Below are 55788 nucleotides of genomic sequence, written 5' to 3'. Positions count from 1 at the left end.
GCTCGCGGGCAAGCGGATCGTGGGCCTTGCCCCTCGGCGGCAGCGAGCCGCGGGCCTTCGTCCCGGCCCTGGTCGAACTGGTCGCCGAAGGGCCGCTCCCGCCGCGGCGATCAACGCCGTACTCACCTACCGATACCGACCCTCCGGCTCACTCCGCCAGCAGCACCAGCTTCCCCGTCGTCCGGCCCGTGTCGCCCAGTTCGTGTGCCTTCGCGGCGTCGGTCAGTGGGAACGTCCCGGCGATCGTGGCGCGCAGCTTGCCCGCCTCGGCCAGTTCCGCGATCGCCCGCATCCCGGCCCGGTCGGCGTCGACGAGCATGCGTACCGCCCGTACGCCCAGCCGCCCGGCCTCCTCGTAGAAGTCCGCCGAACCGACCGGCAGGATCGAGACCACGATCCCGCCCGGACGCAGCACGCGCAGCGAACGTACCGAGGTGTCGCCGCCCAGCGTGTCCAGGACCACGTCGACGTCCCGCACGGCCTCCGTGAAGTCCGTGGCCCGGTAGTCGATCGCCTCGTCCACGCCGATCCCGCGCAGGAACTCGTGCTTGCCCGCGCTCGCCGTGCCGATCACATACGCGCCGCGCGCCTTGGCGATCTGCACGGCCACATGGCCGACCCCGCCGGCCGCCGCATGGATCAGGACCCGCTGGCCCCGCCGCAGCTCCGCGGTCTCCACCAGGGCCTGCCACGCGGTCAGGGACACCAGCGGCAGCGCGCCCGCCTGCGTGTGGTCGATCGCGCCGGGCTTGTGCACGAGGGCGCGGACCGGGGCGATCACATACTCGGCGTGGGAGCCGTGGCCGTACGGGTAGGGCAGCATGCCGAAGACCTCGTCACCGGGGACGAACGTGGCGACGCCGATCCCGGTCGCCTCGACCACTCCGGAGACGTCCCAGCCCAGGACGAAGGGCGGTTGGCCGAGGAAGCCGCCCGTGGCGCGGTGCTTCCAGTCGGTGGGGTTGACCCCGGCGGCGCGCACCCGGACCAGCACCTCGTTCGGCCGCGGGACCGGCCGCTCCAGCCGCACTTCCTTGAGGACCTCGGGACCGCCGAGGACGTCCTGGCTGATGGCACGCATCGTGTTCACATCGCTCATGGTCGACCAGCCTGCCGGGTCGTGCCCGCACGGAAAATGGCATGATTGCCAAGCTTCGATAGGATCGTGCCATGCGTGGTGAGCGGAGTGCGGAACGGGTCGTCGTCCTGGCGCTGGACGGCGTCTACCCCTTCGAGCTGGGCATCCCCAGCCGGATCCTGGGCGCGGCGGACGGCCGGTACGAGGTCCTGACCTGCACCGTCGACGGCAGGCCGGTGCGCACCAACGCCGACTTCTCCGTTGCCGTCGAGCACGGCCCCGAGATCCTGGCCACGGCCGACACCGTGGTGGTCGTCTCCATGGCGGCCCCGTACATCCCCACCGAGCTGACCCCCGAGATCGCCGCCGCGCTGGCGAGGATCCGGCCCGACGCGCGGATCGTGTCCATATGCACCGCGGCCTTCGTCCTCGCCGCCGCCGGACTCCTCGACGGCCGCAGGGCCACCACGCACTGGCAGGTGGCCGACCGGTTCCGGGCGATGTACCCGTACGTCGACCTCGATCCGGACGTCCTGTTCGTCGACGACGGCCGGATCCTCACCTCGGCCGGCGCGGCCTCCGGTGTCGACATCTGTCTGCACATCGTCCGCACCGACCACGGCAGCGAACTGGCCAACAAGGTGGCCCGCCGCTGTGTCGTGCCCCCGTTCCGGGACGGCGGCCAGGCCCAGTACATCGAGCAGCCGGTCCCGGAGAGCGGCGCCGCCAGCACCGCCGGAACCCGCGCCTGGGCCCTGGAGCGCCTCGGCGAGCCGCTGACCCTGACCGAGCTCGCCGGTCACGCCCGGATGAGCCTGCGCACCTTCGCCCGCCGCTTCAACGAGGAGGTGGGCGTCAGCCCCGGCCGCTGGCTGATCCAGCAGCGCGTCGCCCGCGCCCGGCATCTGCTGGAGTCCAGCGACCTGTCCGTGGACCGCATCGCTGGCGAGGTCGGCTTCGCCACGGGCGCCTCCCTGCGCCAGCATCTGCACGCGGCGATCGGGGTGTCGCCGCAGACGTACCGGCGTACGTTCCAGACGACCCGCTGATCTTCGAACGTTCCGGCCCGGTGCCGCGTCGGAGGACCGGAACCGGAGCCGAGGAACAGGGGGCGGGCATGCGCGGAGGCCTTGCGGCAGCGGCCGTACTCGTGGCCGTGACGGTGGTGGCCTGCGACGACGGCGGCGGGCCGGACCCGGTGGTCGAGGGCACGCCGCCGGTGACGCCGTACAGCGGTCCGCTGTACGTCCCGACGAAGGCCGTGGACGAGAGCTCACCCGAGGCGATGCGCACCGCGTCGGGCGCGGCGGGCCGGGCACTGGAGTGCGACGGGGAGATCTATCACGGCCAGGGGCCCGACGGATGGGGCGAGGGCGACGGCGCGGACACCCCGAAGGACGGCCTGAAGCTCTTTTTCCGGATGTTCGAGCCGGGGGTGCCCCGATACGGCTACCGGGTGGAGCGCAGGGACCACGACCGCGTGCTGTACTCCTACGACGTCGGCGGGCGGACCAAGGTGGCCGTCGTGGTCGCCAAGGACCAGAAGGACCGGCCCGGTTGGGGCCCGGAGACCGACGCCTCCTGCGACCCGGCCGAACTCCCGGCGAGCTTCACGGACACACAGGAGTACGAGGTCTGGACCGACCGGAAGGGCGAGCGGGCACCCGTCGCGGAGATCACCGGCCGTGCCGGCCCCGAGCACTGCGACTGGCAGAGCGCGCACTTCCTGGACCTGGGCAGGGGCGAGGAGCGCAGGAGCTACGCCCGCGACCCCGAGGGCGTGCTCGACACCGAGGCCGTGCTCACGGCGCCGTACGACGGCGACGTCCGGATGCCCGCCGATGCGCACGACACCGGATACCGCTACCACGACCGGCAGTTGTGGCTGACCGACGACCGCGCCACTGCGTACATCCGCACCCCCGACGGGGTGGAGGCCTGGCCGCTGGTGAAGAACGGCGGCCCGGCCTGCAGATGACCCGTCACCGGCTCATGTGCAGCGCCACCAGCAACTGCCAGACCTGGTCGGCGACTTCGTCCGAGGAGGCTGCCAGGAGCCCATGCAGCCAGTCGGCGAGCACACCGGCGAAGGTGGCGGCCACGGCCGAGGCGACCAGCGGGGCGTCCGCGGCACCCGCCAGTTCCCGCTCGGCCAGACTGCGGGCCCGCAGGTCCCGGTGCAGGACCCGGCCGAGCGGCCCGCCGCCGCCCGGCGCGAGCAGGGTCCGGTACAGGGCCGCGTGCGGGGCGAGGCCCGCGAAGAACTCCCGCAGCGCGGGCGGGGCGTGCACCGGGTCGGGGCGGCCGCGCCAGGCGTGCAGCGCGTCGACCGCGTCCCGTACGACGTCCGCGCAGGCGTCGACCGCCAGCGCCTCCAGCCCGTCGTAGTGCACATAGAAGGTGGCCCGGCCGACCCCGGCCCGGCGAGTCAGCGCGGCCACGCCCACCTCCGCCAGCGGCCGCTCGGCGCACTCCTCCAGCAGGGCCGCGCGCAGCCGCGCCCGGGTGCGCGCGGCCCGCGGGTCCTCGGGTACGGGCCTGGTCACCGGGCGAGGAGCACGGCGGTCAGGGCGAGCGCGCCGGGCAGCGCCTGGGCGAACAGGATGCGGCGGTTGGCCGTGAGCGCGCCGAACACGCCCGCGACGACCACGCACGACAGGAAGAACACCCGCACCCGGTAGCCGGTCGGATCGGCGGCGATCAGTCCCCACACCAGGCCGGCCGCCAGGAAGCCGTTGTAGAGCCCCTGGTTGGCGGCCAGCGGCGCGGTGGCCCGCGCCAGCTCCGGGTCGAAACCGTGCAGCGCCCGGCCCGGCTTCTTCTGCCACAGGAACATCTCCAGCACCAGGATGTACGCGTGCAGCGCGGCCACCAGGCCGACCAGCACGTTCGCCACGATTTCCATGATCGGCGGGCTCCTCACACCATTTGCTACTTGGACAGGTGCCCAATATAGCTGGACAGGTGTCCAGGAAATCACCCCGGGTCGCCCGCCCCGGTTCCGCCGCCCCTGCGGAGCTCCCGGGCGCGCAGGGCCAGTTGCATCTCGAAGCGGGCCTCCGGGTCGTGCAGCAGACCGCCGAACAGCTCGTCCAGCTGCCGCATCCGGTAGCGCACCGTCTGCGGATGCACGGCCAGCCGCGCGGCGACCTCGGGGACACCCCGGCCGGACTGGAGCCAGCTCAGCAGGGTCTCCGCCAGCCGCTCGCGCTGCGGCGGGCGCACCTGGGCCAGCGGCCGCAGCCGGCGCTCGGCCATGGCGTCCAGCAACGCGTCGTCGCGCAGCAGCAGAAGCGTGGACAGATGGTCCTGGCAGCGCACGATCCCGGAGTCCGCATCGGTGCCCGCGAGCACACCCCGGCGCACCAGATCCAGCGCCTCGGCCGCCCAGCGCAGCGATCGCGCCCCCTCCTGGAGCGCGACCGTCGGCCCCATCGCCGCCCGCAGTCCGTTCAGCGCCCCGGCCACCGCCCGCCCCCGGCCCGGCCCCTCCGGGTCGGGTACGACCAGCACCGCGGGCTGCACATCGAACCGGGCCAGGAACTCCGGCGGCACGATGGGCTCCACCCCCGACCACTGCCCGTGGTCCACCGCCACCACCGCGACCGCTCGCGGCACCGGCCAGCGCGCGGCGTGCGCGAGATCCGCGATCGCCTCGGCCGAGGCCGGGGGATCGGCGGTGAGCAGATCGACCAGGCGTGCCCGCCGCTGCTGGAGCTCACCGGCCGCGTGCAGACGCGCCTCGGTGTAGCCCGCCGTCGTCGCGGCCGCCATCTCGTCCAGATGCAGAAACAGCGCCTCGCCGAACGCGCCCAGCACATGGCGGGGCAGCAGGCCCTTGTCGACCAGTGCGTTCACCCGGCGCCAGGTCACCCGTGCGCCCAGGCGCAGCGCCGACTGGAACGAGTCGAGGCTGCGCCCCTCCTCGGCCTCACCACGGCCGATGCGCTGGTATGTCGCCTTCACCGGCTCCCAGTCGGTGTCCGGTTTGGCCATCCGCTCCAGGAATCCCTGCAGCGCGTGGTCCACACCGAGGTGCACACCCTGCATGTATGTGTCGTCCATCGGACGCGCGTACTCCGCAATCTCCGTTCTGATCGCCCGGACGACCTCTTCGGTGATATCGGCGAAAAACGGTCTCAGTCGATCGGGCAGACCTGGCGGCAACGCCTTGAACGGGCCGCGAGTGTCGACTGTCCCCGCTGCGGCTCTCTTCGGCACGACGGTGACGATACCGGCGAGTAACCCCCGGGGGCTCATCAATCGAGGACAGTTGTCCGGGCATGAGTTGTCCCGTGGTGACAAGCGGAGTGTCGGTAAGTTCACTGGTCTGTAAGGGTGTTTGTCGATTTGTGGCGCACGCCGGAGAGTGACGGAACCCTCACGTCCGCGTCTGCCCGAGGTTGATCCTTTGGGGTTCAAACCCGATAAGCTCCAGACCGGTACTGCGAGTTGACGCCACCCTCGATGGGTCGGCCCGTAGTGCGTACTCATGAGTGCGGCCCTTGCACACCCCCCCGTTTCGATCGTGTTGCTTTCGAAGGATGCAGATGGAACTCGCCACTCCGCCACCGGCGGCGCGGGCCCCTGTTGCCTGGTACAGCTGGTGGTTGATGCCGCTGGCCTTAGGAGGCGGGACGGTTGCCGCCACGTTCATGAGCTCCGAGCGAATAACCGCCGCGGTGGCCGGTGCCGCCGCGACCGCGGCGAGCTCGGTCTGCGTGCGGCTCCTGCTCCGCTCGCAGAAACAGCTGCGCCGAGCCGAGGGCAGCTTCCGGTCCTCGCAGGCCGAGCACTCCCAGCAGTGGCAGCAGCATGTCGCCACCCTGGAACGGAAGTTCAGCTCCGAGCGCGCCAACCTAGAGGCCCAGCTGACCGAGCAGGCGGCCGCCTACGAAGCCCAGCTCAGTGAGCACACCGCGGTCTACGAGGCCCAACTCGGAGACAGTGCGAGGGCGTACGAGGAGCGGCTGGCCGAACAGGCCAAGTCCTACGAGGCGCAGCTCACCGACCGGGCCGAGGTCTGGCAGGAACACGCCGCGCACCAGCGGACCGCCGTCGCCCGGCTCGCCGAGGAGCAGCTGCCCGACGCCCTGAAGCGACTGCGCGCCGGTGACGCCATCGACGACCTGCTGCCCGTGACGGACCGGTCGGCGAAGCTCGACGTGGAGCTCCAGGCCGACCTCCGCAGGATTCTGCGGACCTCCCTGATCGGCGTCGAGGAGGAGTTCAACCGCTCGACCTCGGCCGAACAGGCCGTGATCAGCATCGGCAACCGCATCCACGTCCTGACCAGCAAGCTCCGTGGCCGGCTGCACGAGATGCAGGGCGAGCACGGCCGGCTGCCCGCGGTGGCCAGGGGCCTGATGGAACTCGACCAGGAGCTCGGCCCCGCCGACTCGCTCGCCGCGAGCATCGGTGTGCTGGGCGGCTCGGACCGGCCGGGACGGCAGTGGCAGGAGCCGCAGCGACTGCTGAGCGTGGTCCGCGGCGGCATCGGCCGCATCAAGGACTTCCATCGTGTCGAGGTACGGCATCTGCCCGAACTCGGCGTCGACGGCGGCCTGGTGGACCACCTCACGCTGATCTTCTCCCACCTTCTGGACAACGCGGCCCGCTACTCGCCGCCCACCGAGCCGGTGCTCGTCTCCGGCAAGGAGGTGCCCAACGGCGTCGGCATCGAGATCCAGGACTCCGGCAAGGGTCTGAGCGAGGAGAAGAAGCGCGAGGCCGAGCACTCCCTCACGGGTACCGCGGCCGGTCCGGGACTCGGCGGGATCTCGGAGGACGCCAACATCGGCCTGCGGGTCGTCGGCATCCTCGCCCGCCGCTACGGCATCCGAGTCACCTTCGCGGACTCGCCCTGGCTCGGCACCTCGGTGGTCGTCGTGGTCCCGCACAAGTACTTCAGCCCCGTTTCGGCGGCCACTCCGGCGACCGCGCCCGCCGCCCCGGCCGCTTCGGTCGCCACGGCACCGGCGACGCCCGCACCGCAGAGCCCGGAGCCCGTCGAATCCACGGAGGCCGACGGCACGGGCCTGGTGGACACCACACCGGGCGGACTGCCCCGGCGCAGGAGCAGGCGCCGCGAGGTGGAGGCGGAGGAGGTGCAGTCACCCCAGCCGGCCGGCCGGGCGGACGGCACCAAGGTCGCCGCGGTGCCCCCGGACGAGTCCTTCGCCGGCCTGGCCGCCTTCGCCACGGCGGGACGCGAGTCGGCGGGGCCGGAGACGGCGACCGGGCCGGAGACGCCGACCGCGGACCGGTCCTCCACGGAGTTCGGGATTCCGGTCACTACCGGGGACGAGTCCGCCGAGGAGGACACCCTCGGCCTGCGCCGGGAGTCCGCCGCACCCGGAACGGACGACGGCCGCGCGCACGGCCGGGGAGCCGCGCCGGTGGAGGCAGCGGCCCATGACCGTGCGTCGGGCCCCGGACCCGAATCCGCCGTGGCACCCGCGCCGTCCGACGGCCGCGAGTCCACCGAGCACCGAATTGAAGAGAGCGACTAGTCCACATGACGCAACAGGGAACCGACGTGAGCTGGGCGCTCCGCGATCTGGTGGAGAGCATCCCGGAGATCCGCTTCGCCCTCGTGGCCTCCAGCGACGGCAAGGCCATCACCTCCTTTGGCGCCGAAGACCCCGACGACGTGGACCGCTTCGCGGCCGTGGTGGCCGGCCTGCAGGCCCTGGCCCAGCCGGTCGCCGAGCAGTTCCCCAAGTACGCGGGCCAGTTGCGGCTCGCGATGATCGAGGTCGACGGGGGGCATCTGTTCGTCGTGCGGGCGGGCGTCGAGACGTATCTCGGCGTCCTGGCCCGGGAAGGACTCGACCAGGGCCTGCTGGGACACCAGATGAGGGACCTGGCCCGGCGGATGGGTGAGCTTCTCGGCACCACTCCGCGCCTGGAGGAGCACTCTGGATGAGTGCTCCCCGCCCGCCCACGGACCCGTCCGGACTCGAGCGCTACTACGTCCTCACCCGGGGGCGCAGCAAGCCGGGCGGGTCGGCGTCGAGCCTCGACGTGGCGACCCTCATCGTCTCCCGCACCGCGCCCTTACCCGGGATGCAGCACGAGCACGAGGAGATAGTCCGGCGCTGCCGCGATCCGCTGTCGGTGGCCGAACTCGGCGCCCATCTCGGATTGCCCTTCAACATTCTCGCGGTGCTGTTGGCGGATCTGCTGGACGCAGGCCGTATTGAAGCCCGTGATCCCATCCCGGCGCACCACGCCGGACGCGGGCCCGACCTCGCGCTCCTCCAGGAGGTACTCAGTGGACTGGAAAGGCTTTGACCATCCCGGCGAACCCGCCGTCGGAGGCACGCGCTCGGTCAAGGTGATGATCGCCGGCGGGTTCGGCACCGGAAAGACCACGATGGTCCGCTCCGTCAGCGACATCAAGCCGCTCACCACCGAGGAGACCCTCACCCAGGCCAGCGTCGAGGACGACCATCTGATCGGTGTCGCCGACAAGGCGGAGACCACCGTCAGCCTGGACTTCGGCAAGATCAGCCTCAACGAGAGCCTGATGCTGTACCTGTTCGGGACACCGGGCCAGGAGCGCTTCTGGTTCCTGTGGAACGGGCTGTTCAAGGGCGCGCTCGGTGCGGTGGTCCTGGTGGACACCCGCCGACTGGCCTCCAGTTTCCGGGCGATCGAGGAGATGGAGCGGCAGGACGTGCCCTTCGTCATCGCGCTGAACATCTTCCCGGACTCCAAGCAGCACCCGATCGAGGAGATCCGGGACGCCCTGGACATCTCCCCGGACATCCCGGTCGTGGCGTGCGACGCCCGCGACCGGGCCTCCAGCCGTGACGTGCTCGTCGCGCTGATACGCCATCTGCAGGAACGCTCCGCCGTCGCACTGGAGCCTCGATGAACGACCAGAAGCTCGACAGTCCCGACGCCCCCCGCGGCTGCCCGGTCGCGCACGGTTCGGCCGAAGTGGCCCGGCTGTACGGGCCCGAGGCGGCGACCGACCCGCTCGGCATCTACGAGCGGCTGCGCAAGGAGCACGGCTCCGTCGCGCCGGTGCTGCTGGAGGGCGACGTCCGCGCCTGGCTGGTGCTGGGCTACCGGGACAGCCGGCGGGTGCTCGACAATCCCCGCCAGTTCGCCCGGGACGCGCGGATCTGGCGGGACTGGCGGGAGGGCCGGGTCGCGGAGAACCATCCGCTGGTTCCGATGGTCGCCTGGCGCCCCGACTGTGTGTCCCAGGACGGCGAGGCGCACCGCCGACTGCGCGGTGCCGTCAACGACGGGCTCCAGGCCGCCACAGGCCGCGGTATCCGGCGCCACGTCACGCACTTCGCCAACAAGCAGATCGACGCGTTCGTGGACAACGGCCGCGCCGATCTGGTGGCGGACTACGCCGCCTACCTGCCGATGCTGGTCCTCACCCGCATCCTGGGGCTCACCGAGGCGGAGGGGCGCCGGCTGGTCGAGTCCTGCGCCCGGGTGTTCCAGGGCGGCGAGGACGCGATACTGCACGACGGCATCATCAGGGAGATCCTCGGTGAACTCGCCGAGCGCAAGCGGACCGAGCCCGGCTCCGACTTCGCCAGCGGCCTGCTGGAGCATCACGCGGCCCTCGACCACGACGAGGTCGTGAGCCATCTGCGCCTGGTGATGATGGCCGCGCACACCACGACCAGCAATCTGCTGGCCCGGGTGCTGCAGCTGATCCTCACGGACGCCTCGCGGCTCTCCGACCTGATCAGCGGTCAGCTGACCATCTCCGCGGTGGTGGAGGAGGTCATGTGGAACTCTCCGCCGCTGGCCGTCCTGCCGGGGCGCTTCGCCGCCAGTGACGTCGAACTGGGCGGGCACCGCATCGAGGAGGGCGACCTGCTCGTCCTCGGCCTCGCACCGGGCAACCTCGACCCCGAGGTCCGGCCCGACCCGGGTGTCTCGGTGCACGGCAACGAGTCGCACCTGGCGTTCAGCGCCGGCCCGCACGAGTGCCCCGGGCAGAGCATCGGGCTGTCCATCATCGAGATCGCGGTGGACGTCCTGTTGCACCGGCTGCACGGTCTGCGCCTGGCCGTGCCGCCGGAGGAGCTCACCTCGACCGCGTCCACATGGATGTCCCTGCTGGACAGCCTGCCGGTCGAGTTCGCGGTATAGGCCCGCACGCGCCGCTGCCCGGTCGGGTCACCCGACCGGGCAGCGGCGTTGTGGGACGACGAAAAAGGATTGAGGCGTCAGCCGTCGAGCCAGTCGCCCGCGACGCCCGTGGGACGGTATCCCGTGGCGTTCCAGAGGAAATGCGGGTGGGCGCAGCCGAACATGTAGGCCAGCAGTGTGGTGTCTTCCCGGCCGGTCTGAGGGTCGTGCAGGGCGTGAAATCTTTCGGATCCGACTACGCCGGCGTCTTGTTGGACCTGACGGGCGCGGTCCGTGGACGGTGCGGCGCTGGATGCCTCCACGGCGGCGATGTAGGTGCGGCGCAAGATCTCCCATGTGCTGTCGATGTTGCCGTACCAGGGGCCGTGCAGCGCTTCGAAGGCATGGAGCTCGGCGTCGAAGAGGGGCCACGTCTGGGGGTATTGGGCTCGGCAGCGTGCGGACAGCTCGGCGGTCCGGCTGCTCAGTGCCGGTGCGGTCGGCCGCGGGGAGATGGTGAGGGTGGTGCCGTGGGTGAGGATGCCGCTGCATGCGTTGGGCTGCAGATCGCAAAGCGGGCACTCCTCGGCCGGGGGAAGGCCCTGGGTGATGCCGTCGAACCACAGGGCGTGGCGGCCCGTGAGCCCCATCCAGACGATGGTGGTGGTCAGCAGCCAGGTGTTCCACATCGGGCGATGTGCCTCGGGCATGCAGCCGTACTTGACGAGGGCTATGGCGCAGGCGGCGTAGAGGGCCTTGGTGTGGTCGGGCATTTCGGCGAGCCAGAAGTTGCTGATCTCGCCGGTGAGGGCGTCGGCTCGTACGTCGGCCATGTCGTCGATGACGCGGCACAGCAGCAGGGAGGCGAGGTGTTCTTCCTGCCAGAGTTCGGTGTCGGGTGACACGTGCCAGAACAGGCAGTCCAGCATCTGCAGGAGTGCGTAGGTGCTCTGGCCGAGTGGGTTGCTCTGGGGGAGCGTGACGCTGCCCGCGTCGTGCTCCTGGAGCCAGTATTCGTCGACGGATCGCTTATGGGCCGCGAAGAGTCCGGAGACCAGGGCCCGTGCGCTGTTGGTGCTGAAATTCTCGGCCAGGCGGCCTTCGACGTGTTGGGTGAGGCGCGTGGTATCTATGGTGTCGATCACGCGTCTGTATTCGTGGAAGACGAGGATGTCGTCCTCGAAGCGGTGGCGGTGGCCCAGGTCTCGTTCGAGGTCGTTCAACTGCCGGGTCCAGGACCATCCACCGGTCAGGACGCTGTCGAGCTCCCGGCGGTATGGCCAGGTCTTGACGGTGAGGGGGCTGCCGGCGCTCTGCCGCCAACCGTAGTCACCCAGCGTGCGTGCGGGGGGCGTGGGCAGCCGACGGCACAGAGGGCAGGCGCACGCGGTGGTCTGCTCCTCCTCGCGCGGCGGGGTGAGTGCCCGGCTCCTCCAGGCCCCTTCCAGCATCGTGCAGGTCAGTCGGCAGACCTCGATATCGGTGCTGACTTGGGGGAAGGCCGCTTCGATCATGCGCAGGCTGGTGTCGAGGTGCCCCAACCTGGCGTAGCCCTCCTCGTCGGGCGGGAGGAACGCGCGCTGCGCCAGCTGGAGGGCTCCCTCCACCTGCAGCGTGGTGCTGGAGCGGGGGGATCCGAGTGCGTCCAGCCGCTGCTGAGCGGCGTTCTGACACCCCAGGTGCTGCTCCGTGCTCCCCTTGATGCGGTTCGCCAAGAGGCGGGCCAGGGCGTTCCCCGCCTCCGCGGCCTGGAGCTGGGCGCTCGGCTGCGCCGGGAGCAAGCTGTCGGGGGTGTCGAAGGGGAGGTCGAACCTGACGTCCTGAGGCATGCGCTTCCTTTCGGGAGACGGACCGCAGAGTCCCCCGGCCCTGCGAACGGGCGGTCGTCACGACCGCCCGTGCACTCGAACTGAGCTTCGTGGTACGAAAGTTGACCGAGAAGCGATACGAGGCTGCCCAGAGCGTAAATGATCTACACCGTGACCTGGCCGTGACGTGTGTTACTGCTTACGCCTCACAAGTCGCGTACACTCGCGCGCCCCCGACATAGGTCAGCGCCACCTTCGTCTCCGCGATCGCCTCCGGCGGCCCCGCGAACGGGTCGCGGTCCAGAACCACCAGGTCGGCCAGCGTGCCGACGCTCACCCGGCCGGTGTCGTCCAGGTGGTTCACATACGCCGTGCCCGCTGTGTACGCCGCGAGGGCCTGCGCCAGTCCGAGACGCTCACCCGGCAGGAACACCGGACGCGCTTCGCCCGGCTCCACCCGGTTGACCGCGACATGGATGCCCTGCAGCGGATCGGGGCTGCTAACCGGCCAGTCGCTGCCCGCCGCCAGCCTCGCCCCCGAGCGCAGCAGCGCCCCGAACGGGTACTGCCACGCGGCCCGTTCGGGCCCGAGGAAGGGGATGGTCAGCTCGTCCATCTGCGGCTCGTGAGCGGCCCACAGCGGCTGTATGTTGGCGGTGGCGCCCAGCCGGGCGAACCGCGGCACGTCGTCGGGGTGCACGACCTGGAGGTGCGCCAGATGCGGCCGGGTGTCGCTCGGCCCGTTCGCCGACCGCGCCGCCTCGACCGCGTCCAGCGCGTCGCGTACGGCCCGGTCGCCCAGCGCATGGAAGTGGCACTGGAAGCCGAGGGCGTCCAATTCGGTCACGTACTTGGGCAGTTGGGCCGGGTCGATGAAGCTCTTGCCCCGATTGGCGGTGGCGCAGCCGCACTTGTCCAGATACGGGTCGAGCAGCGCGGCCGTGCCGTTCTCCGCGACCCCGTCCAGCATCAGCTTCACACTGCCCGCACGGAACCGGCCGCGGCTCGATACGGCCCGCCGCTCCACGAGTTCGGGAATCTGCTCGGCCCCGCGCTCCCGGTCCCACCACAGGGCGCCGACCACCCGTGCGGTGAGCGAACCGTCCCGGGCCGCCGTCAGATACGCGTCGGACGGATCGTCCATACCGAGGAAGTCCCCGACGAGGGCGTCCTGCCAGGCCGTGATGCCGAGCGCGTGCAGATGACGCTGGGCGTGCAGCAGGGCCGCCAGCCGGTCCGCCGCGGTGGCCGGCGGGGTGAGACGTCCCACGAGCTGCATCGCCCCCTCCTGGAGCGTGCCGCTCGGCTCGCGGGAGGCGTCCCGCTCGATGCGCCCGTCGGCCGGGTCGGGTGTGTCCCGGTCGATGCCGGCCAGCTCCAGGGCGCGGCTGTTGACCCAGGCGCCGTGGTGGTCGCGGTTGGGCAGATAGACCGGCCGGTCGGGGACGGCCGCGTCCAGCAGCTCCTTCGTCGGTGTACCGCCCTCGAAGGCCTCCATCGACCAGCCGCCGCCGAGGATCCACTCCCGCTCGGGATGCGCGGCGGCGTACACCCGGACGGCGGCCAGGGTCTCCGCGGCGGTGCTCGTCCCGGTCAGATCGCACTGCGTGAGTTCGAGCCCGGCCGGCACGGGGTGGACGTGCGCGTCCTGGAAGCCGGGCAGCAGCAGTCGTCCGGCGAGGTCGACCACCTCCGTGCGGGGCCCGGCGAGTTCGTGGACCTCGTCGTGTCCGACGGCGGTGATCCGGTCACCGGTGACGGCCACGGCGGTCGCCGTGCGGCCCTCGGGGGTGAGGACGGGGCCGCCGGTGAAGAGGAGATCAGCGTGCATGTTCTCTTTCCTGGGGGGTCAGTTGGGGGTGGCGAGCAGCTGCGGCGCGTCGGCGTCCGTGCCCTCGCCGGTGCGGAAGTACGGGGAGCGGCGCACCCACTTGGCGCACGTGGCGGCGACGAAGCCGGACGCGATCATCGCCAGTGGCATGAGCAGCAGGAACCAGCCGTTGTCCGCGCTGAGTTCGAGACGGTCGGCGGAGGTGCAGAAGGACCAGGCGAGGTAGCCGCCGAGGCCCAGGAGAGCGGCGGCGCTGAGCGCGGGCAGCACCACCGCCCGCACGCCCTGCCAGGGGTCGGTGCGCAACAGGGAGCGGAAGCGTACGGCCGCGGCGAGCGCGGTGAGCGCGTAGGAGAGCGCGACGACGATGCCGACGGCGTTCACGGTCGCCAGGATCATGTCGGCGAGCCGCGGGATCACCAGGGCGAGCGCGGCCACCGCGGTGGCGATCGCCCCGATCAGCAGCGTGCCGGCCGCCGGTGTCCCGTACCGGGAGCTGATCCTGGACCACACCGGGCCGACGGTACGGTCCCGGCTCATTGCGAACATGCCGCGCGCCGTGGGAATCACACCGGCCTGCAGCGAGGCCACGGCCGAGAACATCAGGGCCACCAGCGGCAGCGCGGCCAGCGGCTGCGCGGCCAGCCGGTTGCCGAAGTACGCAAGGCCCTCGGCGCCGTGTCCGGCCAGCTCCGGCTCGGACAGCACCCGCTGGAAGGCGACCGAGCCGAGCAGGAACAGCCCCAGCATCGTCACCAGGGTGATCGTCCCGGCGCGGGAGGCGTCCCGTGGGTCGCGGACCTCCTCGTTGACGCTGAACGCCACCTCGAAGCCCCAGTAGCAGAACACCGACAGCAGCATCCCCTGCGCGAGCGCCGACGCCGAGGGGATGGCGAAGGGGTCGAACCAGGACAGGCTGAAGTTGTGCGGGCCTGCGACGATGCCGTAGCCGCAGAACCCGAGCAGTACGACGTACTCGAAGACCAGCAGGCCGGTCTGCAGCCGCGCCGCGGTGCGGATGCCGGTCACGGCGGTCAGCGTGACGGCGATCAGGATTCCGATGCCCACCGCCGTCGACTGCGCGGTCGACCCCGGATCCAGGGCGAGCCCGGCCAGCCGGTGCAGCCCGGCCTCGCCGGCCAATTGCAGGATGGACGACCCGGTGACCGCCGTGGTGTACGCGAGGAACGCGATCGACGCCGTGAGGTTCACCCAGCCGACCATGAAGCCGAGCCACGGATTGAGTGAACGTCCCACCCACACATACCCGTTGCCGGCGTTGGGCTCCACCTTGTTCAGCCGGGAGAAGGCGCCCGCGATGCCCAGGATCGGCAGGAACGCCAGCAGCATGATGGCCGGCAGATGCAGCCCTACCACCCCGGCCGTGACACCGAGGCCGATGCCGATGCTGGTGGTCGCGGCCGTGCTGGACGCGGCGACGGCGATGCCGTCGAGGACTCCGAGGGACTTGCGCAGCTCCTGCCGCTGGGGCGGGTCGGCGCCGTAGGGCGTTTGGGTCATGGCCAGCTCTCCGCTCGCACCGGGGGGCCTGGTCGGCCCCGGTGACCGCACATGAAACTGTCCGTGTACTTCACAGGTCAACGCTGTTGTCATAAGGTGCCCGCACATCCCACGGAGGGCTTCCATGAGCGAACGCGTCGTCCCGGCCGCCGCCCGCCGGCGCAGACGCCCCACCAAACAGGGCGTGGTCCTGTCCGAGAAGCTGATCGTCGAGACGGCGCTGCGCCTGATCGAGGAGCACGGAGCGGACGCCCTCTCCGTCCGCCGCCTGGGACGCGCACTGGGCGCCGACCCCAGCAGCCTGTACCGCTACTTCCGGCACACCGACGATCTGATGCTCGCCATCGCCGACGAGCTCATCGGCCGCACGATGCGCAGTTGGCGGCCCACCGGCGACTGGCGTGCCGACCTGCGCGACCTGGGCCTGCGTATGCACGCGGGAGCCCTCGCGCACCCGCGGGCGGCGGTGCTCAGCTCCTACCGGGTGACCGGGCGCGTGCACGAGATCCAGGCCGTGGAGACCGCCCTCGGCGTGCTGCGCGACGCCGGTTTCCCCGACGCAGAGGCGGTACGGATCTACCACGCCTTCATCGACCAGGCGCTGGGCTTCGGCGCCCTGGACTCCGCCAACGTGTCCCTGCCGAGGCCCGTCCGGGAGGCCGAGGCAGAGATCTGGCGGGCGACCTACGCCCGGCTGCCCGCCGACACCCACCCGCACATCGCCGCCACCGCCCGCCACCTCGTGGCGTCGATGGGGGGCAGCGCGTACCCGGCCGCCCTGGACCTGCTGCTGACCGCGGCGGCGACCCGGCTGTCCGAAATCAGGGCGGCAGCGGAGGACTGACGGTCACACTGGTCTGAGTTCGCTCGTCAGCCCCATGAGATCCGTCCACGAAGATCCGCTCACGAGGAGGCCGTACGACGATGACCCCGCCGCCCGCCCGGACCGCCGAACAGCGCATGCAGGACACGCTCCACCGGCTGGAGCACGACGAGGACCTCTGGGTCGCCACCGCGTCCGCCGACGGGGCAGCGCCGTATCTCGTCCCGCTGTCCTTCGTGTGGGACGGCACGACCCTGCTGATCGCCACCCCGGCCGCCAGCCCCACCGGCCGCAATCTGACCGCGACCGGCACCGCACGGCTCGGTGTCGGACCGACCCGGGACGTCGTCATGATCGAGGGCGACGTGGAGCCGCTGAGCCCCGACGAACTGCCCGAGGAGGAGGGCGACCGGTTCGCCGCGGAGACCGGCTTCGATCCGCGCCGACTCACCACCCGCTACTGGTACTTCAGGATCCGCCCGACACGCGTACAGGCCTGGCGCGAGGCCAACGAACTGGACGGCCGCGAGCTGATGCGCGACGGGAAGTGGCTGGTGGCCGACTGAACCCGAGGCACACAAAAGCCCCGCCGCGACGGGGGAACGCGGCGGGGCCTGACGCACGGGTGCCCGTGCCGGAGCCGATTCATGCCTCCCCGAAACAGATTTTTCTGAAAGCCGGCGACCCCTGACTGGAAAAGTCAGCGGCTGGCGGCTGGGGGAGCTGGTGGCCGCCGGTCGGGGAGGGCGGGTGGGTCTTGGCGGGAGAAGGTGGCGGCCCCCGACTGGAAGAGTCGGCGGTCGGGGGAGACGGTGGCCGCCAGCCGGGGAGAGAGGGTGGCCCTTGGCCCGGAGGAGGTGGCGGTCCCCGACCGGGAAAGACGGTGGCCGCCGGCTGGGGGAGATGGTGGCTGGCGGTCGGGGAGAGTTGGTGGCTCTTGGTCGGTGGAGGCGGTGGCCCCCGACGGGAAGAGTCGGCGGCGCCGGGTCCCGGAGACGAAGGCCCTGGCCGGAAATGCGGACGACCACCGGCCGGTGGAGGTGGTGGCCCCTGACGGGCCCCCGGCCGGAAGGGGCGGTGGCCCCGGCCGGTAGTGAGGACGGCCCCGGCCGGAAAGACCGCGGCCCCGGGCCCCCGATGAAGGTGGCCCGGGGCCCGAGGTAGTTGCTCGCCGTGGTTCCGGGTCAGCTCGCGGCGGTCGGTTCGAGGAGGAAGACCGGGATCGCGCGGGAGGTCTTCTCCTGGTATTCCGCGTACGGCGGATACGCGGCCACGGCCCGGTCCCACCACACGGCCTTCTCGTCGCCGGTCAGCTCACGTGCCGTCATGTCCCGCTTGACCGGCCCGTCCTGCAGTTCCACACGGGGATCGGCCTTGACGTTGAAGTACCAGACCGGATGCTTGGGCGCGCCGCCCTGCGAGGCGACCACCGCGTACCGGCCGTCGTGCTCCACCCGCATCAGCGGCGTCTTGCGGATCTTGCCACTCCTGGCGCCGAGGGTCGTCAGCAGGATCACGGGCAGCCCCGTGTCCAGCAGCGTCGTCCCCTTGGTGCCACCGGAACTCTCGTACAACTCGACCTGGTCCCGCACCCACTGGGTCGGGCTGGGCTCGTACTCGCCCTCAAGAGGCATGAGGTTCGTCCCCTCTTCGGTACCGCGTCCTACTGGCAGCCTGCTTCAACACCGGCGGACACACGAATCATCCGTAGCGCGGTCCCGTCCGTCACACCGGCGACACCGCCATCCGTATCGCGAGCGCCAAGATCACGCCACTCGACAACAACGCCGTCACCAGCCGTCCGCGCAGGCCGGTCAGGGCCCGGCCGAGCAGCGCGCCGCCGCCGGCGAGCAGGAGCTGCCAGCTTGCGGAGGCCGCGAAGGCGGCCAGCACGAACACCGCCTGCTGCAGGGGTGGCACGGCGTGTGCGGCGCGGGTACCGAGGACCAGCGCGGCGAAGTAGATCACGGTGGTGGGGTTCAGCAGGGTGATCCCGAGAAGGCCGAGATACGCGCGCCCCGGGCCCTGTACCGGCCGGTCGGGCCGGGAGGTGAGCCGGTGCTCGCGCCAGTGCCGCAGCGCGCTGACCGCGCCCCGCACGGCCAGCGCGGCCAGCACCAGCGCGGAAGCCCAGCGCAGCGGCCCGAGCACCGGCCGCAGCGCCCCCGCGAGGGCCGTGCCCCCGACCGTGGCCGCCAGCGCGTACAGACCGTCGGCGCTGGCCACACCGAGCGCGGCGCAGGCGCCGGTCCGCAGTGACGTACGAGCCGTGAGGGACACTAGATATGTCGCTACCGCTCCGACCGGTACGGCGATGCCGTACCCGGCGAGCAGGCCCGCGACCAGCGCCGCCGTCACGGGCGTGGGGAATCGGGCCTCCGTGGACGGCCGGGCTGCTGCTGGACCGGCACCGCGGGGACGGCGGAGGTCGGCGGCAGAAAGGTGTCTGTGGTGGTCATGGGCAGATCCTGCGGTCGGTGAACCGGCGGTGGCAAGGGAATTTCGGCGCGGAATCGACGGTCGGACATCAGGTGTTCGGCCAGATCACGCAGGTCACCGATCTGGCCGAACTTGCCGTCGCTCTATAGATGCCTGGGGCATCTAATGAAGATCGGCACGACGCACTCTTCGTCTGCGAGGTGTTCCATGACGGAACTGACGGAACTCACGGAACCGACCGGTCCGGCCACACCCGTCGCCTTCCCCCAGGACCGCACCTGCCCCTACCACCCGCCCACCGGCTACGACCCCCTGCGCGACCGTCGCCCCCTGTCCCGGGTCACCCTCTACGACGGCCGTGCGGCCTGGATGGTCACCGGCCATGCCACCGCCCGGACGCTGCTGTCCGACCCCCGGCTGTCCACCGACCGCAGCCGACCCGGCTTTCCCATGCTCACGGCACGCTTCGCCGCCACCCGAGCCGTCCGGGTCGCCCTGCTGGGCGTCGACGACCCCGAGCACCGCACCCAGCGGCGGCTGATGATCCCCTCCTTCAGCGTGAAACGCGCCGCCGGACTGCGGCCCGACATCCAGCGGATCGTCGACGACCTGATCGACGCGATGATCGCGCACGGACCGGGCGCCGAGCTGGTGAGCGCCTTCGCGCTGCCCGTGCCGTCGATGGTGATCTGCTCGCTGCTCGGCGTCCCGTACGCCGACCACGAGTTCTTCGAGGAGCAGTCGCGCCGCCTGCTGCGCGGACCGGAGGCCGCCGACACCCTGGACGCGCGGGGGCGGCTGCAGAGGTATCTGCTCGCGTTGATCGAGCGCAAGCGGCAGGACCCGGAGCCCGGCGACGGCATTCTCGACGAACTCGTCCACCAGCAGCTGCGCGACGGCGACATGGACCGCGAGGAGCTCGTCGCGCTGGCGATCATCCTGCTGGTCGCGGGCCATGAGACCACCGCCAACATGATCTCCCTGGGCACCTACACGCTCCTGCGGAACCCCGAGCGGCTGGCCGAGCTGCGCGCCGACCCCGCGCTCCTGCCCGCCGCGGTCGAGGAGCTGATGCGGATGCTGTCGATCGCGGACGGGCTGCTCCGCGTCGCCCTGGAGGACATCGAGGTGGAGGGGGCGACGATCCGCAAGGGCGAGGGCGTGGTCTTCGCGACCTCCGTCATCAACCGCGACGACTCCGTGTACCCCGAGCCCGACGCCCTGGACTGGCACCGACCGGCCCGCCACCACGTCGGCTTCGGCTTCGGCATCCATCAGTGTCTCGGGCAGAACCTGGCCCGCGCCGAGATGGAGATCGCCCTGGGCACGCTCTTCGCACGGCTGCCGGGACTGCGTCTTGCCGCCCCGCCGGAGGAGATTCCCTTCAAACCCGGCGACACGATCCAGGGGATGCTGGAACTCCCCGTGACCTGGTAAGAGGCTCTTGCCATGCGCAACGACATCGAGATCGACATCGACCGGGACGTCTGTATCGGCGCGGGCCAGTGCGCCCTGGCCGCCCCGAACGTCTTCACCCAGGACGACGACGGCTACAGCATGCTCGTCCCCGGCAAGGAGGACGGCGCCGGCGACCCGATGGTGCGGGACGCGGCCCGCGCCTGCCCGGTCGGCGCCATCAAGGTGACCGAAGCCGCCACCGGCTGACGCCGCCCGCCGCGCTCCGGCGGTATCCACTGCCCCGAGTGCGGGCGGGAGCCGTGTCCTGCGCCCCAGTAGGGTGCCCGGATGACCGAACAGGCCGAGAGACCCTTCCTCTACCTCGTCGTCTGCGCCGCCGGGATCGCCGCGGGCGTCAGCAAGCTGATCACCGCCGCGCAGGAGCGGGACTGGGAGGTCGGCGTCATAGCGACGCCGGTCGCGACGGGCGGGTTCTTCGACATCGCCGCCGTCGAGGCGCAGACCGGCCGCCCCGTCCGCTCCGCCTGGCGGACCCCGGCCGATCCGCGCCCCTTCCCGGCGCCGGACGCCGTGGTGGTCGCGCCGGCCACCTTCAACACGGTCAACAAGTGGGCGGCCGGGATCGCCGACACCCTGGCCCTGGGCACGCTCTGCGAGGCCCACGGTCTGGGCGTTCCGATCGCCGTCCTGCCGTGCGTGGCGGACGCGCTGGCCGCCCATCCCGCCTACCAGGACAGCCTGATACGGCTGCGCGGCATGGGCGTCCGGTTCGGCGAGCCCTACTCCGGTGAGCCCGACGAGTCCGGCAGACGGCCGGAGTTCCCGTGGGAGGACGCACTGGAACTGCTGGAGCGCGACTGGTGAGCGGCGCGCCCGGGCAGGCGCGCGGTCACGGGCGTACCTTGCGCACGTACCCGGTACTGCCCGGTGTCGACACCATCCGGTCCCGGCGCACGATGCTCAGCCGGTCGCCGAAGCCCGCGACGGCCTTGCGCAGGCCCTTGTCCGAGTACTCGACGACGACCACCCGGTCGTCGAACGCCTTGGCATAGGTGCCGCACTCGTCGTACTCACCGCACTCCTCGGCCACCGCGAAGTCCAGCCCGGCCTTCTTCCGGACGCCCGCCAGCTCGGGTGTGTTCTTCTGGCCGATGGCCAGATGCCGGGCGTGCGCGTGCCGGGAGAGCAGGGCGATGAACGCGGTCGCGTCGTCGGCGGTGAGCAGGTCCTGGGAGCGTGTGTAGCTGTCGTAGTTGTCCGGCTCGACGGCGTCGAAGCCCTTGGTGGCGCACTCGTCGATCCAGCGGTCGACCGTCTGGGCGACGCGCTCGCGCTTGGCCGGGGTGCGGAGGTCGAGCAGCGGCTCGTTCCAGTCCTCGTCGATGACCACCTCGCCGTCGGCATCGCGCAGCAGCAGGTCGGCGGGCCAGGCGGCGCGCTCCTCCGGCTGGGCCTGGAAGGCATTGACGTAGCAGATGTTGTAGAGGCCGGGCGCGGGGGACGAGGAGCGGTCGCGGCTGACGATGCGCACGCCCTTCGGCGGGGGATAGGCACCGCCGATCTGGTAGTCGAAACCGGCGTGCCGCGGCGGGAGCCGCACCTGCGCGGACGCGCTCCGCGACGGCTGCGGCGGGTCCGCCTCCGACGAGCCGCTCGATCCGCATCCCGTCAGCCCCACGGCCAACGCGACCGCACACACGACGGCGCCGGCGGTCGTCCCGGGACCTCCGACGCGGGAAACACCCTTGGCGGGCATGTACTCCGCTCCATCAATCGCGGGTACGGCCCCGCCTCGGACCGGCGCGGCGGTCCTGGCGACTCGGGCCGGGCTGGGAACGTGTCCGTTACCGGCTGGGCGCACCTCTGCGTGCCCGCGCCGAGCGCGGCGACACATGTTTCAGGATCCAACCGTCCGCACACGATGGTCGTCAAGTGGGGGTGGTTCGACGTCGTACGCTCCCAGTCCCTGACCGACCCGAAGGCAGGAGCAGCAACGATGCAGTATGTGAAGCTCGGTTCGACGGGCCTGGACGTGTCGCGGATCTGTCTGGGCTGCATGACCTACGGCCTGCCCGACCGCGGAGTCCACGAGTGGACCCTCGACGAGGAGGCGTCACGCCCGTTGATCCGGCAGGCGCTGGAGGCGGGCGTCAACTTCTTCGACACGGCCAACGTCTACTCGGACGGCACCAGCGAGGAGATCGTGGGGAAGGCGCTGCGCGACTTCGCGTCCCGCGACGAGGTCGTGCTCGCCACCAAGGTGCACGGGCGGATGCGCCCGGGGCCGAACGGGGGCGGGCTGTCCCGCAAGGCGATCATGTCGGAGATCGACCACAGCCTGCGCCGCCTCGGCACCGACTACGTCGACCTCTACCAGATCCACCGCTACGACCACGCCACGCCGGTCGAGGAGACGATGGAGGCGCTGCACGACCTGGTCAAGGCGGGCAAGGTCCGCTACCTCGGGGCCAGTTCGATGTACGCCTGGGAGTTCTCCAAGGCCCAGTACACCGCCGAGCGGCACGGCTGGACCAGGTTCGTGTCCATGCAGAACCACTACAACCTCCTCTACCGCGAGGAGGAGCGGGAGATGCTGCCGCTCTGCGCGGACCAGGGCGTCGGTGTGCTGCCCTGGAGCCCGCTGGCCCGCGGCCGGCTCACCCGCGACTGGGGCACCGTCACCGAGCGCAGCGCGAACGACAACTTCGGCAGCCGCCTCTACCTGGAGGGCGACCATGCGATCGTCGAGGCCGTCACCCGTATCGCCGGCGACCGGGGTGTCCCGCGCGCCCAGGTTGCCCTCGCCTGGCTGCTGCACCGGGACACGGTGGTCGCGCCGATCGTCGGTGCCGCCAGGCCGCGGCACATCGAGGACGCGGTGGCCGCCGTGGAACTCGAACTGAGCGAGAAGGAGATCGAGGAGCTGGAGGCGCCCTACAGCCCGCACGCCATCAGCGGACACTGACGGTCCGTCAGTGGGGTCCGTGCGGTGCGAACTCGGTGCCGCACGGACCGGCGCCCTCGCTCTTCGGGAGCGGGACGCTGTCGCCGGACATGGACAGCGTGCGGTAGTAGCCGCCGATGCGCCGCGTGGAGCGGCCCACGTAGTGACCGATGAAGGAACGCCGGAAGCGGTCGGCGCTGCGGTTGGGCCGCGAGCCGTGCACCAGGCTGCCGTTGAAGAAGAGCACGTCGCCCGGTGCCATGTCGACCGGTACGGCCGTCAGACCGGGCGGCGGCGGCACGTACTCCCGGGCGAACGACAGCTCCTCGTCCGCCTCCTCGGGGCAGAACAGGTCCATCCGGTGCGTGCCGGGGACGACTTCGAGCCCGCCGTTGTCCCGGTCGATCACCTCGCAGGCGACCCAGGCGGCGACACAGGTGCCCGGCTCGGCCCGCAGATAGAAGTTGTCCTGGTGCAGCGCCTGGCCGCGGGCTCCCGGCGGCTTGAAGTAGAACATGCTCTGCGCGGCCAGCACCTCCTCGCCCAGCAGTGCCTCGAGGACCGTCCTCAGCCGTGCGTCCAGGAGGACGGCGCGGGCGAGCGGGCTGATCTCGTGCGGCTGCATCACCCGCGGATGCGTGTGCAGCGGATCGGCCGGGCCGTCGCCCCGCGGGGGCCGGGGCTCGAAGTGCCCGGGTACGGGACCGGACGCGTGCAGCGCCGCGAACTCGGCGCACAGCCGGTCGATCTCGTCGTACCCGAACAGCCCGCGCACGACCGCGAAGCCCGCCTCCTCGAACTGCGGCCGCACCGCCCGCGGCAGGATGGGGGCGCCGGCGGCGCCGCTGTCCGTGGCTGTCATGTGTCCACCCTTCGGTTCGGTGCTCGGTCCCGTCCTCGGTCCGCCACGCTAGGCCGACGCCCGTGCCCGGAGGATGCCCGTGACCACTGAGCAACTGCCCGAGGCTGCCGTACCCGGTGATCCCTCGCCGCCGCCCGGCCTGGTGGTGGTCGGCCGCTTCGACCGGACGCCGGGCTATCGCGTCGAGCGGCCCGGCGGGTCGGAGAGCCGGCTGTTCACCTGGACGACGGGCGGGCGCGGCCTGATGCGCCAGGGCACGGCCGAGGCGCACCCCGCCGCGGGCGACCTGGTGGTGCTCGCCCCCGGCGTCCGGCACCGCTATGCGGTCCCGCCCGGCTCCCGGCACTGGCGGTTCTGGTGGACGCACTGCCAGGCCAGGCCCTCCTGGACGGCCTGGCTGCGCCCGTACACCGTGGGCGACGGGATGTACGCCGTCACCGCCGCCCCCGCCGAGCTGCGCGGCCGGGTCGGGGCGGCGTTCGGGCGCATGCTCGCCGACGCCCGCTGGACCGGCACCGGCGCACCGCCCGCCGCCGCCTCTGTGGACGACGACCCGGTGGCCGTCGCTCACGGCAGTGCGGCACGGGAACTGGCCCTGTGCTCGCTGGAGGAGGCCGTCCTGCTGGCGACGGCCGGTGCGCGGGAGCCGTCGCCGCCGCCCGGCATCGATCCTCGGGTGCGCCGCGCCGAGGAGCTGATCGCGGCCGACCCCGGCGCCGCGCACACGGTCCGCTCGCTCGCCGGGAGCGTCGCGCTGTCGCCTTCCCGGTTCGCGCATCTCTTCACCGAGCAGACCGGCCGTTCGCCGATGCGCGCGCTGCGCGAGGCCCGGCTGCGCCATGCCGCCCGGCTGCTGGAGGGGACCGGCCTCACCGTCGAGCGGGTGGCCGCCGCGTCGGGATTTCCGAGCCCGTTCCACTTTCACCGGGTGTTCCGCGAACGCTACGGAGTGCCGCCGGGGGCGTATCGATACCGCAATTACCGGGCGATTCGCCACGGCAGGATCTGACCCACGTGATCTATTGACGATTCGTCAATTCCGCCGGGTGGCTGAGCAATGTCAAAACGTCTGGATCTCTTGTTCATACAGGCTGGCCTGTGCAAAAGTGTGCGCTGTCGGCGCGCAGACAATTATTTTTGCCGCTGTGCGCGCGAGGCCGCTCCCGTACGCCCCCCACGCTTCAAAAGAGCTGCCGAAGGCGAACGTCCGAGATGCCGAACTCCGTTCGGGCCAGGTTGGCCCGGCCGCATGCCCATTGGTATGGACTAAATCCCGTGTTGCGTCTGGGAGGAATGCACCCGTGAATGACGCAGGCTCGTCGAATTCCCCGAGCCCGGCCAGACCGTTCGACGTCACGGACGAGCAACTGAGCGCCGAGCTGAAGAAGTGGACGGGGACGACACCAGCGCTGCATCCCGTCGGCGAACTCCTGGACCGGCATTGGGAAGCGGCCTTCGCCTACGCGCGGCTGTGCACCGACGGACCGCGCGCGGCGGGGATGCTCACCACCGCGGCGTTCACCAGGCTCTTCGGGGAGTCGCTCCGGCAGGCGGGCCCGACCTCCGCCTGGCGGCCCCATCTGCTGGTCACCGTGCGCCGCATCGCGGCGGAGTGGGACAGCGACGGCCGCCAGGAACTGCTGCACCCCGCCCTCCTCACCGGCCCCGGGGACCGCGCGGCCGCCCGGCTGCTGCCGCCCTCGAACCGGCGCCTGCTGTCGCGGGCGTTCCAGCGGCTGCCCCAGTCCTCCCGCGCCGTCCTGTGGCACGCCGAGGTCGAGGCCGAACCGCTCGCGGTGCCGGCCGCCCTGCTCGGACTGGACGAGGAGGGGGCCCGCGCCGAACTGCACCGGGCCCGCGTGCGGCTGCGTGAGGAGTCCCTGCAGGTCCACCGTGAACTCGCCACCGAGGACGAGTGCCTGCGCTACATCCGGATGCTGGACGTGACCTTCCGGCGCGGCGCGATGACCGTCGACCCGGATCTCCAGCAGCACCTCAACCGCTGCACGCACTGCCGCCACACCGCCGACCAACTGGACACGTTCAACGGATTCCTCGGCGTCGCCCTGGCCGAGGCCGTGCTCGGCTGGGGCGCACAGGCCTACGTGGAGTCCAGGGCGGGCCTGACCGGGGAGCCCGCCGACCCCGAACCCCCGCGGCCGCCGGCCGCGGCCCCGGCGGGCGGCGAACCGTTCACATCGGCCGTGGGCGAGGCCTTCACCGAGACGGTCCCGGGCACCGCCGACGACGACGCATCGGTCCTCACCGGGCAGGGGGCGTCCGCTCCCGGGCTCCCGGCTCCGAGCCCCCGCGCCGTTGCCCGCCGCGCGGCCTCCGCACTCCGTGCCACGACCCGCCCTTCCGCCCCCGCGGACGGCGCCCGCTCCCGCCGCTCCGCACACCGGGCGGCCCGGCGCGCCCGTCGGCGGAACCTCGCCGCGGCCGTGGCCACCGTCAGCGGACTCGTGGTCCTGCCGCTGATCCTGTGGTCCGTCCTCTCCTCCGGCGACGGCGCCGCCCCGGCCCCGGACGGGAGGTCCGCCAAGACGCCCGGCCCCGGCTCGTCCACACGGGGGCCCTCCTGGGCCGGCGCGAGCCAGACCTCCCAGGGCACCCTGAGCGGCCGGCTGCACAACGTCGGCTCCGGTCTGTGCGTCGCCGTCGTGGGCAACAAGGCCGTCGAGGGCGCGGAGACCGAACTCGCCAAGTGCTCCTCGGCCGCGAGCCAGCGATGGACGTACGAGACCGACGGACTGCTGCGCAGCGCCGCCGCCCCTGAGCTGTGCCTGGACTCCCGCCTCGGCTACTCGGTCCGGCTCGCCTCGTGCACCGGCGCCGCCCGGCCCGGCGCCAAGAACGTCCGCTACGACTTCACCCTCCAGGGCGCCCTGGTGCCCCGCTGGGACCAGGACCTGGCCCTCACCCCGGCCGCCACCGACGGCGGGGGCGCCCTCGTCGTCAAGACCCGCGCGAACACCGCGGACCAGCGCTGGGTGATCGACGCCTCCAAGCCCGACCTCCAGATGGAGGTGGTCAACTGGGGCGCCGACAGCCCGCCGTCGTCGGCGCCCGCCGCCACCCCCAAGGCCGCGAGGAACTCGTCGGCGACCGCGTCGACCCCGCAGCCGACGCCGTCGGCCTCCGACTCCGCGGACGTCTGTGCCACCTACCCGTACGCCTGCTCCTGGGGCGGCCAGTACGGCGGGCGGCACGACGGCGGCTACGGCCCGGGAACCGGCCGCCGCGGCCGCTGAGGAACCGCGCGCCCGCTCAGCGGTGACGGGGCGGGATCAGGAGGACGGTGTGCCCGCCGCGCCCAGGAACTCCGCCCAGCCGCCCGTCGGGGACTGCCCGGGGTTGAGCGTGCGCAGCTTGCGCAGCACCGCCGGGTCCTGGGCCTCCAGCCAGGCCACGAGCTGTTTGAAGGAGACGAAGCGCACGTCGTCGTGCTCGGCCATGCGGCCGATGGCCTCCTCGACGGCGTCCATGTAGATGCCGCCGTTCCAGCGCTCGAAGTGGTTGCCGATGAAGAAGGGCGCCCGGTTGGTGGTGTAGGCGCGCTGGAACCCGGCGAGGTAGGTGTCGCGGGCCTGGGCGCGCCAGGCGTCGTACTGGGAGCGGTCGCCCAGTGGGTTGCCGGCGGACTGGTTGAACATCATGTTGTAGTCCATCGACAGCACCTGGAAGGAGTGGCCGGAGAACGGTATGGACTGCAGCGGGAAGTCCCAGATCCGGCCGCCCTGCACCTTGCCCGGCCAGATCTGCAGCCCACCGGGGGAGCTGGCGTCGTACTTCCAGCCCAGCGCGGCCGCCGTGGGCAGCAGCGCGGCCTGGCCCTCCAGACACGGGGTGCGGCCGCCGATCAGTTCCTTGCGGTAGTCGAAGGGCAGCGGTTCGAGGTCGGTGAAGCCGGTGTTGGTCTTCCACCGGGTGACGAAGGAGACGGCCTGGTCGATCTCGCTGCGCCATTCGGCGGACGACCAGTTGCGCACGCCGTCCGCGCCGCAGAAGTGCCCATTGAAGTGGGTGCCGATCTCATGGCCCTCGAGCCAGGCGGCGCGCACCTGCTGGAGGGTGGCGTGGATGTGCCGGTCGGCGAGGTAGCCGATCGCGGAGGCGCCGACCGGGTGCTGCGGGGGACGATAGAGGTGCTTCTTGGACTCGGGCAGCGTGTAGATGCCGCTGAGGAAGAAGGTCATCGCGGCGCCGTGGTCGGCGGCTATCCCGCGGAACCGGGAGAAGAGCTTGTTGCTGATCTCGCCCGCCCCGTCCCAGGAGAACACCACGAACTGGGGCGGCTGCTCCCCGGGCTTCAGCCGGGTGGCCTTCGGCTGCTTGGGCTGGGCGCCGGTGTCGGCGGTGGAGCCGTCACCGATCGTCTTCACGGGCCGGGCCTGCTGCTCCGTGCTCCTGCCGGGTCCGGGGCCCCCGTCACCGCTCAGGGACCAGCCCCCGGACGAGCAGGCGGTCAGGGCGCCCAGCGCGCCCGCCGTCGCCCCCGCGGTCAGCAGACCTCTGCGTGAGATGCCGCTCATGTTCGTCCCCGATTCCTCGTCGCGGCTCCGGGCGGAGCCTTTGTGCTGTGCGGTCGAGGGGTTTCGATGGGCGGTCACGGCGGAAAGATCGGGGCGGCCGAGGCCTGTTGCCGTCCTGTGACAGTTGTGGCGCGGCAATGACGAACCCCGCTGCCGGGGGGAGAGGCAGCGGGGTCCGGGTCGGATGGGTCAGGCGCCGGTACCGGCGCTGAAGACCGTCAGGAAGACGGAGGAGGCGTTCCCGGAGACGGGCACCTCGCCGGCCGTCCACGTCACTTTGAGCGAGTCCCGTTCGTCCGGCGGGGTGACGACCAGCGCGGCCGGGGTCGCCGTCTTCGCGCCGCTGATCTCCGGGTTGGAGAAGGACAGCCCCGCCCAGGCGCTCTGCCCGGGCTTCAGGGCGACCGTGGCCGGCGAACCGGAGGAGCGCTTGGGGTCCGGGCCGAGCTGGGCGCCCGAGGCGCTCACGAACGCGGCGCCGGGGTAGCCGCGCACGGTGCAGGTGTGGCCGGACTTGTTGGTGAGCACGATCGGGAAGTTCTCCTGCCCGGCGCCCGGGTTGTTGCGGCCCACCGAGGCGCTCAGCTCGGAGGTGTGGCAGCGCGTGGTCGAGCCGGCGGTGGTCGTGGCGCCGCTCGTGCCGCCGGTCGCCTTGGCGGACGACGCCGCCCCGCCGGTCGCGGCGGACGCGGTGCCGGACGACGGCGCGGTGGAGCCCGCCGTGTCCTCGGTCGCGGGCCCCGCCGTGCCGGATGCCGTGCGCGAGGGCGTCGTCTGCACCGTGGGACTGCCGCACGCGGTCAGGAGGCCCAGTACGGCGACAGCGCTCACGAGCAGGGTCCCGCGCTGCAAGGAGGGGGTGTGCACCATGTCTCTTCAACACTCCTGGATCTTCGAGGAACACGGCGGACGCGTGCCCGCGGCGCCGTGTGCGCCGTCATGACTCTGCGATGCACGGGCCACCGGAAAGGTTCGCGACCCGCGTGGTTCTTTTACGATCCTTGCCCGTCAGGTGACCCGGAGCGAGCGGAGTATGCCCTCGGTCGCGTCGCCGTCCCCGCGCACCTGCACATACACCTGCGGCTGCGCGGCGCCGTCCGCGCGGGTCAGCGCGGTCTCCGTGAGGGAGCCGCCGTCCGGGCAGTCGCTCCAGGCACGGATACGGCCGTGCCAGTCCGTACCGGTGAAGGCGCGGGCGCCGGCGTAGTGGCAGCCGGAGTGACCGAGGGCGTTCACCCGGGCGGTGACGTCGCCGTGCTCGCTCAGGCCGATGAAGACACCGTTGACCGCGGCCGTGAGGTCCGGCCACTTCGACAGGTCGTCGGCGACCTCCAGCCCCGGCTCGTGCCCGGACTTCAGCCCCAGCGCCCGCGGGTTCCAGCCGGAGTCGCGCAGCTCGCGGCCCCAGTCGGCGGGTACCTCGGCCACCACGCGCCCGGTGGAGTCCGCCACCCGCACGTTCTCGTCCGCCGCGGAGTGCCGGTGCAGCCAGGTGACCGTGCCGGCCGCGATCAGCGCGGCGAGCACCGCGGCCAGGGACAGCGTGAGCGCGTTGAGCCGGTTCCGGAGGCCGTCGAGCCTGCGCCGGCGTGGTCCGGCGGGCGCGGGGTGCGGCGACTGCCCGGCCGGGGGCCGGACGGAGGACGCCGCACGTGCGGGTCCGCCGGTCGCCACCGCCGGGGCCGCGGACCCGGGGCGGGCGGCACGCGCGGGCCTGAGCCGGCCGGCCCTGCGGCGCGCCGGTGCCGCCGACGCACGCGCGGCCAGTCGGTCCAGCTCGTCCGCGAAGGCCCCGGCACCCGGCCAGCGCCGCTCCCGGTCCGGCTCCAGGGCGCGCATCAGCGCCCGCTGCACGTCGTCGCCGAGATCCGGACGCAGCCGCTGCGGGCGCACGACCTGCCCCGGGGCGCCGGGCACGGTGCCGGTGACCAGCTCGTAGCCGACCGCGCCCAGGCTGTAGACGTCGGCACGCGCGTCGATGCCCGCGCCGGGCTGCGCCTGTTCCGGCGGCTGGTATCCGGCCGACCCGGCGGCCAGGGTGAGCCCCGAGGCCTGCGCCAGGCTCTTGGCAAGGCCCAGGTCGGCGAGCAGGACACGGTGGGTGCCGCCCGGCCCGCTGCGCAGCAGGACGTTGCTCGGCTTGATGTCCCGGTGCACGATCCCGGCCTCGTGCAGTGCCGCCGCGCTCCGGGCGGCCTCGGCCGTCAGCCGCAGCGCCTCGGGCACCGGGAGCGGACCGGCGGCGACCCGGTCGGCGAGGGTGCCGGCGTCGCCGTACTCCATCACGAAGTACGGCCTGCCGTCCGGCAGTTCCCCGATGTCGTAGACCTGCACCACGCGGTTGGAGTCGGCCTTGCGCAGCAGCCGCGCCTCGGACAGGAACCGGTCGCGGATGTCCAGGCGGTGCGACCAGTTGTCGGCGAGGACCTTCACCGCGACCGGTGCCTGGAGCACATCGTCGTGGGCGAGCCAGACCGTGCCGAAGGCACCACTGCCCAGGGGTCGTTCGAGGCGGTAGCGGCCGATCCGCTCCGGGGGTTGCATGCGACTATCATGCCTGCCCTGAGATCGACTCCGAGAGGGACCTTCCGTGGACGACGCGGTGCTGACCGAAGACCTCGCCCGGCGGGCCGCCGCGGGCGACCCGGCGGCCCTGGACCGGCTGCTGACCGAGGTCCGGCCCGAGGTCGTCCGGCGCTGCGGGCGCTTTCTGCCCTGCCGGGAGGACGCGGAGGAGGCGGCGCAGGACGTGCTGCTCCAGATAGCCCGGAAGATCTCCACCTTCGAGGGTCGCAGCCGCTTCAGCACCTGGCTCTACACGGTCGTCGCGAACTGCGCCCGCCAGAAGTACCGCGAGCTCAAGCGCCGGGCGGCCGAGCAGCCCGCCTCGATCGAGCCGTCGCAGTACGTCGACCCGCGCACGACCAGCGTGATCGCGGGTTCCCGGGTGGACCTCCTGGAGGCGCTGGAGCGCCTGGAGCGCGAGCACCCGCACCTGGTCGCGCCGCTGATCTACCGGGACATCTGCCAGCTGGAGTACGCCGAGGTCGCCGAGCGCGTCGGCATCCCGCTGGGCACGCTCAAGTCGCGGCTGCACGAGGCCCGAAAACAGGTGCGGCCCTGGCTGTCGGCCTCCTGAGCGGATCGCGGCGGGCGGCTACTCGTCCTCCTCCTCGAACAGACCGATCTCCGCCCAGATCGTCTTGCCGTCGGCCGTGTGCCGGCTGCCCCAGCGCTGGGTGAGCTGGGCGACCAGGAGCAGCCCGCGCCCGCCCTCGTCCCAGGTCTTGGCCCGGCGCAGATGGGGGGCGGTGTGGCTGGTGTCGGAGACCTCGCAGATCAGGGTGGCCGCGTCATGGATCAGCCGCAGCCGGACGGGGTGCGAGCCGTACCGGATGGCGTTGGTGACGAGCTCGCTCACCACCAGTTCCGTGGTGAACGCGGCATGGCTCAGCCGCCAGGTGTCGAGCTGCTCCACGGCCTGCTTGCGGATCGGCGCGACGAGCGCCGGGTCGGCCGGGATGTCCCAGGTCGCCACCCGGGAGGCGGGCAGCCCCTGGGTGCGCGCGAGCAGCAGGGCCACGTCGTCCTGGGCGCCGCCCGGCGGCAGCAGGGCCCGCAGGACGCGGTCGCAGGTCTCGTCCAGCGAGTCCGCGTACGACGCCAGCGCCTGGTGCAGCAGCCGGTGACCGGTGTCGACGTCCCGGTCGAGGGCCTCGATCAGACCATCGGTGTACAGCGAGAGCACGCTGCCCTCGCGGAGTTCGAGCTCGGTGGACTCGAACGGCAGCCCGCCGAGGCCCAGCGGGGGACCGGCCGGCATGTCGAGCTGGCGGGGCGGTCCGCCGGGCGGGATCAGGACGGGCTGGGGGTGCCCGGCGCGGGCCAGGGTGCAGCGGCGTGACACCGGGTCGTACACGGCGTACAGGCAGGTCGCGCCAACCTCGCCGGGGCTGCTGTCCCCGCCCGACTCCTCCGACAGCCGGAGCACCAGGTCGTCGAGGTGGGTGAGCAGCTCGTCCGGGGCCAGGTCGATGTCGGCGAGGGTGCGCACGGCGGTGCGCAGCCGGCCCATGGTGGCCGAGGCCTGGATGCCATGGCCGATGACGTCCCCGACGACCATGGCGACCCGCATCCCGGACAGCGGGATCACGTCGAACCAGTCACCGCCCACCCCGGCGCTCGCCGCCGGCAGATAGCGCGAGGCGGCCTGCACGGCGGCCGTGCGCGGCAGCGAGCGGGGCAGCAGACTGCGCTGGAGGGCGAGGGCGGTGTCGCGCTCGCGCGAGTAGCGGCGGGCGTTGTCGACGCAGACGGCGGCGCGGGCCGTGATGTCCTCGGCCAGCAGCACGTCGTCGGGGGTGAAGGGGTCCGGGCGGCGGTGCCGGGCCAGTACGACGACCCCCAGGGTCAGCCCGCGCGCCCGCATCGGCACGGACATCACGGAGTGGATGCCGAACTCCCGCGCCCGCTCGCCGCGCGCCGTGTCCGCGGCCAGCCACTGCTCGATGTCGGAGGGCACCGAGGCCACGATCGTGCGGCCGGCCGTGAGCGAGTCGGCCTGCGGGGACGAGGCGGGGTAGAACTCGACGTTGCCGGGCCCGACCATCGCCTCGGGGGTGCCCCGGAGCACCGACCGGTGCGCGGCCCGGCGCAGCGGGACCGGCGCGGTGATCCGGGCCGGGGGCTCGCCGCCGTGCTCCTGCGGATCCAGCAGGTCGACGCGGACGAAGTCGGCGAGCGCCGGCACGCACACGTCCGCCAGCTCCTGAGCCGTGCGGGTGACGTCGAGGGTGGTGCCGATGCGGGCACTCGCCTCGTTGACCAGTTGCAGCCGTTCCCGGGCCCGGTAGTTGTCGGTGAAGTCGTGGGCGGTCAGGGACACCCCGTGCACCCGCCCCTCGGCGTCGGTGACCGGGGCCATCCGGGCCAGCCAGGCGTGCGCCCGGTCCTCGCGGCCGGCCCGCATGAAGGTCTCGGCGTCCAGTGGCCGCCCGGTGGTGAGCACCCGGAGCAGATGGCTCTCCAGTTCGTCGCTCTCCGGCTTGCCGCCGATCTCGGACATCCTGAGCCCCTGGGCGTGCTCCAGGGGCAGCCCGATCACCTCGGCCATCGCGGCGTTCATGGTGCGCAGCCGCAGCTGTTCGTCGTACACCGAGACGGCGCACGGGGACTGGACCAGCGCGGCGCCGGCCAGCGGGTCGTCCGGTGCGGGCGGGCCGCCCGCGAGCGGGGTGACGACGAGCCAGTCGGCCGGGCGGTCGTCGCGCGGCGGACGGTGGTGGGCCAGCAGCCACACCGACACCGTACGGCCGTCGCGGTGGCGCAGACCGACCGTTCCGTCCCAGCGTGAGCCGGCGGGCGGGGGCAGGACCCCGTCTCCGGCCAGCAGCTGTGCCGCGGGGCGGCCCACGACGGCGGCGGCCGGGTGGCCGAGCAGCCGGCGGGCGCCCTCGTTCCACTCGACCAGCGTGCCGTCCTCGCCGATGACAGCCCGGGCCGTAGCCGCATCGTCGAACGGATAGTCCGGGCTCATCGTCGCCGCTCCCAAGCGCACACTCACAGTGAACAGGTGCGTCACTTGTGTTCCAGCCTAGTGCGTCCGCCTCTCCCACGGACGGCAACCTCTCGGTGACCGGGCGCGACGGCCAAGGTGCCGATTCGGCCGATGTGATGCCCGGGGCCGGAGTGTGTTCCCGCACCCTTGACGGTCCTGTGTGACATACCGTCAGAATCTGTTTGTTCACGATCAGTTGTGAGTACTTCTGGGCCCTGATGAGGGAGAGCCGTCATGACGGTCACTCGCAGATCGGTTTTGGTCGCCGGGGCGGCAGCCCCCACGGCCTCAGCGCTCCTGGGCGCCCCGGACGCACGGGCGGCCGAGGCGTCCGGGCGTGCCGGGGGACGCCGCACGGTTCCGCTCCGGGACGGCTGGCGCTTCGCGCTGGTCGACCCGGGCGGGATCACCGACCCGACCGGCGCGTTCTCCCCCAAGCTCTCGGCTTCGCTCGAGCAGGGGGGACCCCCGTCCGCCGCCGACCCGGGGTACGACGACTCGGGCTGGCGCGAGGTCGCGGTGCCGCACGACTGGAGCATCGAGCAGACCCCCACCACGGAGAACGGCACCACCAGCGGCACCGGGTTCTTCCCGGGCGGCCTCGGCTGGTACCGGATCGCCTTCACCGTGCCGCCCGGCTGGGCGGGCAGCCGGGTCTCGGTGGAGTTCGACGGCGTCTACATGGACGCGTACGTCTACTGCAACGGCACCGAGGCCGGCCGCCACCCCTACGGCTACACGGGCTTCGCCTTCGACCTCACCGACCTGCTGCACACCGACGGCAGCACCGAGAACGTCATCGCGGTCAAGGTCCAGAACCGGCTGCCCAGCAGCCGCTGGTACTCGGGCAGCGGCATCTACCGCGAGGCCCGGCTGGTGGTGACCGAGCCCGTGCACGTGGCGCGCTGGGGCACCCGCGTCACGACGCCGGACATCACCGCCGAGCGGGCCCTGGTCCGGGTGCGGACGGCCGTCGTCAACGCGTCCGGGAGCGGCGCGGACGTCCAGGTCCGCTCCCGGATCGTGGACCCCGACGGGCACACGGTCGCCCGTACGTCGTCCACCGTGGCCGTCGCCGCCGAGGCGGCCGAGACCCATGAACTCACCGTCCCCGAACCCCGGTTGTGGGACTTCGCCGCCCCGCACCGCTACACCCTGGAGACCGAGCTCCGCGTCGACGGCACGACCACCGACACCCACCGCACCACCTTCGGGATCCGCGGCTACCGCTTCGACCCCGACGAGGGCTTCTCCCTCAACGGCACCCACGCCAAGATCAAGGGCGTCGATCTGCACCATGACCTGGGCGCCCTCGGCGCGGCGATCAGCATCGACGCGGTGCGCAGACAGATGACCATCATGAAGTCGATGGGCGTCAATGCCCTCCGCACCTCCCACAACCCGCCCTCGCCGCAGATGATCCAGGTCTGCGAGGAACTGGGCATCGTGATGATGGTGGAGGCCTTCGACTGCTGGCGGACCGGCAAGACCAAGTACGACTACGGCCGGTTCTTCGACGAGTGGTGCGAGAAGGACGCCACCGAGATGGTCCTGGCGGCCCGCAACTCGCCCGCCGTCGTGCTGTGGTCCATCGGCAACGAGATCCCCGACTCCACCAGCACGGCAGGGCTCGCGATGGCCGACCGGATCATCGGCGCCATCAAGGCCGCCGACGACACCCGGCCCGTCGTCATCGGCTCCAACAAGTACCACTCGGTCCCGGCGAAGGGCTCGGCGGCCGACCTGATGCTCGCCAAGCTCGACGGCCTCGGCCTGAACTACAACACCGCCAGATCGGTCGACGCCCTGCACGCGACCTACCCGAACCTGTTCCTCTTCGAGTCCGAGTCCTCGTCGGAGACCTCGACCCGGGGCGCCTACCAGGAGCCCCAGCATCTCAACACCGGCGAGAACCACACCCCCGGCAGGCGTGCCACTTCCTCGTACGACAACAACCTCGCCTCCTGGACCATGAGCGGCGAGTACGGGCACAAGAAGGACCGGGACCGGAAGTGGTTCGCGGGGCAGTTCCTCTGGTCGGGCATCGACTACATCGGGGAGCCGACGCCGTACAACGTCTTCCCGGTCAAGGCGTCCTTCTTCGGCGCGGTCGACACGGCCGGCTTCCCCAAGGACATGTACCACCTCTTCCGCAGCCAGTGGGTCACCGAGCCGATGGTGCATCTGGTGCCGATGAGCTGGAACCACGAAGCCGGGGAGACGGTGGAGGTCTGGGCGTACGCCAATGTCGCGTCCGTCGAGCTGTTCCTCAACGGAAGGTCCCTGGGCGTCAGGGAGTTCGACACCAAGAGGACCACCGACGGCCGGACGTATCTGGAGACCACCGAGGCCACCGGCGACGACAAGACCTTCACCGGCGGCCCCTACCCGGACAGTTACACCAGCCCGAACGGCAGCGCGGGCAAACTGCATCTGACCTGGCAGGTGCCCTACGAGCCCGGTGAGTTGAGGGCGGTGGCCCGGCAAGACGGCCGGACGGTCGCCACCGACGTCCTGCGCACGGCGGGTGCCCCGCACGCCGTACGGCTCACCGCCGACCGCAAGTCCCTTCCCGCCGACGGCCGTTCACTGGTCTTCGTGACCGCCGAGATCGTCGACACCCACGGGGTGTTGGTGCCCGACGCCGAGCACCTCATCACGTTCGAGGTGAGCGGCGGCTCCCTGGCCGGGCTCGACAACGGACGTGAGGAGAGCGCGGAGCGCTATCAGGCCAGTACTCGAACCGCCTTCCACGGCAAGGCACTTGCTCTTGTGCGGTCCGGCACCGACGCGGGCACGCTGAAGGTCACGGCACGTGCGGACGGCCTGCGCAGGGGCACCGCGGCAGTCCGCACCACGCCCGCCCGCTCGGTCGCCCGCACTCCCGCCCCCGCATTCGGGCCCGACCTCCCTTCGCCGCCGAACCACCCCTACGCGGACGCGAGTTACTCCGGACGCCCGGACACCCTCCCGGCCGCGATGCTCGACGGCGACCCGGCCACCGGCTGGTCCAACGCCTTCACCAAGTCGGCGACGGCACTGCTGCCCGCCTTCAGCGGGGCCCGTCCCAGGGACTGGGTCGCGGTCGACTTCGGGCGCATCCGGACCTTCGACCGGGCGGAGGTCTCCTTCACCGTGGACGCGACCCACTCGCTGCCCGCGTCCGTCGAGGTCGCGGTGTGGGACGGGCGCACCTACCTCCCGGTGGAGGGCGCGAGGGTGGACTGGGCGGCCTCCTCGGACACCCCGACGGTGATCACCTTCGGCCCGGTGCGCGGCTCCCGGATCCGGCTCACCCTGACCAGCGGCCACCCGGGCGAGACACCGGGCGCCGTGCGCATCAGCAGGCTGGACGTGCCCGCGGTCTGACCCGCCGGGAACGGCCGCCTCACCGCGTCGCCTCGCCGCCTCACCTCGCTGCCTCACCTCGGTGGCGAGGCGAGGCAGCCCGTCACTCGGCCGATGCGACCGCCTGCGAGAACTCGGTTCCGAGCTGTGACATGAGCTGCACGAACTCCCGCTCGCTGATCGCCTCGTGGAGTTCCGCAAGGACCGCGCGCATGCCCCGGTCGGTCTCCTCCTCGGTGAGCATGTTGCGCTCGGCCACCCGTCGTACGGCGTCCTGGTAGCCGAAGCTCTCGGTCCGGCCGCCGAGTCCCCGGCGCACGGACCGGGCCAGGCCCTCCGGCAGTTCCATGATCAGCTCCAGGGCCTCGCCGGAGCTCAGCCGATGGGCGAGCGTTTCGAGCGTGGCCCGGGTGAGGTCCGCGGCTTCCTGGCGTGTCAGGCCCGTGCGCTCCGACACCGCCTGTATGAATTGCTTCTCGTCCATGTCTCTGCCTCTTTTGCCTATTTGTCTGGCCTGTTATGAATCCTCCCTTTCTCTCGACCAGCCTTGCATGCGGGTGCGGTCCTCGCGCGGGCGTGGCGGCGGAGCGCGTGCGAGGGGAATCGGTTGTGTCCCGACCGTTGACGTCCTGTCATGACTCGAACAACATGACCGGCGTACACACTTGGGAGCGCTCCCATCATCTCTGGAGGAGCGGGACGTGAAACGACGCAGCACCGCCCTGTTCGCCGTGACGGCCCTCCTCGCGGCCGCGTTCACCGCGCTGCCCGCCACACAGGCCGGCGCCGACGAGGTCGAGCAGGTCAGGAACGGCACCTTCGACACCACCACCGAACCGTGGTGGACGACGAGCAAAGTCACCGCGGGCCTCTCCGGTGGACAGCTGTGCGCCGATGTGCCGGGCGGCACCGCCAACCGCTGGGACGCCGCCGTCGGCCAGAACGACATCACCCTGGTCAAGGGCGAGTCGTACAAGTTCGCCTTCAAGGCCTCGGGTTCGCCCGAAGGGCATGTGGTGCGGGCGATCGTGGGGCTCCAGGTGTCGCCGTACGACACCTGGTACGAGGTCAGCCCACAGCTGAGCGCCTCGGGCGACGGCTACTCCTACACCTTCACCTCGCCCGTCGACACCACACAGGCGCAGGTCGCGTTCCAGGCCGGCGGCGCCGCGGACGCCTGGCGGTTGTGCCTCGACGACGTGTCACTGCTCGGCGGGGTGCCGCCGGAGGTCTACGAGCCCGACACCGGGCCGCGGGTCAGGGTGAACCAGGTCGCCTACCTGCCCGCCGGACCGAAGAACGCCACGCTGGTCACCGGCGCCACGACGCAACTGCCCTGGCAGCTCAGGAACGCCGCCGGCACGACGGTCGCCCAGGGCTGGACCGTGCCGCGCGGCACCGACGTGTCCTCCGGGCAGAACGTCCAGTCGATCGACTTCGGCCGCTACGGCGGGCGCGGCCAAGGCTTCACGCTGGTCGCCGACGGGGAGACCAGCCGCCCCTTCGACATCGGCACCGACGCCTACGAACAACTGCGCCTCGACTCGCTGAAGTACTACTACACACAGCGCAGCGGCATCGAGATCCGGGACGCGCTCCGGCCGGGCTACGGCCGGCCCGCCGGGCACGTCGGCGTGGCACCCAACCAAGGCGACGCGAACGTGCCCTGCCGGCCCGGCGAGTGCGACTACTCCCTCGACGTCACCGGCGGTTGGTACGACGCGGGCGACCACGGCAAGTACGTCGTCAACGGCGGCATCTCCACCTGGGAGCTGCTGAGCACCTACGAACGCTCCCGGTCGGCCCGCACCGGACACCCCGCACGGCTCGCCGACGGCACACTGGCTCTCCCCGAGAGCGGCAACAAGGTGCCCGACGTCCTGGACGAGGCCCGCTGGGAGCTGGAGTTCCTGCTCAGGATGCAGGTGCCGGACGGCCGCCCGTCGGCCGGCATGGCGCACAGCAAGATCCACGACGCGCAGTGGACCGGCCTCCCCCTGCTCCCCAGCGACGACCCGCAGAAGCGGGAACTGCACGCCCCGACCACCGAGGCCACGCTCAACCTCGCCGCCACGGCCGCGCAGGCCGCCCGTCTCTACCGGCCCTACGACCCGGCGTTCGCGGCGAAGGCCCTCACGGCGGCCCGCCGGGCATGGACCGCCGCGCTCGCCCATCCCGCGCTCCACCCCGACCCCAACGACGGCACCGGCGGCGGCGCGTACCCCGACGACAACGCCACCGACGAGTTCTACTGGGCGGCCGCCGAGCTCTACCTCACCACGGGGGAGAAGCAGTTCGCCGATCAGGTCCTCAACTCCCCGCTGCACAAGGCCGACATCTTCGGCGCCCTCGGCTTCGACTGGGGCCGCACGGCCGCGGCGGGCCGACTGGACCTGGCGACGGTGCCGAACACCCTGCCCGGCCGCGACGAGGTGCGCCGGTCGGTGACGAAGGCCGCGGACGGCTACCTCGCGACGCTGACGGCACAGCCCTACGGCATGCCGTACGCGCCGCCGGGCAACCTCTATGACTGGGGCTCCAACGCCCAGATCCTCAACAACGCGCACGTCATCGCCGCCGCCTACGACCTCACCGGTGCCGCCAAGTACCGCGACGGAGCCGTCCAGAGCATGGACTACCTCCTCGGCCGCAACGCCCTGAACATCTCGTACGTCACCGGCTACGGCGAGGTCCATTCCCACAACCAGCACAGCCGCTGGTACGCCCACGAACTCGACCCGAGACTCCCCGCACCCCCGAAGGGCGCCCTCGCCGGAGGCGCCAACTCAAGCATCCAGGATCCCTACGCACAGAGCAAACTCCGCGGCTGCACAGGTCAGTTCTGCTACATCGACGACATCCAGTCGTGGTCGACGAACGAGACGGCGGTCAACTGGAACGCGGCCCTGGCGTGGATGGCGTCGTTCGTGGCGGATCAGGGGTAGGGCCCGCCGCCCGGTCACGACGCGTCGTGGAACACCAGCCCCAGGGTCCGCCGTCGGCCGGAGCGCACGGTGCTCACTCCGTGCCGCACCGCCCCGGCCGACCAGCCGCGCTTCGTGCGCACCGGGCGGTCCCGGGTGGTGAACACCAGGCCGTGGCCCTGGCGGAGCACGGTCGCGGTGCCCCTCGACTGGGCCCGCGGCCGCTGCTCGGTCATCAGGAACTCGCCGCCGGTGTAGTCGGTGCCGTACTCGTCGAGGGCGACGACCACCTGGAGCGGGAAGACCAACTCCCCGAACACGTCGCGGTGCAGGGCGTTCCAGTCGCCCGGTCCGTAACTCAGCAGAATCTGTGCCGAGCGGTCCTGACCGGCCGCGTGGCAGCGGGCCAGCCATTCCTCCAGTGAGTCGGGCCAGGGGGCGGGGCGGCCCAGGCGGGCCGCCCAGTCGCGGGCGATCGGCAGCAGGAGCGGGTAGAGCGCGGCGCGCAGGGCGGCCACCGGGGCGGGCAGGTCGTGCGTGAAGTAGCGGTACTCACCGGAGCCGAACCGGTGCCGGGCCAGATCGACCGTCGTCCGGAACAGCTCCGGCTTCTCGTACAGGGCGGCCAGGTCCCGGCACTCGGCGGGCGTCAGCAACTGCTGGGTCGGCGCGCTGCCGTGCGCGTCCAGTTCCTCGGCGAGCGCGGCCCAGTCGGTGGCGGCCGTGCGGTGGCGAGCCCGGGCAGGGGTGAGCGTCATGGTGGCTCCTTCCGTCAGATGAGCGTCGGCTGGAGCGCACCCTCGTGCGTGAGCAGCCATACCTTGCGCTCGACGCCGCCCGCGTATCCGCGCATCGAACCGTCCGCGCCGATCACCCGATGGCAGGGGCGGAGCAACAGCAGCGGATTGGCGCCCACCGCCGCGCCGAGCGCCCGGATCTCGGCACGCGGCACACCCAGGCGCTCGGCAAGTGCGCCGTACGTCGTCGTGGTGCCGTACGGGATGTCGTCCAGCGCCTGCCACACGCGCCGCCGGAACTCGCTTCCCCCGGCGGCGAGCGGCAGCTCGAACCGGGTGAGCCGGCCCGCGAAGTACGCGTCGAGCCGGCGGGTCGCCTCGGCGAAGGCGCCGTCGTCGCGACGCGCGCCGGGCCCGAGGGTGGGGGCGCCCGGCTGCCCCGGCATGGACAGGGAGGTCAGCGTGAGGACGCCCGCCGACTCCTCGCCGGTCAGGAGCAGTTCGCCCAGCGGGCTGTCGTGGACGGTGTACACGGTCATCGGCTTCTTCCTCTCTTTCTCTCACTTCCTCGCTCTCGCGTGGTCCGGTAACGAGTCTGCTGTGCCGCGCGCCATGTCACCGGCGGGAATCGGACCTGGCGCTCGCTCCTCACAGGTACCGCTGGACATGCCTTGTGACCTGGGGGTATTTACGGTCGAGTACCCGAGCGGTACCGTATGGTCATGCCAGCCCTCAACGTGGAGTTCAGCGAGCGTGAGCTAGAGGACCTGCGCCAGATCGCCAAGGAGCGCGGTACGTCGATGAAGGCTCTCGTACGCGAGGCGGCCGCGGCCGACATCGCCCGGCATCGTGCCCTGCAGGAGGGGGCCGACGCCTTCCGCCGCTTCTTCGCCGCGCACGCCGCCGAGTTCGCGGCCGCGTTCCCCGACGACGAACCGCCCACGAAGGGCGAGGTCGCCTGACCGATGCCGCCTGTCATCCACATAGACGTGCCCTGGCTGCTCCAGCGCCACGAGGAAGTGCTGCCGGACCAGCCCGCCGTCAATGACTTCTCCGCGCTGGTCGCCGCCGTCGCCCGGCACCGGGTCGACCCGCCCCGCCTCGGCGTGAACTCCGACGCGGCCTGGCGGGCCGCCGCGCTGCTGCACACCCTCGCCCTGCTCAAGCCGCTCCCGGCGGCCAACGCCCGTTTCGCCTGCGCGACCGCCGTCGCCTACATGTTCGTCAGCGGCGTCGGCATCGACCCGCCCTACGGTGCCCTCGTGGACCTCGCCCGGGATCTGATCTCCGGCAAGACGGATGTATACGGCGCGGCCGACCGGCTTCGCTCCTGGCAGATCTGAGCTCCGGCCGGGGCCGGGGCGCGTGAGGGGGAAGCCGCCCCGCCCCGGGGCCGCCGACCGAGGGCGGGAGGAACGGGGCCGGCGGCCGGTTTCGCGCGGGAGAGCCGCCGTCCTGCGCGGGGCCTCCGAGAAGGGCCGAGTCCCAGTGCACTACCCTGCCGCGCGCGCCGGGAGCGTGCGCGAGGGCCCGCCACGTGCGTGTGCTTCACACGGGGCGCATGGAATGTCGAAAGCGGGTGCGAATGACGTACGCACACCCGCTTTCTGACTTTCTTTCAAACCTGTCGATGTGGGGCGGGCGCCTTGTTGGCCGTGAGGAAGGTGTGCAAGGGTGAAACTCCCGTGCGGGGGGTAAAGTGCCGGGGCTCATTCCACGGCCGAGGAACCCGCTCCGACGAGCGACCGCCGAATTCCCGCTCTCCGCACGCGCACCTAATAGGTACGCACCATACGCAACAAAGGAACCCGCTCCGTGCCCACCCCCCACCCCCCACGTCCTCCCTATCCGCCGCCAGGCGGGGTGACGGAGGAATCCGACGAGGCTCTCGCCGCCCCGCTGCGAGCCGGCTCGGACGCCGTGGCCTCCCGGTCCGTCGCTCTGCTGATGGCGCGGCACTGGCAGCCGGCCCACGAGTACGCGGCGATCTGCCTCGCCACCTCGGGTCCGCTCGCCCACATGGTCACCGCCACCGCCTTCCACCACATCCTCGACCGGCTGGTGCTCGGCGAGTCCGCCGAGGCGATCCGGCCCCGGCTGCTGGTCGCCGTTCGGGACACGGTCGCCAACTGGTCCGCGGAGGACCGAATATCCGAGGTTCTGCCGGACCTGGCGAAACCCGCCGGGGGCCGCGGTATGCGCGCCGTGAAGTCCATGCCGCCCGAAAACCGCAAACTCGCCGAGCGGTCATTTCTGAGCCTTCCGGCGCTCGCCCAGTGTCTGCTGTGGCACACCGAGGTCGAGGCGGAGTCGATAAATGTCCCCGCCGGTCTGCTGGGCATGGACGCCGACACCGCGACCGCCGCACTCGCACAGGCGCGCGAGAAATTCCGTGAGGGCTGTGTACGCGCCCACCGGGAACTCGCGCCGAGCAAGGAATGCCGTTTCTACAACCGCCTTCTCGACGTGCCGATCCGGCGCGGCGGCGCGCTGCTGCCGGACGTCCAGCAGCATCTGGCGCAGTGCCCCTACTGCCGCCACGCGGCCGAGCAACTCGGCCATGTCGAGGCCGGAATGGGACCGCTCCTCGCCGAGGCGATACTCGGTTGGGGAGCCCGCCGCTACCTCGACTCGCGCCCGGGCCGTGCGCACGCGACGGGGACCCGTACGCGCAGCGAGCCCCGCCGCGGTGGCGGACCCCGGCACGGGGGGACACGGAACCGGCTGCTGGCGCGGATCCCCATGCCCGCCCGCCGTGCTCCGGGGGAGACCTGGTCGTCCCGGACCCTGCTCACCGGCGTCGGCATCGCCGGGGCCGGACTGCTCGCGACCGTCCTCGCCGTCAGCGTCTGGCCGGACGGCGGGGACGGCACCGACCCGGTCGCCTCCACCGGTGTCTCGGGCGCCCGTGGCACGGTGCCCGGCGCCGACACCCAGTCCCCGCCCGCCGGTTCCGCCACGGGTCTGCCCACCGCGACCCGGCAGACGCGGCTGCGCAACGCCGCGGCAGGCCTGTGCCTCGACATCGACGGCAGGCCGAAGGAGGGGGCGGGCGCGGTACTGGCGGCGTGTTCCCCGGCGTGGACCCAGCAGTGGACGTACGAGACGGACGGGCAGCTGCGCAGTGTGGCCGACCCCGATCTGTGCCTGGACTCGCACGCGGACGCGGGCGTGGTCATCCTCGGCACCTGCGCGGACAAGAACTCCGAGCGGGGCGACGACGTGCGCTACGACCTCACCGTCCAGGGCGAGTTGCTGCCCCGCTGGGACGAGACCCTCGCCCTGGCATCCGCCGGTGAGAAACCGGGGGCCGACATCGTCGTCAAGGTCCGCGACGGCTCCAACGGCCAGCGCTGGCTGACCGACCCGCCGTCGGCAAGCCCCGGTTCGCTGTCGATCGCCGGAACCGGCGGGCCGTCGGCACAGCCGGCGCAGCTGTCGGACCAGGTCTCGAACGGTTAGCACGGCCGGGCGGGCCCCGGGGCGAAGGCGCCGGGGCCCGCCCAGCCGGTCACACGGGGTCCTCGACGAGGTCGGCGGTGCCGATCGTCGCGGGGCCGGCGTGGCCGGACAGGGCGAGGGTGAGGTCGAACTCCGCGAGCAGACAACGGATCACGTGCTCGACGCCCGCCTGGCCGTCGAGGCCCAGCCCGTAGACGTACGGCCGCCCCAGCAGGACCGCCCGGGCACCGAGGGCGAGGGCCTTGAAGACGTCGTCGCCGGTGCGGACCCCGCTGTCGAACAGCACGGTCAGCCGGTCGCCGACCGCCTCCACGACCCGTGGCAGCGCATCGGCCGCGGCCACCGAACCGGCCACCTGCCGGCCCCCGTGGTTGGACACCACCACCCCGTCCACCCCGGCGTCGGCGGCCAGCCGGGCGTCGTCCGGGTGCAGGACGCCCTTGAGGACGATCGGCCCGTCCCAGTGCTCACGCAGGAACGCCAGATCGGGCCAGGTGTGGCTCGCGTCGCCGAACAGACCGAGGAAGTGCAGCACGGCCGCGTTGGGATCCTCGTGCACCGGCTTGGCCAGCCCCGCCCGGAAGGCCGGGTCGGAGAAGTAGTTGGCGGTCCCCACCCCGTGCAGGAACGGCAGATAGGCCTGGTCGAGGTCGCGCGGCCGCCAGGCCAGGATCGGCGTGTCCAGCGTGACGACCAGCACCGTGAATCCGGCGGACCTCGCCCGGCCGAGGAAACTCCGGGTCACCTCGCGGTCCTTGCCCCAGTACAGCTGGAACCACCGCTCGGCGTCCCCCATCGCCTCGGCCACCTGCTCCATCGGCGTGCTGGAGGCGGACGACAGGATGTACGGCACGCCCTGTGCGGCGGCCGCCCGCGCAGCGGCGGTCTCCGCCTCCGGATGCATGATCGACAGCACACCGACGGGCGCGAGCGCCAGCGGCGCGGGCAGCGCGCGGCCCAGGACCTCGACGGAGAGGTCCCGCTCGTGCACGTCCCGCAGCATGCGCGGCAGGATCCGCCGCCGGTCCAGGGCGGCCCGGTTGGCGCGCGCCGTGCTGCCGTTGCCCGCACTGCCCGCCACATAGCCGACCGGGCCGGGCCCGAGCCGGTGCTCGGCCAGCTCCTCCAGCCGGGTCGGATCGGTGGGGAGCCGGGGCACGGTCCCCGACATCCCGTTCAGATAGATCTCGTACTGGAAGTCGGCCCAGTGCTTCGCCATCTGTACGTCCCGCCTCTCCTCGTCGAGCATGCGTCGCGCTGACGATACTCGTGGGTAGCAGCGGGTCCGTCCAGCGGGGATTCCGTCAGTCGGCCCGGCCGTTCTGCGTGCCTGTGTCTTCGCCGTCCTCGCCGGATGGATCGGTCACCCCCTCGACGTCCGGTCCCTGGGCCCGCACCCGCTGGACGTGCTCCAGGGACGCGCTCAGTTCGCCGAGCCAGTCGTCGGTGTGACGCTGCACCAGACGCACGCACCAGGCGAGGGCGTCGCTGCGGCTGCGGGCGACACCTCCGGCGATCAGTGTGTCGAGGACCTGGCGCTCGGGCTGCCGCAGCCGGGTCATCACGGGCGCGGCCACATGCGTGAACAGGCCGCGTCGGCCCTCGCACTCCACGCCCCAGGAGACCTTCCTGCGGAAACGGTGCTCGGCCTCGCGGGCCACCAGGATCCGGTCCTCCCGGGTCCGCTCCCGGAACTCCTCGATCCGGCCCTGGACGGCCGCGTCCCGCTCGGCGTCCGAGACGTCGTCGGTGAGCCGGGGGCCGGGGATACGGCCGATCACGGTGATCTCCTCGCGGTCGGCGGTCACCTCGACCAGTTCCTCGAAGAGATCGTCGGGCAGACGGCCGGCGAACCAGCCGCGAATCTTCTCTCGCTGCTCTGCGGTAATCATGTAATCACGATTACTCCGGCCGGAGATGAACACAAGAGGTCGCGGGGGAGTCAGCCGAGAGCTGAAGCGGAATGTTTCAGGACTATTAACGAGGCGGTGAAAACCAGCCACTTGGCCGCTTCGTGCGATCAAGGGGCGCCAAGTTTCGGGGTTGTAACGTTCGAATTCCGTAACTTCACGCCACTGATTCAATACGCAATGTTACTGAAATCCATGGGTGCGATGTGTGTTTCGGCGACGGACTCGGCAGAGTGTGGCCCGCCGCTCCGGCGCCCACCGGGCCGAGGGCGGCACCCTGTCGATTCAAGCGGAAGGATGCACACAATGCGGAACACCGCGCGCTGGGCAGCGACCCTCGGCCTCTCGGCCGCCGCCGTCTGCGGACCCCTGACCGGGGCCTCCGTCGCTTCCCCGGGCAGCGCCCCGGCTTCGCTCTACGCCCCCTCGGCCCTGGTGCTCACCATCGGCCACGGTGACGACGTGGCCACCGTGACGCCGGAGCGTGCCGTCACTTTGACCTGCGCCCCCAAGGCCTCCGGGACTCATCCGGCCGCGGCCCTGGCCTGCGCCGAACTACGGGGCGTCGGCGGCGATTTCGATGCCCTGGCGGGCAGAGACGACGTGCCGTGTACGAGGGAGTACAACCCGGTGCTGGTCACCGCCCAGGGCGTCTGGCAGGGCAAGCGCGTCACCTATGAGCGCACCTTCGGCAACGAATGCGTGAAGAACGCCAACGGCTCCAGCGTCTTCGCGTTCTAGGACCGGGATCGCCCGGTTCCCGGACATGCCGGAACAGGCCCGCAAATGGGGAGTGCGAGCCCCTGTCGCGGGGACCGGCGATCTCGCACCGGGGGTCGGACGGGCGGAGTGGGGCCGCCCGCCGACCCCCGGCATCACGGCCGCTCCCCGGGAATCCGGGGGAGCGGCCGAAACCGTTCCAGCAGCCTCGCCCCGCGCAACAGCCGCTCCAGACCGGTCCCGACGCCCACCAGGCGCAGCCGGCCGCCGCGCTCCCGGGCCCTCGTCTCGGCCCGGCACAGCACACGCAGCCCGGAGCAGTCGAAGAAGTCCACGGACCGCAGATCGACCAGCACGTCCGGCTCGGGCCCGGCGGTCGCGGCGTCCAGATGTTCGCCGAGGAGATCCGCCGTCGCGATGTCGATCTCTCCGTACGCCTCGATCACGACGACCGGGCCGAGAGTCCGGGTGCGGGCACAGGGGTTGGGCGCGGGGGGCCGCGCAAGGGGGGACTCGGCACCGGCAAGGCGGCGCGTGCCTCGGTCGTCGGCATCCGGTGTCATGACTGTCTCACCTCGCCCCGGGCATGGGTCCGGGTAGCTACCCCGACGGGGACATGGCCATCCCTGCGACACGGCCCGCAAGATCAGCTGCACTCGAAAGAGTGAACTTCCCGTCGCTGTCCTTGACTTCGCTCATACGAAGAGGGGTCGCCGTCTCCCTGCGGACGGCGGCCCCTCGGCTGTGCGGCTCCGGTCGGCGGCCCTGCGGAGCCTATGTGGCGGTCACATATGTGCGCTGGTCACATGTGGACGACCGGTGCGGCAGTGGCGTCCTGCCGTGGCACTCCGCGGCGGTAGAGCAGGAACGCGATCAGCGTGCCCGCGGCGAAGAAGCCGGCCGACCACCAGAAGGCGGTGGTGTAGCTCTCGATGGTCGCCTGCGCCTGGACCAGCTTGCTGGTCGCGTCACGGCCGGCCAGGTAGTCCGTCGCGGCACTCGCGGCGAGCGTGTTCAGCAGGGCCGTACCGATCGAACCGCCCACCTGCTGCATCGCGTTGACGGTTGCCGAGGCGACACCCGCGTCCTCCGCGGCAACCCCGCCGGTGGCCAGCTGCATGGCGGTCGGCATGACCAGCCCCAGGCCCACACCGATGACGACCAGCGGCGGCAGCACCGCGCTCATGTAGGAGGAGCCGACGCCGATGCCGGTCAGCCAGGCCATGCCGGGCGTGGCCACGGCGAAGCCCAGCGGGATGACCGCCTTCGGGCCGATCCGGGGCAGCAGCACGGTGGTGCCGAGCTGTGCGGCCACCATCAGCGCGCCGACCATCGGCAGGAACGCCACGCCGGTCTTTGTCGGGCTGAAGCCGAGGTTGAGCTGCAGGTAGTAGGTGAGGAAGAGGAACACGCCGAACATGCCCGCGCCGGTGATCAGCACCGCGAGGAACGAGGCGGCACGGTCGCGGTCGAGCAGGATCCGCAGCGGCAGCAGCGGGTGCTCGGCCAGGGTCTGCCACCAGGCGAAGGCCGCCAGGAGCAGACCGCCCGCGATCAGGAAGCCCCAGGTCAGCGGCGAGCCCCAGTCATGGGTCTCGGCGTTGGAGAAGCCGTAGACCAGGGCGAACAGACCGGTGGCGACGAGGATCGTGCCCGGCACGTCCAGCTTCGCGCCGGCGGCGTCACGGTGGTTGCTCAGCAGGATCCAGCCGCCCGCGAAGGCGACGAAGGCGATGGCCACGTTCACATAGAGCGTCCAGCGCCAGTCGAACGCGTCCGTCAGGACGCCGCCGAGCAGCAGGCCGACCGCACCACCGGCGCCGGCGATGGCGCCGTACACGCTGAACGCCCGCGCCCGTTCCCGGGCGTCGGTGAAGGTCGTGTTGAGCAGCGACAGCGCGGCGGGCGCGAGGAGCGCGCCGAAGGCACCCTGCAGGGCACGCGCGGTGACCAGCATGCCGAAGCCGGTCGCGGCACCGCCGAGCGCGGAGGCCACGGCGAAGCCGACGACGCCGACGAGGAAGGCCAGCTTGCGGCCGAAGAGGTCGGCTATCCGCCCGCCGAGCAGCAGCAGGGAGGCGAAGGCCAGGGCGTAGGCGGTGACGATCCACTGCCGGTTGCCGTCCGAGAAGCCGAGGTCGGCCTGGGCGGAGGGCAGGGCGATGTTCACGATCGTGGCGTCGAGCACCACCATCAGCTGCGCGACGGAGATGATCGCGAGGATCCACCATCGCTTCGGGGAGGCGGCGGGCGGCGCGTCCATGGCTTCGGCATGCGCGTGGGTGCTGTCGGTCAGGGTCTTCTCGGGCATCGGGAAACTCCAGGGAAGTCGTCCGGGCGTGCCAAAACCTAAACGAAACGGTTTCGTACACGAAGAGGCTAGAGCACGTTGAGCGAAACGGCAACGTTTCGTTCGGGGGCGGGTCTTGCGTGCCCGGTCGGGCCTTGTATGCCTTGACTGGCATATAACTTGCGAGGCATATTGACCTCATGTCCGACTCCGCGCTCTGGACCGCCCTCGCCGACCCCCACCGGCGGGCCATCGTCGCGCTCCTCCTGGAGCGGCCCCGGCCCGTCGGGGAGATCGTGGAGGCATGCGGTCTGAGCCAGCCGAGCACCTCCAAGCACCTGAAGGTGCTGCGTGAGGCCGGTCTGGTGCGCGTACGACAGGACGCCCAGCGCCGCGTCTACGCCCTCGACCCGGCACCGATCGCGGCACTCGACGCGTGGCTGGCCCCCTACCGCAGGCTCTGGAACAGCAGCCTGGACGCCCTGGGCCGGCGGCTCGACGAGACGTCGGACGACAGCAGCCAACCCCCCGCCCCGAAGGACTGATCCGCCATGTCCGCCGAACCCACCGGCACCTTTGTGACCCTGGACGACGGCCGCCCGGCCGTCCGCTTCACCCGCGTGTACGACCACCCGCTCGACCGTGTCTGGCACTTCGTCACCGACCCCGGCGAACTCGCCCAGTGGTTCCCCTTCCGCGCCGACATGGAGCTGCGCCCCGGCGGCACCATCCGGTTCAGCGGCGACCCGAACATGCCCGAGTTGACCGGCCGCGTGCTCGCCGTGAACCCGCCGCGGCACCTGTCCTTCGAGTGGGGCGGCGACGAACTCCGCTTCGACCTGGAGGAGGCCGAGGGCGGGCGCACCCGCTTCACCCTCACCAATGTGCTCGGCGCCGAGAACACCGCCGCCCGCAACGGCGCGGGCTGGGAGGTCTGCCTGGCCGCCCTGGACGCGAAGGCGCGCGGCGAGCTGTCCGAGGGACCGCACGCCGGGGCGAGTGTGCCCTGGAAGCAGTTCTACGCGGGCTACATCGAGGCCGGGGTGCCCTCCGGCGCACCGGTGCCCGGCCTCGGCTGACGCGTCAGGCCAGCTGCCGTCGCACCAGTTCGTGGAGCCGGCCGCCGGTGTCCGCGAGGAGTTCGGCGGGCGTGCCCTGCTGAGCGACCTTGCCGTCCTCCATCACGACGACCCGGTCGGCGTCCAGCACTGTCGACAGCCGGTGGGCGATGACGATCCGGGTGGCGTTGAGCTTGCGTGTGCTCTCGATGACGGTGCGCTGGGTGTCGTTGTCCAGGGCGCTGGTCGCCTCGTCGAAGAAGAGGATGCGCGGGCGGCGGATGAGGGCCTGGGCGATCATCAGACGCTGGCGCTGGCCGCCCGAGACGGCCCCGCTGCCCGAGACGATCGTATGCAGTCCCATCGGCATCCGCTTGATGTCCTCCGCCAGCCCGGCCATCTCGGCCGCCGCCATCGCCTCCTCAGGCGTGCAAGGCTCGGTGCCGCAGATGACGTCCAGGATCGAGCCGGTGAACGGCTGCGCGTGCTGGAGCACCACCCCGCACTGGCGGCGCACGGCCGACTGGTCCAGCGCCGCCAGGTCCTGCCCGTCGTACAGGACGCTGCCCGAGACCGGCCGGTCGAAGCCGATGAGCAGCCTCAGCAGGGTGGACTTGCCGCAGCCGCTGGGCCCGACGATCGCCACGAACTCGCCCGGCCGCACCTCGAAGGTCACGTCGTCCAGGACGAGCGGACCGTCGTCCGCGTACCGGAACGACAGCCGACGGGCCTCGATCGCCCCGGACAGCGGGCCCGGCCGGGTGCTCGCCGTACGCACCTCGGGCGTCGCCTCCAGCACCGGCCGGATCTCCTCGAACAGCGGCAGCGCGGCCACGGTCGAGACGAACGCGCCGGTGAGCTGGGTGACCGAGGTCAGCAGCATCGTCACCGAGGTGTTGAAGGTGAGGAAGGCCGCCGCCGACATCGCCCCTTTCGCCGGGCCCGCCAGCAGCATGAACATCAGCAGGGTGCAGACCGGCAGGTACACCGCGCCCAGCACCGTCGTGAGGTTCTTGATGCGGCCCACCTTCTGCTGGAGCTCGCGGCTGCGCGCGAACTCGCCCGCCCAGGCGGCGTACGCGTAGTTCTCGGCCGCGGCCACCCGCAGCTTCGGCAGCCCGCGCAGCGTCTGGAAGGCCTGGTTGTTCAGCTTGTTGCCGAGCACCACGAGCTGTCGCTGCCGGCGCACCTGCCACAGCCCGAGCCCCAGGAACACGGCGGCGATGACCGTCAGCATGCCGATCGCGGCGAGCGCCATGGGCACGCTGTACCAGAACAGCAGGGCCAGGTTCATCGCGCCGACGGTCACCGACTGGGCGACCACCGGGCCGACTCCCGCCAGCAGCCGCCGTATCGCGCTGATCCCCATGGCCGCGCTGGCCAGCTCGCCCGTGGACCGCTGGGTGAAGAACTTCGTCGGCAGGCGCAACAGCCGGTCCCAGACCGCTGGTTGGAGCGTCGCCTCGATACGGCCCTCCAGGCGCAGGATGGTCAGGTTCTCCAGGAGCATGAACGCGGCCGCCACCACGCCGCTGACCATCACGGCCAGACAGACCTGCACGATCAGCCCCTGCTGAGCCCTCGGCACATACTCGCCGAGCACCTTGCCGGTGGCGATCGGCACCAGCGCGCCGATCGCCACCGTCACCAGACCGGCGAGCAGCAGATGCAGCACGTCACCGCGGGTGCCCCGCATGCTGAACCGCAGCAGCCCGAGCGGACCGAGCCTCCGCTCGGGCAGCGGGCGGTAGAACATCACCGCGCGCGGTTCGAACTCCTCCGCGTTGGCCTTCTCGACGGGAGTCTCGCGGCCGGTCGCCGGATGGACGGCCACATAGCCGCCCCGCCGCCACAGCAGCGCGACCGGCGCACCCGACAGGGCCCGGTGCCCGACCAGCGGGCCGACGTCGTCCCGCCACCAGCGGCCGTCCAGGCGTACGGCCCTGGTGCGCACCCGGGACGCGAGCGCCACCCGCTCGACCGGGTCCAGCCGGTCGCTCTCGGTGCCGCTCGGCGCGGGTTCGGCGAGCGTGATCCCGGCGGCCTGGGCGACCAGCTTGCAGGCGGCGTACGTCGCGTCGGCGTCGGCGGCCGTGGTGCGCCTCGCCGGCGCCTTGCCGATCGACGCGAGCAGCGTGCGGTCGGCCTGGGCGCGGACCGCCTCACCGGCCTTGATCCCGGCCGCCGTGCGCGTCTCGTGGGTGTGCTCCAGCTGCTCGATCCACCGGTCCAGGGTGGTGAGCAGCCGGTACTGCTGGTCGACCATGCTCTGCCACACGGCCGGGTCCATCAGCAGGTCGGCGGCGGCCTCCGCGCCGTACAGCGATCCGTACTGGACGCTGCCCGGCGGCACCTGCATCCAGAACACGTCGTCGTCCGTCATGTCGGCCGCGCGCTCGGTCGCCATCGGTGCCTGGAAGAGGATGGACAGGCTGCGGCCGACGCCCAGCGCGAGGGCGTACTCCAGCGGACTCGACGTCGGGGGCACGTACTGGGGGTTGCCGTACTCGTCGTACGACCAGGTCTGGGTGTGCGCGGGCTGGTACAGCTCGCGCAGCCCGATGCGGTGCACCACGCAGTCGCGCAACGGGCGTGCGACCAGGGTGTGCTGCGGACCGGCGACCGGGCCGAGCAGCAGCGAGCCCGCCTCCAGACGGCCCAGGTGGTGCCAGTGGCCCTGCTGGCCGGCGTCCACCGCGAACAGGTCCAGCGCGCCCGCCGCGACCAGCCACAGCACCTGCGGCCCCGCCAGGTCGAGGCGGTTGAGGCCGCTGCAGTCGAGGGGCGTGCCCAGCGAGCCGAGCGCGCCCAGGACGAGGTCGCCTTCGTGCACGGAGGTCATCTCACCGCTCCCTGACCAGCGCGGCATACGCTCCGCCGCGCGCCACCAGCTCGTTGTGCCGGCCGCGTTCCACGATCGTGCCGTGCTGGAGCACGACGATCTCGTCGCTGTCGCGCACGGTGCTCAGCCGGTGGGCGATCACCACACAGGCGCAGCCGCGCCGCCGCAGATTGTCCATGACGACCAGTTCGGTCTCCGCGTCCAGCGCGCTGGTCACCTCGTCCAGCACCAGGATGCTGGGCCGGCGGACCAACGCCCGGGCGATCTCCAGACGTTGCCGCTGACCGCCGGAGAAGTTCCGGCCGTCCTGCTCGACCTTGCTGTGGATGCCGCCGGGCCGCCGCACGACGACGTCGTACAGGGCCGCGTCCCGCAGCGCCTCCGCCACCGCGTCGTCCGGGATCGACGGGTCCCAGAGCGCCACGTTGTCGCGGACCGAGCCCTCGAAGAGGAAGACGTCCTGGTCGACGAAGGACACGGAGGACGCGAGCGCGCCCCGCGGAATGTCCTCCAGGCGCTGCCCGTCGATACGGATCACCCCCTCCCAGGGCGCGTACAGGCCCGAGATCAACCGGGAGACGGTCGACTTGCCGCTGCCCGAGCCACCGACCAGCGCCACCTGCTGCCCGGGTCCGACGGTCAGGTCGAAGCCGGTGAGCAGGGGCTTGTCGAGGGGGCTGTAGCCGAAGGTGATGTTCTCCAGCTCGACGTGGCCGTGCAGCCGGCGTGTGGAGTCGCCGCCGCCGGGGCGGGCGTAGAGCGGGTCCGCCTGGAAGTTCTCCACGTCCTTCAGCCGGGCCACGTCGGCCGCGAAGTCCTGGATGCGGCCCGCGACGCCGTTCAGCCGGGTGAGCGGCGCGGTGAAGCGGGTGACCAGCGCCTGGAAGGCGACCAGCAGACCGACCGAGATATGGCCCTCCACCGCCCGCATACCGCCGATCCAGAGGATCAGCGCGCTGTTCAGGGTGGCCAGCGTGGGCGCGACCACGCCGAGCCAGGCGCTGGGCACCCCGAGCCGCTGCTGCTCCTCCAGGGTGGTGGCGTGCTGCCCCGCCCACTTGCGGAAATAGCCGTCCTCGCCGCCGGTCGCCTTCATCGTCTCGATCAACTGGAGCCCGGTGTAGGCCGTGTTGGTGAGCCGTGCGGTGTCCGCGCGCAGCTTCGCCGTACGGGTCGCGCGCAGCCGTACGACGAGGCGCATCGCCACGACGTTGAGCAGCGCCACGCCGATGCCGACGAGGGTGAGCTGAGGGTCGTAGGTGTAGAGCAGCACCGCGTAGAGCACGACCACGATCGCGTCCACACCCGCCGCCGCGAGGTCACGGGCCAGGGTCTCGGCCACCTGGTCGTTGGACTGGAGCCGCTGCACCAGGTCGGCGGGGCTGCGCTGGGCGAAGAACGTCACCGGCAGCCGCAGCAGATGACGCAGGAAACGGGCGCTGGAGAGGGTGGAGGAGATGATGCGGCCGTGCAGCAGGTTGGCCTGCTGGAGCCAGGTCAGCACCAGCGTGAGCAGCACACAGGTGCCCATCGACGCGAACAGCACGCCCAGCAGCGAGGTCTGGCCGCCGATGAGGAACATGTCGATATAGGTGCGGCTGAGCGCGGGCACCGCCGCGCCGACCGCAACGAGCAGCAGACTCGCCAGCACCGCGGCGGGCATGGTGCCCGCGGTACCGCGCAGCCGGGCCGGCATCGCGCCGAGGACGCCCGGCTTGCGCCCGCCCTTTTCGAAGCCTTCTCCCGGCTCCATGACCAGGACGACCCCGGTGAAACTCCCGTCGAACTCCTCGATGGGCACGAAACGGCGGCCCTTGGCGGGGTCGTTGATGTGGACGCCGCGCCGTCCGAAGCGGCGCCCCATGCCGTCGTAGACGACGTAGTGGTTGAACTCCCAGAAGAGGACGGCCGGTGCCGTCACCTCCGCGAGGGCGGCCAGGTCCATCTGCATGCCCTTGGCGGTCAGGCCGTAACTGCGCGCCGCCTTCAGCAGATTGCTGGCGCGCGAGCCGTCACGGGAGACACCGCAGGCGATGCGCAGCTCCTCCAGCGGGACATGGCGGCCGTGGTGCCCGAGCACCATGGCGAGGGAGGCGGCACCGCACTCCACCGCCTCCATCTGGAGCACGGTGGGCGTACGGACGGCCTTTCCACGGCCCTTGGGGACCGGGCGCCTGGCCGGGGCGGCGCGCCGGCGGCCACGGGTTTCCTGGGCGGTGGTCACGGGAGCAGCCAATCGACGGGTCGCTGGTCGGCCAGCCGGATCGAGGCCGTGGCCAGGGTCATGGAGTCGAGCCGGTACGGCGGTCCGCCCGCGGACGACCACCGGTAGCCGCTCTTCGTCGAGGACGACCGGTCCAGCCTCACCAGGACGGCCACCGGGCGGCCCTTCCCGGTGAACTGCTCGCCCAGCTGGCTGTCCCCGAGGAACGCGGCGATCGACTGGGCGGACTGGGCGGTCCTGTCCACCGACTTCACATGGCCGCGCAGTACGCCGTACCGCTGCGCGGACACCGAGGACACGGTGAGGTCGACCGCGGCGTCGGCGGGCACGGAGGCCGCGTTCTCGGCG

49 protein-coding genes (1 of these 49 cut by a window edge) are annotated in these 55788 nt (G+C 71.8%); 24 read left to right on the top strand and 25 right to left on the bottom strand.

Annotated features, from left to right (window positions below):
* Positions 1–148: 148 nt before the first annotated feature.
* The gene (locus ACZ4EG_RS10300) at positions 149–1099 is read right to left on the bottom strand and encodes an NADP-dependent oxidoreductase (protein ID WP_467790300.1); all 951 of its coding nucleotides are present in this window, start codon (positions 1097–1099) and stop codon (positions 149–151) included.
* A 71-nt stretch (positions 1100–1170) separates the two neighbouring features.
* Between ACZ4EG_RS10300 and ACZ4EG_RS10295 the strand changes: the two genes are divergently transcribed.
* Positions 1171–2127, top strand: a complete 957-nt coding sequence (locus tag ACZ4EG_RS10295) for a GlxA family transcriptional regulator (RefSeq protein ID WP_467790299.1) — start codon at positions 1171–1173, stop codon at positions 2125–2127.
* 68 nt (positions 2128–2195) lie between these two features.
* Entirely contained in the window at positions 2196–3056 is an 861-nt protein-coding gene (locus ACZ4EG_RS10290) for a hypothetical protein (protein WP_467790298.1), read from the top strand.
* A gap of 4 nt (positions 3057–3060) precedes the next feature.
* Here the strand turns inward: ACZ4EG_RS10290 and ACZ4EG_RS10285 are convergent, their stop codons facing one another.
* The 3 genes from ACZ4EG_RS10285 to ACZ4EG_RS10275 form a co-directional block, all read right to left on the bottom strand.
* Positions 3061–3624 (bottom strand): TetR/AcrR family transcriptional regulator, encoded by a 564-nt coding sequence (locus ACZ4EG_RS10285; RefSeq protein ID WP_467790297.1) that lies wholly within the window; start codon positions 3622–3624, stop codon positions 3061–3063.
* Positions 3621–3983, bottom strand: coding sequence for a DUF1304 domain-containing protein (locus ACZ4EG_RS10280; RefSeq protein ID WP_390731194.1), 363 nt, complete (start codon positions 3981–3983; stop codon positions 3621–3623). The genes ACZ4EG_RS10285 and ACZ4EG_RS10280 overlap by 4 nt, the downstream gene beginning before the upstream one ends.
* A gap of 71 nt (positions 3984–4054) precedes the next feature.
* A complete protein-coding gene (locus tag ACZ4EG_RS10275) occupies positions 4055–5338 on the bottom strand; it encodes a PucR-like N-terminal domain-containing protein (protein ID WP_467790296.1) in 1284 nt (427 codons plus the stop codon).
* A 290-nt stretch (positions 5339–5628) separates the two neighbouring features.
* On the opposite strand from ACZ4EG_RS10275, the gene ACZ4EG_RS10270 reads away from it, so the two are divergent.
* Genes ACZ4EG_RS10270 through ACZ4EG_RS10250 form a run of 5 tightly spaced genes read left to right on the top strand, consistent with a single transcriptional unit; the run spans position 5629 to position 10207 of the window.
* Entirely contained in the window at positions 5629–7590 is a 1962-nt protein-coding gene (locus ACZ4EG_RS10270; RefSeq protein WP_467790295.1) for a sensor histidine kinase, read from the top strand.
* Positions 7591–7595: 5 nt separating this feature from the next.
* A complete protein-coding gene (locus ACZ4EG_RS10265) occupies positions 7596–8006 on the top strand; it encodes a roadblock/LC7 domain-containing protein (protein ID WP_030043913.1) in 411 nt (136 codons plus the stop codon).
* A complete protein-coding gene (locus tag ACZ4EG_RS10260) occupies positions 8003–8374 on the top strand; it encodes a DUF742 domain-containing protein (RefSeq protein ID WP_363298110.1) in 372 nt (123 codons plus the stop codon). The genes ACZ4EG_RS10265 and ACZ4EG_RS10260 overlap by 4 nt, the downstream gene beginning before the upstream one ends.
* Entirely contained in the window at positions 8355–8960 is a 606-nt protein-coding gene (locus ACZ4EG_RS10255; RefSeq protein WP_467790294.1) for a GTP-binding protein, read from the top strand. The genes ACZ4EG_RS10260 and ACZ4EG_RS10255 overlap by 20 nt, the downstream gene beginning before the upstream one ends.
* On the top strand, positions 8957–10207 hold the full coding sequence (locus ACZ4EG_RS10250) for a cytochrome P450 (RefSeq protein WP_467790293.1): 1251 nt from the start codon (positions 8957–8959) through the stop codon (positions 10205–10207). The genes ACZ4EG_RS10255 and ACZ4EG_RS10250 overlap by 4 nt, the downstream gene beginning before the upstream one ends.
* A gap of 77 nt (positions 10208–10284) precedes the next feature.
* Here the strand turns inward: ACZ4EG_RS10250 and ACZ4EG_RS10245 are convergent, their stop codons facing one another.
* From ACZ4EG_RS10245 to ACZ4EG_RS10235, 3 genes are all read right to left on the bottom strand, one after another.
* Entirely contained in the window at positions 10285–12015 is a 1731-nt protein-coding gene (locus ACZ4EG_RS10245; RefSeq protein ID WP_467790292.1) for a hypothetical protein, read from the bottom strand.
* A 178-nt stretch (positions 12016–12193) separates the two neighbouring features.
* Positions 12194–13825: an amidohydrolase gene (locus ACZ4EG_RS10240; protein WP_467790291.1), complete on the bottom strand. Its 1632-nt coding sequence runs from the start codon at positions 13823–13825 to the stop codon at positions 12194–12196.
* 18 nt (positions 13826–13843) lie between these two features.
* Positions 13844–15346 carry an APC family permease gene (locus ACZ4EG_RS10235; protein WP_467790290.1) on the bottom strand — a complete coding sequence of 501 codons (1503 nt, stop codon included), beginning with the start codon at positions 15344–15346 and terminating at the stop codon, positions 13844–13846.
* 124 nt (positions 15347–15470) lie between these two features.
* Between ACZ4EG_RS10235 and ACZ4EG_RS10230 the strand changes: the two genes are divergently transcribed.
* Together ACZ4EG_RS10230 and ACZ4EG_RS10225 are read left to right on the top strand one after the other, a co-directional pair.
* Positions 15471–16190 (top strand): TetR/AcrR family transcriptional regulator, encoded by a 720-nt coding sequence (locus ACZ4EG_RS10230; protein ID WP_467790289.1) that lies wholly within the window; start codon positions 15471–15473, stop codon positions 16188–16190.
* Positions 16191–16270: 80 nt separating this feature from the next.
* The gene (locus tag ACZ4EG_RS10225) at positions 16271–16735 is read left to right on the top strand and encodes a pyridoxamine 5'-phosphate oxidase family protein (RefSeq protein ID WP_453545994.1); all 465 of its coding nucleotides are present in this window, start codon (positions 16271–16273) and stop codon (positions 16733–16735) included.
* A 618-nt stretch (positions 16736–17353) separates the two neighbouring features.
* Here the strand turns inward: ACZ4EG_RS10225 and ACZ4EG_RS10220 are convergent.
* Positions 17354–17803, bottom strand: coding sequence for a nitroreductase family deazaflavin-dependent oxidoreductase (locus ACZ4EG_RS10220; protein WP_467790288.1), 450 nt, complete (start codon positions 17801–17803; stop codon positions 17354–17356).
* Between the two features lie 91 nt (positions 17804–17894).
* On the bottom strand, positions 17895–18527 hold the full coding sequence (locus ACZ4EG_RS10215; RefSeq protein ID WP_467790287.1) for a LysE family transporter: 633 nt from the start codon (positions 18525–18527) through the stop codon (positions 17895–17897).
* Positions 18528–18815: 288 nt separating this feature from the next.
* Here ACZ4EG_RS10215 and ACZ4EG_RS10210 point away from each other — a divergent pair, with 288 nt between their 5' ends.
* The 3 genes from ACZ4EG_RS10210 (at position 18816) to ACZ4EG_RS10200 (ending at position 20891) form a co-directional block, all read left to right on the top strand.
* Positions 18816–20045: a cytochrome P450 gene (locus ACZ4EG_RS10210; protein WP_453546000.1), complete on the top strand. Its 1230-nt coding sequence runs from the start codon at positions 18816–18818 to the stop codon at positions 20043–20045.
* Between the two features lie 12 nt (positions 20046–20057).
* On the top strand, positions 20058–20273 hold the full coding sequence (locus ACZ4EG_RS10205; RefSeq protein WP_390705846.1) for a ferredoxin: 216 nt from the start codon (positions 20058–20060) through the stop codon (positions 20271–20273).
* 81 nt (positions 20274–20354) lie between these two features.
* Positions 20355–20891 (top strand): flavoprotein, encoded by a 537-nt coding sequence (locus ACZ4EG_RS10200; protein WP_453546002.1) that lies wholly within the window; start codon positions 20355–20357, stop codon positions 20889–20891.
* Positions 20892–20916: 25 nt separating this feature from the next.
* Here ACZ4EG_RS10200 and ACZ4EG_RS10195 read toward each other — a convergent pair whose 3' ends face one another.
* Positions 20917–21783, bottom strand: coding sequence for an endo alpha-1,4 polygalactosaminidase (locus tag ACZ4EG_RS10195; RefSeq protein ID WP_467790286.1), 867 nt, complete (start codon positions 21781–21783; stop codon positions 20917–20919).
* Positions 21784–22023: 240 nt separating this feature from the next.
* Here ACZ4EG_RS10195 and ACZ4EG_RS10190 point away from each other — a divergent pair, with 240 nt between their 5' ends.
* Positions 22024–22992 (top strand): aldo/keto reductase, encoded by a 969-nt coding sequence (locus ACZ4EG_RS10190; protein WP_453546006.1) that lies wholly within the window; start codon positions 22024–22026, stop codon positions 22990–22992.
* Positions 22993–22999: 7 nt separating this feature from the next.
* Here the strand turns inward: ACZ4EG_RS10190 and ACZ4EG_RS10185 are convergent, their stop codons facing one another.
* Complete coding sequence (locus tag ACZ4EG_RS10185; protein ID WP_467790285.1) at positions 23000–23833, bottom strand: phytanoyl-CoA dioxygenase family protein; 834 nt, start codon at positions 23831–23833, stop codon at positions 23000–23002.
* A gap of 73 nt (positions 23834–23906) precedes the next feature.
* On the opposite strand from ACZ4EG_RS10185, the gene ACZ4EG_RS10180 reads away from it, so the two are divergent.
* Positions 23907–24842 (top strand): helix-turn-helix domain-containing protein, encoded by a 936-nt coding sequence (locus ACZ4EG_RS10180; RefSeq protein WP_467790284.1) that lies wholly within the window; start codon positions 23907–23909, stop codon positions 24840–24842.
* A gap of 292 nt (positions 24843–25134) precedes the next feature.
* The gene (locus tag ACZ4EG_RS10175; protein WP_467790283.1) at positions 25135–27087 is read left to right on the top strand and encodes a ricin-type beta-trefoil lectin domain protein; all 1953 of its coding nucleotides are present in this window, start codon (positions 25135–25137) and stop codon (positions 27085–27087) included.
* A gap of 36 nt (positions 27088–27123) precedes the next feature.
* Here ACZ4EG_RS10175 and ACZ4EG_RS10170 read toward each other — a convergent pair whose 3' ends face one another.
* The 3 genes from ACZ4EG_RS10170 to ACZ4EG_RS10160 form a co-directional block, all read right to left on the bottom strand.
* The gene (locus ACZ4EG_RS10170) at positions 27124–28368 is read right to left on the bottom strand and encodes a polysaccharide deacetylase family protein (RefSeq protein ID WP_467790282.1); all 1245 of its coding nucleotides are present in this window, start codon (positions 28366–28368) and stop codon (positions 27124–27126) included.
* 189 nt (positions 28369–28557) lie between these two features.
* Positions 28558–29238 carry a DUF4232 domain-containing protein gene (locus ACZ4EG_RS10165; RefSeq protein WP_467790281.1) on the bottom strand — a complete coding sequence of 227 codons (681 nt, stop codon included), beginning with the start codon at positions 29236–29238 and terminating at the stop codon, positions 28558–28560.
* Between the two features lie 138 nt (positions 29239–29376).
* Positions 29377–30912: a serine/threonine-protein kinase gene (locus ACZ4EG_RS10160; RefSeq protein ID WP_467790280.1), complete on the bottom strand. Its 1536-nt coding sequence runs from the start codon at positions 30910–30912 to the stop codon at positions 29377–29379.
* Between the two features lie 46 nt (positions 30913–30958).
* Here ACZ4EG_RS10160 and ACZ4EG_RS10155 point away from each other — a divergent pair, with 46 nt between their 5' ends.
* Positions 30959–31507, top strand: a complete 549-nt coding sequence (locus ACZ4EG_RS10155) for an RNA polymerase sigma factor (protein ID WP_467790279.1) — start codon at positions 30959–30961, stop codon at positions 31505–31507.
* A gap of 18 nt (positions 31508–31525) precedes the next feature.
* On the opposite strand, the gene ACZ4EG_RS10150 is transcribed toward ACZ4EG_RS10155, so the two are convergent.
* Positions 31526–33904, bottom strand: a complete 2379-nt coding sequence (locus tag ACZ4EG_RS10150; protein ID WP_467790278.1) for a SpoIIE family protein phosphatase — start codon at positions 33902–33904, stop codon at positions 31526–31528.
* Between the two features lie 255 nt (positions 33905–34159).
* On the opposite strand from ACZ4EG_RS10150, the gene ACZ4EG_RS10145 reads away from it, so the two are divergent.
* The gene (locus tag ACZ4EG_RS10145) at positions 34160–37294 is read left to right on the top strand and encodes a glycoside hydrolase family 2 TIM barrel-domain containing protein (protein ID WP_467790277.1); all 3135 of its coding nucleotides are present in this window, start codon (positions 34160–34162) and stop codon (positions 37292–37294) included.
* 82 nt (positions 37295–37376) lie between these two features.
* Here the strand turns inward: ACZ4EG_RS10145 and ACZ4EG_RS10140 are convergent, their stop codons facing one another.
* Positions 37377–37757, bottom strand: a complete 381-nt coding sequence (locus tag ACZ4EG_RS10140; protein ID WP_467790276.1) for a DUF2267 domain-containing protein — start codon at positions 37755–37757, stop codon at positions 37377–37379.
* 217 nt (positions 37758–37974) lie between these two features.
* On the opposite strand from ACZ4EG_RS10140, the gene ACZ4EG_RS10135 reads away from it, so the two are divergent.
* Positions 37975–40218, top strand: coding sequence for a glycoside hydrolase family 9 protein (locus tag ACZ4EG_RS10135; protein ID WP_467790275.1), 2244 nt, complete (start codon positions 37975–37977; stop codon positions 40216–40218).
* 14 nt (positions 40219–40232) lie between these two features.
* Here ACZ4EG_RS10135 and ACZ4EG_RS10130 read toward each other — a convergent pair whose 3' ends face one another.
* Complete coding sequence (locus ACZ4EG_RS10130) at positions 40233–40955, bottom strand: 2OG-Fe(II) oxygenase (protein ID WP_467790274.1); 723 nt, start codon at positions 40953–40955, stop codon at positions 40233–40235.
* 14 nt (positions 40956–40969) lie between these two features.
* Entirely contained in the window at positions 40970–41473 is a 504-nt protein-coding gene (locus ACZ4EG_RS10125) for a methylated-DNA--[protein]-cysteine S-methyltransferase (protein WP_453546036.1), read from the bottom strand.
* Between the two features lie 183 nt (positions 41474–41656).
* Between ACZ4EG_RS10125 and ACZ4EG_RS10120 the strand changes: the two genes are divergently transcribed.
* From ACZ4EG_RS10120 to ACZ4EG_RS10110, 3 genes are all read left to right on the top strand, one after another.
* Positions 41657–41896, top strand: a complete 240-nt coding sequence (locus tag ACZ4EG_RS10120) for a hypothetical protein (RefSeq protein WP_390705860.1) — start codon at positions 41657–41659, stop codon at positions 41894–41896.
* Between the two features lie 3 nt (positions 41897–41899).
* Positions 41900–42277 carry a toxin Doc gene (locus ACZ4EG_RS10115; RefSeq protein ID WP_390705861.1) on the top strand — a complete coding sequence of 126 codons (378 nt, stop codon included), beginning with the start codon at positions 41900–41902 and terminating at the stop codon, positions 42275–42277.
* 472 nt (positions 42278–42749) lie between these two features.
* Positions 42750–44396, top strand: a complete 1647-nt coding sequence (locus tag ACZ4EG_RS10110) for an RICIN domain-containing protein (RefSeq protein WP_467790273.1) — start codon at positions 42750–42752, stop codon at positions 44394–44396.
* A 49-nt stretch (positions 44397–44445) separates the two neighbouring features.
* Here the strand turns inward: ACZ4EG_RS10110 and ACZ4EG_RS10105 are convergent, their stop codons facing one another.
* Together ACZ4EG_RS10105 and ACZ4EG_RS10100 are read right to left on the bottom strand one after the other, a co-directional pair.
* Positions 44446–45615 carry a lactate 2-monooxygenase gene (locus ACZ4EG_RS10105; RefSeq protein WP_467790422.1) on the bottom strand — a complete coding sequence of 390 codons (1170 nt, stop codon included), beginning with the start codon at positions 45613–45615 and terminating at the stop codon, positions 44446–44448.
* 85 nt (positions 45616–45700) lie between these two features.
* Positions 45701–46288: a hypothetical protein gene (locus ACZ4EG_RS10100; RefSeq protein WP_467790272.1), complete on the bottom strand. Its 588-nt coding sequence runs from the start codon at positions 46286–46288 to the stop codon at positions 45701–45703.
* Positions 46289–46612: 324 nt separating this feature from the next.
* Between ACZ4EG_RS10100 and ACZ4EG_RS10095 the strand changes: the two genes are divergently transcribed.
* Positions 46613–47047 (top strand): protease inhibitor, encoded by a 435-nt coding sequence (locus ACZ4EG_RS10095; RefSeq protein WP_363298077.1) that lies wholly within the window; start codon positions 46613–46615, stop codon positions 47045–47047.
* A gap of 134 nt (positions 47048–47181) precedes the next feature.
* Here the strand turns inward: ACZ4EG_RS10095 and ACZ4EG_RS10090 are convergent, their stop codons facing one another.
* Both ACZ4EG_RS10090 and ACZ4EG_RS10085 read right to left on the bottom strand, forming a co-directional pair.
* Positions 47182–47589, bottom strand: coding sequence for an STAS domain-containing protein (locus ACZ4EG_RS10090; RefSeq protein WP_467790271.1), 408 nt, complete (start codon positions 47587–47589; stop codon positions 47182–47184).
* 239 nt (positions 47590–47828) lie between these two features.
* Positions 47829–49337 carry an MFS transporter gene (locus ACZ4EG_RS10085; protein ID WP_467790270.1) on the bottom strand — a complete coding sequence of 503 codons (1509 nt, stop codon included), beginning with the start codon at positions 49335–49337 and terminating at the stop codon, positions 47829–47831.
* A gap of 179 nt (positions 49338–49516) precedes the next feature.
* Here ACZ4EG_RS10085 and ACZ4EG_RS10080 point away from each other — a divergent pair, with 179 nt between their 5' ends.
* A complete protein-coding gene (locus ACZ4EG_RS10080) occupies positions 49517–49861 on the top strand; it encodes an ArsR/SmtB family transcription factor (RefSeq protein WP_467790269.1) in 345 nt (114 codons plus the stop codon).
* A gap of 6 nt (positions 49862–49867) precedes the next feature.
* Positions 49868–50395, top strand: coding sequence for an SRPBCC family protein (locus ACZ4EG_RS10075; protein ID WP_467790268.1), 528 nt, complete (start codon positions 49868–49870; stop codon positions 50393–50395).
* A gap of 4 nt (positions 50396–50399) precedes the next feature.
* Here ACZ4EG_RS10075 and ACZ4EG_RS10070 read toward each other — a convergent pair whose 3' ends face one another.
* The 3 genes in view from ACZ4EG_RS10070 to ACZ4EG_RS10060 are tightly spaced (at most 1 nt apart) and all read right to left on the bottom strand, a layout consistent with a single transcriptional unit that may run on beyond the window.
* Complete coding sequence (locus ACZ4EG_RS10070) at positions 50400–53216, bottom strand: NHLP bacteriocin export ABC transporter permease/ATPase subunit (protein WP_467790267.1); 2817 nt, start codon at positions 53214–53216, stop codon at positions 50400–50402.
* Position 53217: 1 nt separating this feature from the next.
* The gene (locus tag ACZ4EG_RS10065; RefSeq protein WP_467790266.1) at positions 53218–55440 is read right to left on the bottom strand and encodes an NHLP family bacteriocin export ABC transporter peptidase/permease/ATPase subunit; all 2223 of its coding nucleotides are present in this window, start codon (positions 55438–55440) and stop codon (positions 53218–53220) included.
* On the bottom strand, positions 55437–55788 hold the 3' portion of the coding sequence (locus ACZ4EG_RS10060; protein WP_390705871.1) for an HlyD family efflux transporter periplasmic adaptor subunit. The gene runs 455 nt beyond the window's last position; only the last 352 of its 807 coding nucleotides appear in the window; its start codon lies beyond the right edge, outside the window; the stop codon is at positions 55437–55439. Before ACZ4EG_RS10060 ends, ACZ4EG_RS10065 begins: the two co-directional genes overlap by 4 nt.

The organism is Streptomyces sp. NPDC025638 (assembly GCF_055558775.1).
This window is presented reverse-complemented; position numbering and strand designations above follow the sequence as displayed.

Coding starts and splice junctions, on each gene's coding strand:
- ACZ4EG_RS10300 (WP_467790300.1), bottom strand. CDS start 1,099: ATGAGCGATGTGAACACGATGCGTGCCATCAGCCAGGACGTCCTCGGC.
- ACZ4EG_RS10295 (WP_467790299.1), top strand. CDS start 1,171: ATGCGTGGTGAGCGGAGTGCGGAACGGGTCGTCGTCCTGGCGCTGGAC.
- ACZ4EG_RS10290 (WP_467790298.1), top strand. CDS start 2,196: ATGCGCGGAGGCCTTGCGGCAGCGGCCGTACTCGTGGCCGTGACGGTG.
- ACZ4EG_RS10280 (WP_390731194.1), bottom strand. CDS start 3,983: ATGGAAATCGTGGCGAACGTGCTGGTCGGCCTGGTGGCCGCGCTGCAC.
- ACZ4EG_RS10275 (WP_467790296.1), bottom strand. CDS start 5,338: ATGAGCCCCCGGGGGTTACTCGCCGGTATCGTCACCGTCGTGCCGAAG.
- ACZ4EG_RS10270 (WP_467790295.1), top strand. CDS start 5,629: ATGGAACTCGCCACTCCGCCACCGGCGGCGCGGGCCCCTGTTGCCTGG.
- ACZ4EG_RS10265 (WP_030043913.1), top strand. CDS start 7,596: ATGACGCAACAGGGAACCGACGTGAGCTGGGCGCTCCGCGATCTGGTG.
- ACZ4EG_RS10260 (WP_363298110.1), top strand. CDS start 8,003: ATGAGTGCTCCCCGCCCGCCCACGGACCCGTCCGGACTCGAGCGCTAC.
- ACZ4EG_RS10250 (WP_467790293.1), top strand. CDS start 8,957: ATGAACGACCAGAAGCTCGACAGTCCCGACGCCCCCCGCGGCTGCCCG.
- ACZ4EG_RS10245 (WP_467790292.1), bottom strand. CDS start 12,015: ATGCCTCAGGACGTCAGGTTCGACCTCCCCTTCGACACCCCCGACAGC.
- ACZ4EG_RS10240 (WP_467790291.1), bottom strand. CDS start 13,825: ATGCACGCTGATCTCCTCTTCACCGGCGGCCCCGTCCTCACCCCCGAG.
- ACZ4EG_RS10235 (WP_467790290.1), bottom strand. CDS start 15,346: ATGACCCAAACGCCCTACGGCGCCGACCCGCCCCAGCGGCAGGAGCTG.
- ACZ4EG_RS10230 (WP_467790289.1), top strand. CDS start 15,471: ATGAGCGAACGCGTCGTCCCGGCCGCCGCCCGCCGGCGCAGACGCCCC.
- ACZ4EG_RS10225 (WP_453545994.1), top strand. CDS start 16,271: ATGACCCCGCCGCCCGCCCGGACCGCCGAACAGCGCATGCAGGACACG.
- ACZ4EG_RS10220 (WP_467790288.1), bottom strand. CDS start 17,803: ATGCCTCTTGAGGGCGAGTACGAGCCCAGCCCGACCCAGTGGGTGCGG.
- ACZ4EG_RS10210 (WP_453546000.1), top strand. CDS start 18,816: ATGACGGAACTGACGGAACTCACGGAACCGACCGGTCCGGCCACACCC.
- ACZ4EG_RS10205 (WP_390705846.1), top strand. CDS start 20,058: ATGCGCAACGACATCGAGATCGACATCGACCGGGACGTCTGTATCGGC.
- ACZ4EG_RS10200 (WP_453546002.1), top strand. CDS start 20,355: ATGACCGAACAGGCCGAGAGACCCTTCCTCTACCTCGTCGTCTGCGCC.
- ACZ4EG_RS10195 (WP_467790286.1), bottom strand. CDS start 21,783: ATGCCCGCCAAGGGTGTTTCCCGCGTCGGAGGTCCCGGGACGACCGCC.
- ACZ4EG_RS10190 (WP_453546006.1), top strand. CDS start 22,024: ATGCAGTATGTGAAGCTCGGTTCGACGGGCCTGGACGTGTCGCGGATC.
- ACZ4EG_RS10185 (WP_467790285.1), bottom strand. CDS start 23,833: ATGACAGCCACGGACAGCGGCGCCGCCGGCGCCCCCATCCTGCCGCGG.
- ACZ4EG_RS10180 (WP_467790284.1), top strand. CDS start 23,907: ATGCCCGTGACCACTGAGCAACTGCCCGAGGCTGCCGTACCCGGTGAT.
- ACZ4EG_RS10170 (WP_467790282.1), bottom strand. CDS start 28,368: ATGAGCGGCATCTCACGCAGAGGTCTGCTGACCGCGGGGGCGACGGCG.
- ACZ4EG_RS10165 (WP_467790281.1), bottom strand. CDS start 29,238: ATGGTGCACACCCCCTCCTTGCAGCGCGGGACCCTGCTCGTGAGCGCT.
- ACZ4EG_RS10160 (WP_467790280.1), bottom strand. CDS start 30,912: ATGCAACCCCCGGAGCGGATCGGCCGCTACCGCCTCGAACGACCCCTG.
- ACZ4EG_RS10150 (WP_467790278.1), bottom strand. CDS start 33,904: ATGAGCCCGGACTATCCGTTCGACGATGCGGCTACGGCCCGGGCTGTC.
- ACZ4EG_RS10145 (WP_467790277.1), top strand. CDS start 34,160: ATGACGGTCACTCGCAGATCGGTTTTGGTCGCCGGGGCGGCAGCCCCC.
- ACZ4EG_RS10140 (WP_467790276.1), bottom strand. CDS start 37,757: ATGGACGAGAAGCAATTCATACAGGCGGTGTCGGAGCGCACGGGCCTG.
- ACZ4EG_RS10130 (WP_467790274.1), bottom strand. CDS start 40,955: ATGACGCTCACCCCTGCCCGGGCTCGCCACCGCACGGCCGCCACCGAC.
- ACZ4EG_RS10125 (WP_453546036.1), bottom strand. CDS start 41,473: ATGACCGTGTACACCGTCCACGACAGCCCGCTGGGCGAACTGCTCCTG.
- ACZ4EG_RS10120 (WP_390705860.1), top strand. CDS start 41,657: ATGCCAGCCCTCAACGTGGAGTTCAGCGAGCGTGAGCTAGAGGACCTG.
- ACZ4EG_RS10115 (WP_390705861.1), top strand. CDS start 41,900: ATGCCGCCTGTCATCCACATAGACGTGCCCTGGCTGCTCCAGCGCCAC.
- ACZ4EG_RS10105 (WP_467790422.1), bottom strand. CDS start 45,615: ATGGCGAAGCACTGGGCCGACTTCCAGTACGAGATCTATCTGAACGGG.
- ACZ4EG_RS10100 (WP_467790272.1), bottom strand. CDS start 46,288: ATGATTACCGCAGAGCAGCGAGAGAAGATTCGCGGCTGGTTCGCCGGC.
- ACZ4EG_RS10095 (WP_363298077.1), top strand. CDS start 46,613: ATGCGGAACACCGCGCGCTGGGCAGCGACCCTCGGCCTCTCGGCCGCC.
- ACZ4EG_RS10090 (WP_467790271.1), bottom strand. CDS start 47,589: ATGACACCGGATGCCGACGACCGAGGCACGCGCCGCCTTGCCGGTGCC.
- ACZ4EG_RS10085 (WP_467790270.1), bottom strand. CDS start 49,337: ATGCCCGAGAAGACCCTGACCGACAGCACCCACGCGCATGCCGAAGCC.
- ACZ4EG_RS10080 (WP_467790269.1), top strand. CDS start 49,517: ATGTCCGACTCCGCGCTCTGGACCGCCCTCGCCGACCCCCACCGGCGG.
- ACZ4EG_RS10075 (WP_467790268.1), top strand. CDS start 49,868: ATGTCCGCCGAACCCACCGGCACCTTTGTGACCCTGGACGACGGCCGC.
- ACZ4EG_RS10070 (WP_467790267.1), bottom strand. CDS start 53,216: ATGACCTCCGTGCACGAAGGCGACCTCGTCCTGGGCGCGCTCGGCTCG.